Origin of the sequence: Bacillus sp. N5-665 (assembly GCF_022637375.2) — a bacterium.
GTDB lineage: Bacteria > Bacillota > Bacilli > Bacillales > Bacillaceae_G > Bacillus_A > Bacillus_A wiedmannii.
On sequence record NZ_CP093325.1, the window covers coordinates 580001 to 637671 of the forward strand.

Consider the following 57671-nt stretch of genomic DNA (forward strand, 5'->3'; position numbering starts at 1 on the left):
CTTTCTTAACGGAAAGCCGCAGTGAATAGGCCCAAGCGACTGTTTAGCAAAAACACAGGTCTCTGCGAAGCCGTAAGGCGAAGTATAGGGGCTGACACCTGCCCGGTGCTGGAAGGTTAAGGAGAGGGGTTAGCGTAAGCGAAGCTCTGAACTGAAGCCCCAGTAAACGGCGGCCGTAACTATAACGGTCCTAAGGTAGCGAAATTCCTTGTCGGGTAAGTTCCGACCCGCACGAAAGGTGTAACGATTTGGGCACTGTCTCAACCAGAGACTCGGTGAAATTATAGTACCTGTGAAGATGCAGGTTACCCGCGACAGGACGGAAAGACCCCGTGGAGCTTTACTGTAGCCTGATATTGAATTTTGGTACATTTTGTACAGGATAGGCGGGAGCCATTGAAACCGGAGCGCTAGCTTCGGTGGAGGCGCTGGTGGGATACCGCCCTGAATGTATTGAAATTCTAACCTACGGGTCTTATCGACCCGGGAGACAGTGTCAGGTGGGCAGTTTGACTGGGGCGGTCGCCTCCTAAAGTGTAACGGAGGCGCCCAAAGGTTCCCTCAGAATGGTTGGAAATCATTCGTAGAGTGCAAAGGCATAAGGGAGCTTGACTGCGAGACCTACAAGTCGAGCAGGGACGAAAGTCGGGCTTAGTGATCCGGTGGTTCCGCATGGAAGGGCCATCGCTCAACGGATAAAAGCTACCCCGGGGATAACAGGCTTATCTCCCCCAAGAGTCCACATCGACGGGGAGGTTTGGCACCTCGATGTCGGCTCATCGCATCCTGGGGCTGTAGTCGGTCCCAAGGGTTGGGCTGTTCGCCCATTAAAGCGGTACGCGAGCTGGGTTCAGAACGTCGTGAGACAGTTCGGTCCCTATCCGTCGTGGGCGTAGGAAATTTGAGAGGAGCTGTCCTTAGTACGAGAGGACCGGGATGGACGCACCGCTGGTGTACCAGTTGTTCTGCCAAGGGCATAGCTGGGTAGCTATGTGCGGAAGGGATAAGTGCTGAAAGCATCTAAGCATGAAGCCCCCCTCAAGATGAGATTTCCCATAGCGTAAGCTAGTAAGATCCCTGAAAGATGATCAGGTTGATAGGTTCGAGGTGGAAGCATGGTGACATGTGGAGCTGACGAATACTAATAGATCGAGGACTTAACCATATAATATGAAGCAATGTTATCTAGTTTTGAAAGAATATAAAAAACTTGTTGACTTTAAAAGTTAAATAAGTTATAATGATTCTTGTCTTAAATGAATACAGTCTGGTAATGATGGCAGAGAGGTCACACCCGTTCCCATACCGAACACGGAAGTTAAGCTCTCTAGCGCCGATGGTAGTTGGGACCTTGTCCCTGTGAGAGTAGGACGTTGCCAGGCAAATGGAGGATTAGCTCAGCTGGGAGAGCACCTGCCTTACAAGCAGGGGGTCGGCGGTTCGATCCCGTCATCCTCCACCATTTAGCCGACTTAGCTCAATTGGTAGAGCAACTGACTTGTAATCAGTAGGTTGGGGGTTCAAGTCCTCTAGTCGGCACCAGAAAATCATGGCGGTTGTGGCGAAGTGGTTAACGCACCGGATTGTGGCTCCGGCATTCGTGGGTTCGATTCCCATCAGTCGCCCCATTTTTTCTTTGAATAATTAATATGCGGGTGTGGCGGAATTGGCAGACGCACTAGACTTAGGATCTAGCGCCTTTGGCGTGGGGGTTCGACTCCCTTCACCCGCACTTTTAATAAAATAACTCATACATGTCTTGCGGAAGTAGTTCAGTGGTAGAATACAACCTTGCCAAGGTTGGGGTCGCGGGTTCGAATCCCGTCTTCCGCTCCAATTTTCAATATGACATGCCGGGGTGGCGGAACAGGCAGACGCACAGGACTTAAAATCCTGCGGTGGGTGACCACCGTGCGGGTTCGACCCCCGCCCTCGGCACCATATGCGCCCGTAGCTCAATTGGATAGAGCGTTTGACTACGGATCAAGAGGTTAGGGGTTCGACTCCTCTCGGGCGCGCTTTTATTAACGGGAAGTGGCTCAGCTTGGTAGAGCACCTGGTTTGGGACCAGGGGGTCGCAGGTTCAAATCCTGTCTTCCCGATTTTCCAAAAACACGGGGCCTTAGCTCAGCTGGGAGAGCGCCTGCCTTGCACGCAGGAGGTCAGCGGTTCGATCCCGCTAGGCTCCACTTATTTTAATATCTTTTATGGCGGTGTAGCTCAGCTGGCTAGAGCGTACGGTTCATACCCGTGAGGTCGGGGGTTCGATCCCCTCCGCCGCTACCATAAAGGACCTTTAGCTCAGCTGGTTAGAGCAGACGGCTCATAACCGTCCGGTCGTAGGTTCGAGTCCTACAAGGTCCACCACTAAAGCTTTATATCTCGGAGGTATACCCAAGTTCGGCTGAAGGGATCGGTCTTGAAAACCGACAGGCGGCGAGAGTCGCGCGGGGGTTCGAATCCCTCTACCTCCTCCATTTTTTCTAAATTAAATATTTTATCATCGCGGGGTGGAGCAGCACGGTAGCTCGTCGGGCTCATAACCCGAAGGTCGCAGGTTCAAATCCTGTCCCCGCAACCAAATGGTCCCGTGGTGTAGTGGTTAACATGCCTGCCTGTCACGCAGGAGATCGCCGGTTCGACCCCGGTCGGGACCGCCATTTTTTACATAAAGGCTCGGTAGCTCAGTCGGTAGAGCAGAGGACTGAAAATCCTCGTGTCGGCGGTTCGATTCCGTCCCGAGCCACCATTTTGAAGTCGCAAGCCGACTTAGCTCAACTGGTAGAGCAACTGACTTGTAATCAGTAGGTTGGGGGTTCAAGTCCTCTAGTCGGCACCACTTTCAAAATGAGCCATTAGCTCAGTTGGTAGAGCATCTGACTTTTAATCAGAGGGTCGAAGGTTCGAATCCTTCATGGCTCACCATTTACAATTTAATGCGGGTGTAGTTTAGTGGTAAAACAAGAGCCTTCCAAGCTCTGGTCGAGAGTTCGATTCTCTTCACCCGCTTTTCAATTATGGGCCTATAGCTCAGCTGGTTAGAGCGCACGCCTGATAAGCGTGAGGTCGATGGTTCGAGTCCATTTAGGCCCACCATAATTATTCCGCAGTAGCTCAGTGGTAGAGCTATCGGCTGTTAACCGATCGGTCGTAGGTTCGAGTCCTACCTGCGGAGCCATATTATAGAGAAGTACCCAAGTGGCTCAAGGGGCTCCCCTGCTAAGGGAGTAGATCGCGAACGCGGTGCGAGGGTTCGAATCCCTTCTTCTCTGCCAGAATTGGCCCGTTGGTCAAGTGGTTAAGACACCGCCCTTTCACGGCGGTAACACGGGTTCGAATCCCGTACGGGTCATACTAAAAGAGATAGCATAATCTGCTATCTCTTTTTTGTTGTGTAAAAGTGGACTTTTGATAGTCTGCTTTTTTTTATGGATTTCTTGTGGCATTAGTGCTTGATAGTAATCATTGCAATAAGTTGTAGGAGATTTATATATACACTTATTTTTGCAACCTTTTTATTCTCTCATTCGACTATATTAGTAAAGGGAGGAAGAAATAAAAATGGACATAGCCTATCTAGTAAAACAAGCGACAAGAGGAAATGATCAAGCATTTGAACAACTTATTACTTTTGTTCGCCCAAAACTATATCGAACAGCTTATTCTTATGTAAGAAATGAACAAGATGCACTGGATATATACCAAGAAACAATTTATGAAGCATATCTTTCATTGAGAAAGTTAAAAAAGCCGGAGAAATTTCAAAGTTGGATTACTAAAATTCTTGTTTTTAAATCCATTGATTTTGTAAGAAAATCCTCTAGACAATTTCTTGCGAATGATGAAATGTTTTCTAATTTATGTGCAGAAGAGAGCATGAATAAATTAGAGCAATCGTTGGATTTAATCGAGGCATTTAATTTCTTAGATCCTACTTACAAAACTATTATTGTATTAAGGTATTATCACGATTTATCTATTAAGGAAGTTGCTGAGATTCTTAATTCTCCAGAAGGAACCGTAAAATCTCAATTACATCGAGCAAAGCAAGCCTTACGCCCCATTTTAAAGGAGGGATATAGTTATGAATAAAGAAGAATTTAATCACCATATCAATGATATTCCTATACCAGAAGATAGGTTAATTCAAAGAGAAAAAACAGCCGTGCTTCAAGCTAAGAAAAATCAATACCGTAGAAAAAATACAATGAAGTATTCTAGTCTTGTTGCTTGTGGAATATGTGTTTCTCTCTTAGGTTCTGGATTCATTTCTCCTACTATGGCAAAGACATTATCGAGTGTTCCAGTTATAGGCTCCATTTATGCACAATTTAATGATATTGCTTCTGATAAAATTGAAAAGGATGAGCTTGCTACATCAATTGAGAGACAAGATAACCATAGTGGTTTAACGATGAATGTGAAAGAGGCTGTTTACGATGGTGGACGTTTAGTGGTCACGGTGGAATACAAAGGAGAAAACCCTATTTCCAAAAGTAATGAAGAGAAAGCTGGATTTAGTTATGTAACCATTAATGGGAAAGAAGTTAGAGCTGCAATTGGTTCTACTTCACAGAAGTCAAAAGGACAAAACACTATTATTGAGCAGCATGAATTTACTCTGGCTAATTACGGTGAATTTGGTGATAAAATTGATGTTTCCGTCCATGGGAAAGATTTATTTGGACAAATAGGAACATGGAACGTAGCATTTCCTCTTACAAAAGTTGAAAGTGAGATTCGTAAATTCACTCCTAATATAAAAACATTAACGAAAGATAATCTGTATGCATTAATAGTAGATCAAGTAACCTTTTCGTCACTTTCAACGAGGATTGATTTGACCTTTGATTATCCAAAAGAAATGGAAGCTAATGATAGCTGGCCAGCACTCGATTATACTGTCACTGATGATGAAGGAAGAATCTACGAAGGAGTCAGCTTGCAAGTTGGTAGCACGGGACTATACGGACACCATATTGTTTTAGCTCTTCCACCAATGGATAATCCTCCAAAATCCTTAACAATTGAACCTACGTATCTTAGTGGTCTAAATGCTACATTAAAAAATGGAGGTGCTGAAGATTTGAAAACGACTGTGTTGCTACGATAATTGAAGAGACTTGTTAGGTTCCCATGTCTATTGACTGTTAATAAGTGATGGTATGTTAATTTGACGTGTATGGAAAAAATATCGCTATCCAGCTAAGAGAAATTTGTATCTATATAATCAAAAGACGCTATTCTTTTTGTAGAAGTATACAGAAATGGTGGCGTTTTTATGCTGCTATCATTGTCGAGTTTTGTCGGTAAGTCGATATATTGTAAAAATCGCTGATATATTTGGAGTTGCGGTTGATATATTCCGAAAATCGCTGATATAATTTCAATTACCAAAAAAACCTTTTCACAATCTAAAGAAAACGCCTCCATTGAGATTGATTTCATACTTGATTTAATAACTTTACACTCTATGTGAAAAAGTTCACAAATAGGTCATAATTTGTGAAGTAATTCACAATAATACGTGCTACAATATGAATGTAAAGAAGTTAAACAACATTAAATTAGTATTTTAATTAATTACTTAAACAATCATAAAAAAATAGATGTGAACAATAGAGAGGGGAAATTAACATGAAAAAAGGTATCAATCGTGTAGTATTAGTAGGAACAGGAGCTGTAGGTTGTAGTTACGCTTACTCAATGATCAACCAAGGTGTAGCTGAAGAATTCGTACTTGTAGATGTTAATGAAGCAAAAGCAGAAGGGGAAGCAATGGACTTAAGCCATGCGGTACCATTCTCTCCATCACCAACAAAAGTTTGGAGCGGTAGCTATGCAGATTGTAAAGATGCAGATTTAGTAGTTATCACTGCTGGATTACCACAAAAGCCAGGTGAAACTCGTTTAGATTTAGTTGAGAAAAACACAAAAATCTTTAAACAAATCGTTCGCGGTATTATGGATAGCGGATTCGATGGAATCTTCTTAATCGCAACTAACCCAGTAGATATTTTAACTTACGTAACTTGGAAAGAATCTGGTCTACCAAAAGAGCGCGTAATCGGTTCTGGTACTACTTTAGACTCTGCTCGTTTCCGTTACATGTTAGGTGACTACTTAGATGTAGATCCACGTAACGTTCATGCTTACATCGTTGGTGAACACGGTGACACTGAACTTCCAGTATGGAGCCATGCTACTATCGGTGTACAAAAACTAGAAACAATCTTAGCTAACAACGAACAGTACAAACAAGAAGACTTAGATAAAATCTTCGAAAACGTACGTGATGCAGCTTACCATATCATCGAGCGTAAAGGTGCAACTTACTACGGAATCGGTATGTCACTACTTCGTGTAACTAAAGCAATCTTAAGCAACGAGAACAGCGTATTAACTGTATCTGCATATCTTGAAGGACAATATGGTGAGAAAGATGCTTTCGTAGGTGTTCCAGCTGTTATTAACCGCGAAGGTGTACGTGAGATCGTAGAACTTGAGCTAAATGAAGATGAAAAAGCGAAATTCGCTCATTCTGTAAAAGTATTAAAAGAAACAATGGCACCAGTACTATAATAATTGCTAAATAATTCAGAGGCGGGAAACTGCTTCCTACCTCTGAGTTTTTATATAATTTAAAGGATTTACCGAAAGAATTCTCTTTCCAGAGGCGCGTGAAGGGCGATAGCCCAGTGATAGGTGGGAGATGAATTTCGGTTTGGCATAGCCAAAAACTTTTGATAAACTAGCTATATGAAGTTCTTTGATAACTTGATATAGAAGGTTGCAGGAAGAAAATAGCGTGCGAAAACCAAGCCATTCGGTTCCTGCGTAAAATATCAACCGTATAAAGAGAGCGTCCAATCGTTGGACATCTAGGGGTGGAACGCCCCGAAGTAACGCTCAGGGAGACGAAAGGTTACTTTCGTCGTGGAACTGAGAAGCTCCCACTTCAAGCTTTGCTAAGTGGCGAGTAGTTCACTATAAATTCCTTTTCCGTTTTCCCTTGTATATCCCCAATATACCCCCTTTTGCTGGATAAGGGTCGTTTATAGAAAAGAGCACTCTACTTTATATAGAGTGCTCTTTATTATTATTTTTTAGGCGTTAATCATAATTTCTTTAAAATATCTGCTAGTGTACCGCTTTTTGATTTTTCAACAGGTGTTTGTGATTTAGATGCACCTGGACCTTTTTTCAAGAAGTTCTTTTCAACGAAGCGAATGTCTTTTTCATCGACAATGCCGTCGTTATTAAGATCGCCGCCTTTTACAGATACTCCTTTTTTACCATAGTTGCTAGCGATAATTTCGGTTTGATTTAGTTTTCCTATTTATTTTGCCTCTGATATAATCAGCCTTATAAGAGGAGACTTTTGGTATAACCATGAAATTAAATAATAGTAACTCAGTGTTCATGTTGTGTTATCACCTTTGGTGGCTCGCCGTAGATAAAGTAAAACAGTTTATGGGAAATCAAGGCGAAAAGTGAGATGAATTAATATGACAAAGCATAATAAGGCGTACAAATTTCGTCTGTATCCAACAGAAGAACAAGCAAATCTGATACGTAAAACTTTTGGGTGTGTACGCTTTGTATATAACAAAATGCTAGCTGAACGGAAAAAAGTATACGAAAAATACAAAGAGAACAAGGAAGAACTAAAGAAACAAAAATTCCCTACTCCTGCGAAATACAAGGTGAAGTATGAATGGTTGAAAGAAGTCGATTCATTAGCATTGGCTAACGCTCAATTAAACTTGCAAACTGCGTATAAGAATTTTTTTAGTGGTCAAAGTGATTTTCCTACATTCAAAAGTAAAAAGAGTAGAAAATCCTATACAACAAATAGAGTAAACGGAAATATTATGTTATTTCATGGTTATATCAAACTACCGAAATTGAAATTAGTGCGATTGAAACAACATAGAGAGATACCGCAAAACCATATCATTAAATCATGCACGATTTCGCTGACATCAACTGGTAAGTATTATGTGTCTGTTTTAACTGAATATGAAAAGGAAATTGTTCAGAAAGAAGTAGAAAGTGTAGTTGGATTAGACTTCGCAATGGCCGAATTGTATGTGAGTAGCGAAGATGAGAAAGCCAATTATCCTCGCTTTTATCGTCAGATGCTGAATCGATTAGCAAAGGCACAACGAGTATTAGCAAGACGTGTGAAAGGCTCAGTGCGCTGGAATAAACAGCGCATTTGTGTAGCGAAGTTGCATGAAAAAGTCGCCAATCAACGTAAAAATTTCCTTCATCATAAGTCTAAAGAATTAGCTAAGAACTTTGATGTTGTAGCAATCGAAGACTTACATATGAAAGGAATGTCACGAGCACTTCGCTTTGGTAAGAGTGTAGCAGATAACGGTTGGAGGATGTTCACGACATTTTTAGCATATAAGCTACAAGAACAAGGAAAACAGCTTGTAAAAGTAGATGGGTGGTTTCCTTCTACAAAGATGTGTAGTAATTGTGGAAACAGAAAAGATATGCTACTATCTGAACGCACGTATGAGTGTTCTTGTGGACTAACAATAAGTCGCGACTATAACGCAGCTATTAATATTAAAAGAGAAGCCATACGCCTATTAGCTAGCGATAGCGTAAATACCTTTGGAACAAGGGTGTTAGCTCGGCTGTCCTAGGACAAATTCGTTAGCTATCAAAAGTAGCGACTAACCGAGAAGCCCCCTAATTTAATTTTTTATCAAACTTTCGCCTGGAGCATGGATAGAGTAAACATAGTGTTTCAGTATGAATTATATTTGCGACAGTTCGTAGTTCTTTATTGAGAACAAGTATATGCTTATGAATTTTCCATTTCAAATAAATTGTGACAAAAAATGTTGAGAAACATTTTTTTATGACAGATTATTTTGTTGCGATTTTAAGTGATAAATAGCGAGTAAAATAGGATAAATCTAATGAAATAAAGGTTGAGAAATAAATAATAGGATGAAAGACTTGTAGGAAATGAAACGTTTACAATGAATATTCGTCAAAATTCGATATTTTACACAGTAAATTTGAATATTTTAAGCGAAATTAAAGAAAAAAACGAATATTTTTTAAAAAATAACAAGGATATTTCAGTTTTTCGCAGAAATGATAAAGAGTAAAAAATTTCTGTCATCTTAGTGAGGTGAACATATTGGATGTAATAAATTGTGAAGAAGTGAAACGAGATGAGTTTCATACAGAAAAGTACTATGACAGTTATAACATCTTTGGGGCACATATTGTGACGGAAGATGGGATGCGAGGTGTACGATTCACAGTATGGGCTCCTCATGCGAAAGCAATGAGTGTTGTTGGAGATTTTAATGAATGGGATTATGAGCAACATAAGATGCTACAAGTGACAGAAGAGGGGATTTGGTCCTTGTTTGTACCGCATATTGAAGAGAATGAGATTTATAAGTATGCGATTGAAACGATGGATGGTGACGTTATTTTAAAAGCAGATCCTTACGCAGTATATGCAGAAGTAAGACCAAATACGGCATCTGTAGTTTTTGATATAGAGGGATATGAATGGAATGATAAAAACTGGATTCGTAAGAGAAAGAAAAAATCGATTTATAAAGAAGCGATGACAGTTTATGAATTACATTTCGGCTCTTGGAAAAAGAAAGAAGATGGCGCTCTATATTCTTATAGAGAAATGGCCGAGGAGCTCATTCCGTATGTGGTGGAACATCAATTTACACATATTGAAATTATGCCGCTTGTTGAGCATCCATATGATCGTTCTTGGGGATATCAAGGGACGGGATATTATGCAGCGACAAGTAGATTCGGCACGCCACATGATTTGATGTATTTTGTCGATGAATGTCATAAATATGGAATCGGTGTCATTTTAGATTGGGTGCCGGGGCATTTTTGTAAAGATGCTCACGGTTTATATTTGTTTGATGGGACACCGACTTATGAATATAAAGATATAGATGTACAAGAAAACCTAGTATGGGGAACTGTTAATTTTGATTTAGGGAAGAGGGAAGTACGTAATTTCTTAATTTCAAATGCGTTATTTTGGATGAAGTATTTCCACATTGACGGTTTCAGGGTGGATGCAGTTGCGAATATGCTGTACTGGAATAAAGAAGGACAAGAGCAAAGTAATGAGTACGCTGTTTCATTTTTACGAGAGTTAAATGAAGCGGTGTTTGCAGAAGATGAAGATTTTCTTATGACAGCAGAAGATTCAACAGCTTGGCCACTTGTAACAGCTCCAACGTATGAAGGTGGGCTTGGGTTCAATTACAAATGGAATATGGGCTGGATGAATGATGTGCTGAAATATATGGAGTGTGCGCCTGAGTATAGGAAGTATATTCATGAGAAAATGACGTTCTCTTTAATATATGCTTACTCTGAAAATTTCATATTACCGCTTTCTCATGATGAAGTCGTTCATGGGAAAAAGTCGTTATTAAATAAAATGCCAGGAGATTACTGGGATAAGTTTGCTCAACTTCGTTTATTATATGGATATTTCTTTACTCATCCAGGTAAGAAATTACTCTTTATGGGTGGAGAATTCGGGCAGTTTGATGAGTGGAAAGACCTTGAAGATTTAGATTGGAATTTACATGATTTTGAAATGCATCGTTATATGCATGATTACTTTAAAGAGCTCATAGCATTGTATAAGCGCTCCAAACCACTTTGGCAGCTTGATCATTCACCTGAAGGATTTCAGTGGATAGATGCTAATAATCATGAGCAAAGTATTTTCTCGTTTATCCGCCAAGGGGATAAACAAGAAGATGCGTTAGTTGTTGTATGTAATTTTACAAAAGCTACATATGAAAACTATAAAGTAGGTTTGCCAGATTTCGAGTATTATAACGAGATTTTAAACAGTGACGCTGAGCAATATGGCGGCTCGGGGCAAGTGAATAAGAAACGTCTCAAGACGATTCAAGAACCGTATCATAATCAAGCGGCACATGTAGAAATTACAATTCCACCATTTGGCGTATCCATATTACGACCAGTGAAGACGAGAAAGGGGAGCAAAAAACAAGATGGCTCAAAAGCAAAAGTGCGTAGCAATGTTACTAGCAGGGGGAAAAGGTAGTCGATTAAGTGCATTAACAAAAAATTTAGCCAAGCCAGCTGTTCCATTTGGTGGTAAATATCGCATTATTGATTTTACGCTAAGTAACTGTGCGAATTCTGGTATTGAAACGGTTGGGATTTTGACGCAATATCAACCACTTGAACTTCATAATTATATCGGAATCGGCAATGCTTGGGATTTAGACCGAGTAAGCGGTGGAGTCACAGTGTTACCTCCTTATGCGGAGTCTTCAGGTGTGAAGTGGTATACAGGTACAGCAAGTGCCATTTATCAAAACTTAAACTATTTAAGTCAGTATGAACCAGAGTATGTTCTGATTTTATCAGGCGACCACATTTATAAAATGGATTACAGTAAAATGCTAGATTACCATATTGAGAAAGAAGCGGATGTTTCGATTTCTGTTATTGAAGTGCCGTGGGATGAAGCGAGTCGTTTCGGTATTATGAATACGAACGAAGAGATGGAGATTGTTGAATTTGAAGAGAAACCGCAATTTCCAAGAAGTAATCTTGCATCAATGGGAATTTATATTTTTAACTGGGCAATTTTGAAAGAGTATTTAGAGATGGATGCAAGAAATCCTGAATCTAGTAATGATTTCGGAAAAGATGTACTTCCGCTTTTATTAGATGAAGGGAAAAAGCTGATGGCGTATCCGTTTGAAGGATATTGGAAAGATGTTGGAACGGTGAAAAGCTTATGGGAAGCGAATATGGATTTACTTCGCGATGAAACATCGTTGAATTTAAACGATCGTAATTGGCGTATTTATTCTGTGAATCCAAATGAGCCACCTCAATATATTGCAGAAAAGGCAAAAGTAGAAGAATCACTTATTAACGAAGGATGCGTCATTGAAGGGGACGTGAAGCATTCTGTGTTATTCCAAGGGGTAACGGTGGAAGAAGGTAGTATGGTTATTGATTCTGTCGTTATGCCAGGAGCGAAGATTGGTAAAAATGTTGTGATTGAAAGAGCCATCGTTGGATCGGAAATGGTTATTGAAGATGGAACAATTATTCGTCCAGAAAAAAATGTCGACGATGTAGTACTAATTGCTGAAGGGAAATAGAAAAGGGGGATGGAATGAATGGGAGAAAAAATGTTAGGAATTATTAATGCAACGGGAAGTTTTCCTTCCTTAAAGAAAGTAACAGGGCATCGTTCATTAGCGGCGTTACCGTTTGGGGGCCGTTATCGACTCATTGATTTCATGCTTTCAAATATGGTGAATTCTAATATTCATAGTGTAGCGGTTTTTACAAGTCATAAAAACCGCTCACTAATGGACCATGTTGGTTCAGGAAAACAGTGGGATTTAGATAGAAAAAGAGACGGACTGTTTTTATTCCCGCCAAATTGCCAATGTGACCAAGATGAATTTGGATCTTTTGCACATTTTAGAAGACATATTGATTATTTTTTAAGAGCTAGAGAAGAATACGTTGTTATTACGAATAGCCATCTCGTAACGGCATTAAATTTTCAAGCGGTGTTAGAGCGACATATACATACGGCAGCTGATATTACTGAAGTTTGCCATGAAGGGGTTTCGCTTCAAACATACGTGTTAAAGAAACAATTATTGTTAGATTTATTTGAGACATATAAAGATGTGGAGCAATACAGTTTATTTGATGTAGTGAGAGAAAAGCGCGGAAAATCACTGCATATCGCTACGTATGAGCATACAGGATATGTAGCTATTATTGATTCGATTGAAAGCTACTATAAACATAGCTTAGAAATTTTGCAGCCTGCTATTTGGAAGCAATTATTTAAGAAAGAAGCACCGATCTTTACGAAAGTAAAAGATGAACCACCAACTCGTTACCTGAAGGGTGCAGCCGTGAAAAATACAATGATTGCAAACGGCAGTATTATTGAAGGAGAAGTAGAAAATAGTGTTATCTCCCGTTCTGTTAAAATCGGAAAAGGTTCAATTGTTCGTAATAGCATTATTATGCAAAAGAGCAAAATTGGAGATAACTGTATAATAGACGGTGTTATTATTGATAAAGACGTGAAAATTGGTGACGGTGTTGTACTAAAAGGAAACGTCGATGAGCCATATGTTGTAGAAAAAGGAAGTATTCAAAGCAGTACGATTAATAGTTATTCTTAAAAGAATCAGTGGGGGTTTTTCCTCCACTGATTAAAGCATTCATTCAAATGAGAACTCGAAGGGAGGAAGCTGCAAGGGAAGTCGTATAAGCTTTTCGTGCAGTGGGACAACAAGTGAATATTTTATTTGCAGTATCAGAATGTGTACCATTTGTTAAATCGGGAGGATTAGCTGATGTAGCAGGTGCGCTCCCAAAAGAGCTGAAAAAATTAGGTGTGGACGTTCGCATTATACTTCCAAATTATAGTCTTATTCCGCAAAAATTAAGGGATGGATGTACGTTACATAAAGTAATTAACGTCCCGCTTGGGTGGAGAAATCAATATTGCGGAATTTTAAAAGGTGAGCAAGACGGGATTACGTATTACTTAATAGATAATGAATATTATTTTAAGAGAGATTCTCTATATGGTCATTATGATGACGGAGAGCGTTTTTCTTATTTTTCGAAAGCAGTTTTAGAGTGTATTCCGCATCTTGATTTCGAAGTGGATGTTCTTCATAGCCACGATTGGCATACAGCTATGGTGAATTTCTTACTGCGTGAAAAGTATCAAGATAATCCATTATATGAGCATATTAAAACGGTGTATACGATTCATAACTTGCAGTTCCAAGGTGTATTTCCTCCTGAAGTGATGTACGACTTGTTAGAACTTGGTGATGAATATTTTCATAGTGAGCAGCTAGAGTTTTATGGAAATGTGAACTTTATGAAGGGCGGAATTATCGCTTCTGATCAGATTACAGCGGTTAGCCCGACATACAAAGAGGAAATTCAATATGAGTTTTTCGGTGAGAAGTTAGATGGATTGTTACGAAAAAATAATGGTAAGCTTAGCGGCATCGTAAATGGAATTGATACGAGCGTATATAATCCAGAAACGGATTCGTATATTACTGCTCAGTATGATGCAGAGTCATTAGAGGAAAAGAATGAAAATAAACGCGCATTGCAGCGTTATTTTGGTTTGCCAGAAAAAGAAGATACACCAATTATTTCGATGGTAACGAGATTAACGAAGCAAAAAGGTCTTGATTTAGTACGTACTGTATTCCGCGAAATAATGGAGGAAGATGTGCAATGTATTATTTTAGGATCAGGTGATTCTGAATATGAACAATTCTTTGAGTGGATGGCATACGAGTATCCTGAGAAGGTAAAAGTGTATATCGGCTTTAATGAAGAGCTAGCCCATCAAGTGTATGCGGGAAGTGATTTATTCTTAATGCCATCACTATTTGAACCGTGTGGACTTGGACAACTTATCGCATTAGCGTACGGTACAATTCCGATTGTAAGAGAGACAGGCGGATTAAATGATACTGTACAATCTTATGACGAAGAAACTGGAGAAGGAAATGGTTTCAGTTTCACGAACTTTAATGCGCATGACATGTTGCACACGGTTCTTCGTGCAATTGAATTTTATCATGATAAACCGGTATGGGAGCAGCTTGTAAAACAAGCGATGACTGAAGATTATAGCTGGGAGAAATCAGCTCTTGCCTATAAGAAATTGTATAAAAGTCTCATGGAATAACATGTAGGGTAGGTGGTGAAGAAATGTTTACTCATGTTGAAAGTTTCAAATCAGCTTTTCTAGAAAAGTTAGAGACGATGTATGGTAAAAGTTTTAAAGACTCTACAGCTCGTGATCAATACAATACGCTTGGGTACATGGTACGTGAGTATATGAATAGTCAATGGATTGCAACGAACGAAAGTTATCGGTCTGGAGAGCAAAAGCAAATGTATTACTTATCCATTGAGTTTTTACTTGGGCGTTTGCTTGGAAGTAACATATTAAATTTAGGCATCAGGGATGTATGTGAGCAAGGACTTTCTGAGCTTGGGATTTCTTTGCAACAGTTAGAAGAGGTGGAAGCAGATGCAGGTCTTGGAAATGGTGGACTTGGACGATTAGCAGCCTGTTTCCTTGATTCACTTGCATCTTTAAACTTACCAGGTCATGGCTGTGGAATTCGTTACAAACACGGCTTATTTGATCAAAAAATTGTTGATGGTTATCAAGTTGAATTTCCAGAACAGTGGCTTCTTCATGAAAACGTATGGGAAGTAAGAAGGCATGATCAAGCTGTAGAAGTAAGTTATTTCGGCAATGTTGAACCGCTATACATTGACGGGCGTTTAGAGTTTAGGCATACGAATGCAGAAATGATTATGGCAGTACCATATGACGTTCCGGTAGTAGGTTATGAAACGAGTACTGTAAATACACTCAGACTTTGGAATGCTGAACCAGTTCCTTTCCCGCAAAATTGCAAAGATATTTTGAAATATAAGCGTGAAACAGAGGCGGTATCGGAGTTTTTATATCCAGATGATACGCATGATGAGGGGAAAATACTTCGTTTGAAACAACAGTATTTCCTCGTATCAGCAAGTTTGCAAAATATCGTTCGTATGCATAGAGAAAGATATGGTGACCTTCGTCAATTACATGAGAAAATTGCGATTCATATTAATGATACACATCCCGTTTTGGCGATTCCAGAACTGATGCGTATTTTATTAGATGAAGAAAAACTAGCATGGGAAGAAGCTTGGCACATAACAACGCAAACGATTTCTTATACGAATCATACGACGTTATCAGAAGCGCTTGAGAAGTGGCCAATTCACATTTTTAAACCGTTATTACCGAGAATTTATATGATTATTGAAGAGATTAATGAACGTTTCTGTCATGAACTTTGGGAACGTTATCCATATGAATGGCATCGTATTGAAGAGATGGCGATTATTGCGCATGATCTTGTGAAAATGGCTCATTTAGCAATTGTCGGTAGCCATAGCATAAATGGTGTAGCAAAAATTCATACGGAAATTTTAAAGCAACGTGAAATGCGATTGTTTTATGAGTTTTATCCAGATAAGTTTAATAATAAAACGAATGGAATCGCTCATAGACGTTGGTTAATGAAGGCGAATCCGCAGCTGACGAACCTTATTTCAGAGGCGATTGGAACAGAGTGGAAGAAAGAACCGATTAAGCTTCAAGCGCTGCAAACAGTTCAATACGATGCGAGTTTCCAAGAGAAATTTGCAGAGGTAAAACAAGAGCGTAAAGAGATTTTAGCGGAGCGTATTCATAATAAAATGGGGATTACAATTGATCCTAATTCTATTTTTGATGTGCAAGTAAAAAGACTACATGCTTACAAACGACAATTATTAAATGTCCTTCATATTTTATATTTGTATAACCGTTTGAAAGAGGATGCTAGTTTTACATTTTATCCGCGTACTTTTATCTTTGGAGCGAAAGCATCACCTGGCTATTACTATGCGAAAAAAATTATTAAATTAATCAATGAACTCGCAAGGAAAGTGAATAATGATCCGTACGTAAGCCAATATATGAAAGTTATCTTTCTAGAAAACTATCGAGTGTCTTTAGCGGAAGATATATTCCCAGCTGCGGATGTGAGTGAGCAAATTTCAACTGCGAGTAAAGAAGCATCAGGAACAGGGAATATGAAATTTATGATGAATGGTGCGATTACACTCGGAACGTTAGACGGAGCTAATGTTGAAATAAAAGACCGGGTCGGTGATGATAACTGTTTCATTTTTGGCTTAACAGCGGAAGAGGTTCTTCATTACTATCAAAATGGTGGATATCGTGCAAGTGATTATTATCACCACAATATGCATATTAAAAAAGTAGTAGATCAGTTAACGAATGGTTTCTTTGCACATTCGGGAGCTGAATTTGAAGCGATTTATGATTCTCTCGTAATTCAAAATGATGAATACTTCGTTCTGCGAGATTTTGGTCCATATGCGGAAAGGCAAGAAGCTGTTGGTAGAGCGTATGAGAACCGAACGAAGTGGTTAGAAATGTCGATTTTAAATATTGCACAGTCTGGTCATTTTGCGAGTGATCGAACGATTTTACAGTATAGTAATGAGATTTGGAGTATTGGTAATGCGGTTACACAGTATTAAGTGAAAGTCCCTTTTGAAGGGACTTTTACTCATGGAGACAAAGTGTAAAAATGAATTATACGTATAGGGATGCTAAAGTGTATTCACTTTTAAAAGAGGAATATAATCACTTAAAAAACCGAGCTTAATTTCATTAAGCTCGGTTTTCTTTTTTTGCTTAAGAAAGAAATGGGATAGCGGTATATATGATACCTGTTCCACCATATTCTCCCGTCGCAAAGTATGAAAATGTAAAGAAACCTGTAAACGTAAAAATTACAATGAGAAAAAGTGCAAAGATAAATTTTAGCATGTAAGGTCCCCTCATCCAAAAATAACTTCATATATTATTATAGTATAAGGATATAGGGTTTCCAATCATTACCTGGTTAAAAATGAGAAGTCAGACATGTTTTGTATGTTGTCATGGCATGATTATTTGTAATAGATTTTGTGTTTTTTGTAAATGTCATGTTGTGATGAACGTGTGCATATTCCCAGTCTTGGTTATTAAAATGGACATTGCGCGGAGGGAGAAGAGGAACGACATCAAATAGATTAACGAAGCGAAAGCTACTAGCTACTTGTAGTTTATAATAATTGCGAAATGCAATATCTCCGACTTTTGGAGAGGCAAATGTATAAAGACCGTACTGTGCAAAGGCAGTGTTTATACGCGCATCGAGTATATGTAGTGTGGCGAGCGCGCCGCCTAAGCTATGACCTGTTGCAAGAAGTTTTTTATGGGCTGGTAGTGATACGAGCATATCCATAATAGAATCTCGGCAAGATTCATAAATGGAAAGAAAGCCGTTATGGACATTTCCGCTGTTTAAAGCATATGGATATGCTTTTTGGTTAACGAGTGAATCGATAATCCAGTCTGTATCTGTTTGTGTCCCGCGAAAAGCTACAATAATTGTATCCTCAGATTCTAGTATGAATCCGAACCAATCTGTCATGTGAATGGTTTTTCCTTGAAAGCCTTGTACATATTGAAAACCATCCGGTATTTCGAAAATCCCATTTTGTTTATATTGTTCATACGTTAACTCACAACAAGAAGCTAACAATATGGCAGTATCTTTATCGAAGGATAAAGGAGTACGCATTAAGGAAGCCCTCCTTAAGAAAAGGTATAGTTCAATATATGCAGTGAGGGACTTGATTCATTCTTTTGGAGGGGCAAATAGTTTGTATTGCGTATATAAATTAGTGGATGAAATTATAGCGACTTATGGACGAATCATGCCAAAATAAAACAGCACCCCATAAGGGCACTGTTTACTCTTTTCCATCTAATAAACGTCCAAGTCCGCCTAAAACGCTGCCTTCACCGCTGTTTTGAGCTGCTGGGCTTGTAAGGCGTGCTGCTAAACGGCTAAGTGTTAAGGACTGAATCCAAACCGTTCCAGGACCTTCTAACGTTGCGAAGAATAAACCTTCGCCGCCAAATAGAGCTGTTTTTACTTTTCCAACGAATTGAATATCGTAGTTAACGTCTTTTGTCATGGCAACGAGACAACCTGTATCGATGCGAAGTCTTTCGCCAGGTTTTAATTCACGCTTATATACAGTTCCTCCTGCATGCATGAAAGCGAGTCCATCACCTTCAAGTTTCTGCATGATGAAACCTTCACCACCGAAGAAACCAGTTCCAATTTTTTTCGTAAACTCAATTCCGATAGAAACACCCTTTGCTGCACAAAGAAACGCGTCTTTTTGACAAACGACTTTCCCTTGATATTGTGTTAAATCAACAGGGATGATTTTTCCTGGATAAGGAGCGGCGAATGATACGTGGCGCTTGCCATGACCTGTATTTGTAAAGACAGTCATAAACATACTTTCACCTGTAACAAGACGCTTACCAGCGCCCATTAATTTACCGAATAGACCACTAGATGGACCAGAACCATCACCGAAAATGGTTTCCATTTCGATATGATCTTCCATCATCATCATTGCGCCAGCTTCTGCGATAACGCTTTCTTCTGGATCTAATTCAATTTCAACAAACTGCATATCATCGCCATATAATTTATACTCGATTTCATGTGCTTGCATTTTTTCACCTCATCATATGTAGTAATTATATTGTACAAAAATCAAAGGAATTAGAATACTGTAGATTTGTTAATTTTTGAATAAAAATAGAATGGAAATTTAAGGTTATACTAGGATTATAAAAAACGATGGTTTGAAAGTGTTCTCATTTGACGTTTTTGACATAGCATGATATAGTGAAAACACTATTGAGCTACATAATGTGGTACGGAAATAAAGCACGTTGTATTAAAGGCTGTAAGCTTGTTATACATTCATGTCCTTTATATCCACCTTTTCATGTGGATTCATAGTTTCATTTTTATTTAGGAGGTACATGACATGCAAACAGGTAAAGTTAAATGGTTTAACGGCGAAAAAGGTTTTGGCTTCATCGAAGTTGAAGGCGGAGAAGACGTATTCGTACATTTCTCAGCTATCCAAGGCGACGGCTTCAAAACTTTAGAAGAAGGTCAAGAAGTTTCTTTCGAAATCGTTGATGGAAACCGCGGACCACAAGCAGCTAACGTTACAAAAAACTAATTAGCTAGCGATAAAAAGCATTCCGAATTTCGGAATGCTTTTTTTTTATTCTTTGGAACTTGACTCATTTGAAGATAGTTCGCCTTTGAAAGTACGCTCTTCAAAGTCATCGAGCATTTGTTCATATTCTTCATGCTCCTCTGTAGCGAAAACTTGTGGGTTTTTGCCATACATATCCGTACCAATAAAGTTTTCAAAATCCTCAACGAAGCCTACATTCTCTTCACTATTTACGTACATGCCATTATAGTTTTTGGAATCTTGTCTTTCTAAATCAGATGGAGTTTCAGACGTTCCGTAATTTGCGACGTCTTGCCATGCATCTTCAGCATCGTACTCTACAGAATGATCTTCATCGTGCTTATGAAACGAAGGAGCCAACACCTCTTCTTCAACTGGTCGCGTGTTCATATCCAATTTATTTGTAGTGTGCTGTATACACGTTGTAGCAGTCGGCATTGCTTCTAATCTTTCGAACGGAATTTCCTCACCAGACACTTCGCAAATACCGTACGTACCAGCCTCAATTTTTTGCAGGGCATGTTTCGTATCTTCTAGTTGTTTATGCCAAAATTCGATGAGTCCGAAATCTTTCTCACGTTCGTACAATTCTGTAGCCATATCACTTGGATGGTTGTCATAGCTAGACAATTCTCCCACTGAATCACGTTCAGAAGCACGATCTGTATTCTCATGAGTTTGTATTGTTTGTTCAACTTCTTGCTGTTGTTTTTCTAAAATAGATTTAAATTGATTTATTTGTTGTGGAGTTAACATAGTCGTCCACCTTCCTACAATTCAGTTTCTTTACATAGTATGAGCGTTGGAGGTGGGAATTATGAGCTGAAATTGGTATATGAAAAAGGAGCCACGTCAGCAGCTCCTTTTTATCCCGCATTAACGGGCAGTTGATTAAAGTTTCACTTTATAGGAAATATCCAAGCAATAATCCGATTCCCATGAGGAGACCGAAGATTGTATTTGTTTTTGCTGTTGCAATCATCGCAGGTACCATCTCCATTGGAATACTTTTACCGATAAAGCCTTTCGTCGCTTTCAATGCTTTCGGTGCACTTAAAAATACGATAAGCATCCATGGTGATACGATGTTCACGATAATTAGAGCGATTGTCCAAATATAAGAAACGATGAACATAGAAGCGAGTACACCAACGGCTCTTTCACGTCCGACGAGAATTGCTAACGTTTTACGACCGTTTTCTTTATCGCCATCTAAGTCACGAATGTTATTAGCTAATAATATGGCACCAATTAAAATGGAGCTTGGAATAGATAATAAAATGACTTCTGATGTTACCGTTCCAGTTTGAATAAAGAATGAAATCCCAATAATAATGACACCCATAAATAATCCGGCTGTTAACTCTCCAAATGGTGTATAGGCAATTGGAAGTGGGCCACCTGTATAAAGGTAGGCAACGGCCATACAAACAAGACCGATTGCAGCAAGCCACCAGCTAGAATTCATACAAATATACACACCTAATAGTATTGCGATCCCGAAAAATCCAAATGCTAAGTTAAGCACTGTTTTCGGCTGAATGCCATCGCGAACGATAGCGCCGCCGATACCAACTGACCCTTCGTGATCGAGTCCTCTTTTATAATCAAAGTATTCATTAAACATGTTTGTTGCTGCTTGAATGAGAAGACAAGCGAGAAGCATCATAAGGAAAAGAGGGAGATGTATTTGATTTATACCTCCGACCTGCATCGCATAGGCTGTTCCGATGAAAACAGGAACGAAAGCTGCTGTTAATGTATGGGGACGTAGTAAACTCCACCAAATGCGCCAGCCGGTTTGCTTACTTGGCTTTGGCGCCGTAGGAGAGGAATTCGTTTCGACGTTCATTTCCATGTTGAATCCTCCTTTGGTCACATATTGTACACAACTAAGTGTAGAAAAAGCATCATTTAGTGTCAACGTTTATTTTCTAGGAAGAGAAGGTGAATTTCTCAGAAATGCTAAACGTTGACAGGCCTTTCGTTTGAGGTGTATCTTAAAATCAAGCGTAATTATGACTATTTTTCGCCCATAGGGGGGAGACAATTGTGATTCAAACGAAACAAATAGGCTTGCAAGAAGTTCTTAGTGCAGCCATTAAGCGTGCAACTGATGAAAAAATATTGGTTAGCTTCGTAAAACAAATAGACTGGATAGATCCGCTTCTGTTTTATGCAGCAGGAAAAAGGATCTCATTCGAAAATAGATGTTATTTTGCAGACCCAGCTCAGCATGTAATATTTGCTGGAATTGGCTCTGTTTTCACTATAGCAACTTCTTCTCACAAACGCTTTCAAACGGCTCGTGACGAGTGGGATAAAGTAAAAGAGAAAGCATTTGTACAAAGAGGAAGATACGAATTTGGAACAGGTCCTCTTTTATTTGGTGGATTTTCATTTGACCAAGAAAAAGAGAAAACCGACTTATGGAAAGAATTTGATGATACGACATTTTCACTACCAGCATTTTTATTAACTGTAAAAAATGAAAAAGCATGGTTAACAATGAATACATTCGTTTCAGCAACTGATTGTGCAGAAACTCTTTATAACGAAATTGTTTCTTTAGAAGAGAAAATTTTTGGGGAGAGTAAATGTGCACTAGAAGGATCGAAATTAACAGTTACTTCTAAAGTAGAAGTAGATCCGAAAGGCTGGATGAAGGCCATTGAGACAGTGCAAGATGAGATGAAGCAGGGGAACGTGCAGAAGGTTGTATTAGCGAGGGAGCTAAAAGTAGAAATGGATCATCATATTGATTCTGCTCTTGTTTTAGAAGCGCTTCGCATTGGGCAACCGGATTGTTACGTATTTTCTTTTGATTATAAAGGAGCATGCTTCTTAGGAGCGACGCCAGAGAGATTAATTCGCAAAGAAGATGAGGGGTTTACTTCGATGTGTCTTGCTGGTTCAACTGGTCATGGTCAATCTATAGAAGAAAGTAAACGAAATAGTAATGCGCTTCTTCATGATGAAAAGAATTTAGCTGAACACGGTTATGTTGTGAACATGATTCGAGGAGTACTCAATGAGCACTGCGAATCCGTTAATATTCCGGAAAGTCCGGGTTTATTAACAACGAAAAACTTAATTCATTTATATACGCCTGTAGAGGCAAAAGGCGATGCGAGTCTTTTAACAATGGTAGAAGAATTACACCCAACACCAGCTCTTGGCGGGACACCTCGTTTGGAAGCGATGAAACTGATTCGTGATGTTGAATTGTTAGACAGAGGGTTATATGGTGCACCGATTGGCTGGATAGATGATGAAGGAAATGGTGAATTTGCGGTTGCACTTCGCTGCGGATTATTAAATGGCGCGAAAGCATCCTTATTTGCCGGGTGCGGGATTGTAATTGATTCAGTACCGCAACTTGAATATGAAGAAACAAGCTTGAAGTTTAGACCGATGCTTGGTGCTTTGGAGGAATTAATGAAATGAACAATCATATAGAAGCATTATCATATTATTTAGGCGCGTTCGTGGATGAACTGACGCGTCTAAATGTATGTGATGTTGTCATTAGTCCAGGCTCACGGTCAACACCGATTGCTCTACTAATGGAACAACATGAAGGAATGAACACATATTTACATGTAGATGAAAGATCAGCAGGATTTTTTGCGCTCGGCATTGCAAAAGCGAAAAAACGTCCTGTTGCATTATTATGTACGTCAGGAACGGCAGCAGCGAACTACTATCCAGCTGTATGTGAAGCTTTTCATTCACGAGTGCCGCTTATCGTCTTAACGGCAGATAGACCGCATGAATTAAGAGATGTTGGTGCACCACAAGCGATGAATCAATTCAATTTATACGGTACATTTGTGAAGCAATTTACAGAGATGGCACTTCCAGAAGCGAGTGAAGCGATGTATCATTATGCTCGCATGACGACGCAGCGCACGATAGCAAGCGCACTTCTAGCGCCGCAAGGACCTGTTCATCTTAATTTTCCAGTTCGCGAGCCGCTTATCCCAGATTTCTCATTAGAAAGTTTATGGGATCAAGGACGCGGGGAATATACAGGAGTAGTTCAGCAAGGGAACGTGATGATGCCGAGTGAATATGTAGATTCTCTTGTAGGGCGCCTTTCACATATGGAAAAGGGGCTTATTATTTGTGGAGATGATAGTCATTCAGAAATCGCAGCGTTTGCGGCAGAACTAGCTGAAAAAACGGGATATCCAATATTAGCGGATCCACTTTCTAACATTCGTAGCGGACATCACGATAAAACGATGGTAATTGACTGTTACGATACATTTTTACGAAATGAATTGTTAAAAGAAACGTGGAAGCCAGAAGTTATGATTCGCTTTGGTGGTATGCCTGTTTCTAAAGCATTAACGCAGTTCATTAAAAAACAGACGAAAGCTGTTCATATCGTTGTTGAAGAATCTGGCCAATGGAGAGACCCAGCTCTCGTTGCGACAGAAGTTGTACAGGCAAGTGATATTGCATTTTGCAGGGCACTAATAGAAAAAATACCAGCTATGAAACAGAATGATTGGTTCGGAATGTGGCAACATATAAACGAAAAAACGAAGGAAACGCTTCGTGAAATGGAAACATATGAAACTGCATTTGAAGGGAAAGTTATTACGGATATCGTCCGCGTACTACCAGAAGGGGCAACATTATTTGCGAGTAATAGTATGCCAATTCGTGATACAGATTCATTCTTCTTCACATCGGATAAAAATATTCAAGTGATGGCAAACCGTGGTGTAAACGGGATTGATGGAATCATTTCGACAGCTTTAGGAGCGAGCATTATTTGCGATCCGCTCGTATTAGTTATTGGTGATTTATCATTTTATCACGATTTAAACGGATTATTAGCCGCAAAATTACATGAATTAAATATAACGATTGTCGTTGTAAACAATGATGGTGGCGGTATTTTCTCATTCTTACCACAATATGAGAAAAAGGAACATTTCGAATCATTATTTGGAACGCCAATTGGACTTGATTACGAGCATATTGTCAAAATGTACGGCGGTTCATTTAGTCGTGTAAATGGTTGGGAGCAATTTCGAGAAGAGGTACAAAAGGGAACGACGACGGAAGGTTTACACGTTGTAGAAATTTGTACGAACCGTGATGAAAACTTAATATTGCACCGTAAATTGTGGGCGAAAACGCAGGACGTAATTACTGCATCGTTGCAAGGTGAATCAAAATGAACGTAACGCTGCAAGGTGTATCGTATGAATATGAAGTAGTCGGAAGCGGGCAACCACTTCTACTTCTTCATGGTTTTACGGGAAGCATGGAAACGTGGCGTTCCTTCGTTCCTTCTTGGAGCGAGCAGTTTCAAGTCATTTTAGTAGACATTGTGGGGCACGGAAAAACGGAAAGTCCTGAAGATGTGACTCATTATGATATTCGAAATGCGGCGCTACAAATGAAAGAACTACTAGATTATCTTCATATTGAAAAAGCACACATACTTGGCTATTCAATGGGCGGTAGACTGGCGATTACGATGGCGTGCCTATATCCAGAGTATGTACATTCTCTTTTATTAGAAAATTGTACAGCTGGGCTTGAAAGTGAAGAGGCTAGAAAAGAACGCTGTGAAAAAGATGAGCGACTTGCCAATAAAATTGAGCGAGAAGGCATCAATAGTTTTGTAACGATGTGGGAAAATATTCCGCTGTTTGAAACGCAAAAATGTTTAGCACAAAACGTACAAGAAGCAGTGCGAAAAGAACGACTTGCTAACAATCCAAAAGGACTTGCAAATAGCTTGCGCGGCATGGGAACAGGGGCTCAGCCTTCATGGTGGAACGAGCTGCAAAATTTAAAAATACCTGTTCTTTTAATGAACGGGGAGTATGATGAAAAGTTCTTTCGCATATTAAAAAACATCGGAAAATGCGTATCTGACGCGAAATTTGTCAAAATTGATGGTGCTGGCCATGCAATTCATGTGGAACAACCGGAAAAGTTTGATACAATAGTAAAGGGATTTCTAAAAACTATGCAGTGATGCTTTTTCATCTAAGAAGGAAGCTACACTTATAGAGGAGATCAAAAATATACAAGGAGGTAGTTGTAATGGCTATTGAATGGGTAAAAGAAGGCAATTACGAAGATATTATTTATTCAACATACAATGGTATCGCAAAGATTTCGATTAACCGTCCTGAAGTACATAACGCATTCCGTCCTAAAACGGTAATGGAGTTAATCAACGCTTTTGCACACGCTCGTGATGATGCAAATGTTGGCGTTATCATTTTAACAGGTGAAGGTGGACGTGCATTCTGTTCTGGCGGCGACCAAAAAGTTCGCGGTCATGGTGGATATGTAGGTGACGACCAAATCCCTCGTTTAAATGTATTAGATTTACAACGTCTAATTCGCGCAATTCCTAAACCAGTTATCGCAATGGTAGCAGGTTATGCAATCGGTGGTGGACACGTACTTCATATCGTATGTGACTTAACAATCGCTGCAGACAACGCTGTATTCGGACAAACAGGTCCTAAAGTAGGAAGCTTTGACGGTGGATACGGAGCTGGTTACTTAGCTCGTATGGTAGGCCACAAGAAAGCTCGCGAAATTTGGTACCTATGCCGTCAATACAGCGCACAAGAAGCGCTTGATATGGGCTTAGTAAACACAGTAGTACCATTAGAAGAGCTTGAAGCAGAAACAGTACAATGGGCACAAGAAATCTTAGCAAACAGCCCAATGGCACTTCGTTTCCTAAAAGCTGCATTCAACGCAGACACAGACGGTCTAGCTGGTATTCAACAACTAGCTGGAGATGCAACGTTATTGTACTACACAACTGACGAAGCAAAAGAAGGTCGCGACGCGTTTAAAGAAAAACGCAGTCCGGACTTCGGTCAATTCCCTCGTTTCCCGTGATCAAACCAAAAGCGGAGCCGACTGTTTAGCCTCGTAGGCTAAGGTTCTTTCGCACAGAAAGTGTTTTTTACTTTCTCGTGCGGAAGGTTCTTAGACGGAAAGGGCTAGGAGGCGCAGCTAGATGAGATCAAACCGGAAACAAAACAACTAAGAGACTTGATGTCATATCAAGTCTCTTTCTTTCATGAAAGGAGAATGAATGATGACGACGATGCCGAATTGGTTAAAGCAACGTGCATTTTTAACACCAGATCGCACTGCAATTGAAATAGAGGAAGAGAAAGTTACTTTTATGCAGCTGCATGAAAAAGTAGTATCTTTTTGTGAACACCTCACGCATGTAGGAGTGAAGCGTGGGCAAAAGGTGGCTGTTCTGATGAAAAATGGTATGGAGATGATTACAGTTATTCACGCCCTATCTTACGTAGGTGCAGTAGCTGTGCTTTTAAATACGCGTCTTTCAAGAGAAGAGCTACTTTGGCAAATGGATGATGCTGAAGTTGTATGCTTAGTGACGGATCAAGATTTCGAGGCTAAAGATGTTTCTGTATATTCGTTCGCCGAAGTGATGAATGGGCCAAAGGCGGAAGCATTTATACAAGAAGAATTCTCCTTAGAAGAAGCGATGACAATTATTTATACGTCTGGGACGACAGGGAAACCGAAAGGCGTTATTTTAACGTACGGCAATCATTGGGCGAGCGCAGTTGGTTCTTCGTTTAATTTAGGACTTCGTGATGATGATTGCTGGTTAGCTTGTATGCCAATGTTCCACGTTGGCGGGTTATCTCTTCTAATGAAAAATATTATGTACGGCATGCGCATTTTACTCGTTCCGAAATACGATGCTGATTTTATTCATAAATCACTTCAAACGAGAGGTGTTACGATTATTTCTGTCGTTTCAAAAATGTTAACTGATTTATTAGAGAGACTTGGAGAAGAGACATATCCATCTTCTTTACGATGCATGTTACTTGGCGGAGGACCAGCGCCGAAACCGTTACTCGAAACATGTGTAGAAAAAGGAATTCCTGTGTATCAAACGTACGGTATGACAGAAACGTCGTCGCAAATTTGTACGTTATCCGCAGATTACATGTTAACGAAAGTAGGATCAGCCGGGAAACCACTATTTCAGTGCCAACTTCGTATTGAAAAAGATGGCGTAGTAGTGCCGCCATTTGCGGAAGGCGAGATCGTAGTAAAAGGACCAAACGTAACAGGCGGTTATTTTAACCGTGAAGATGCGACGCGCGAAACGATTCAAAACGGCTGGCTTCATACTGGTGACCTCGGTTATTTAGACGAAGAAGGATTTTTATACGTACTAGATCGCCGCAGTGATTTAATTATTTCTGGCGGAGAGAATATATATCCGGCTCAAATTGAAGAAGTGTTACTCTCTCATCCGATGGTAGCAGAAGCTGGTGTTGTTGGTATGGCTGACGATAAATGGGGACAAGTACCTGCTGCTTTTGTTGTAAAAAGTGGGGAGGTAACAGAAGAAGAAATTCTGCATTTTTGCGAGGAGAAATTAGCGAAATATAAAGTGCCGAAGAAAGCATGTTTCTTAGAGGAATTACCACGAAATGCTTCGAAAAAATTGTTAAGACGAGAGTTAAGACAATTAGTGGGGGAGATGTAAGTGGAAATAAAAAAAGCGACACTTCATATAACGGAAATGCCACTCGTCATTCCGTTTGCTGCAAGCTACGGAACTTATGAAAAGCGTGAAAGTATCGTCATTGAATTAGAAGATACGGACGGATACATTGGGTTTGGCGAAGTCGTTGCGTTCTCTGAACCGTGGTATACGGAAGAAACGGTGAAGACAGCGCTACATGTACTTCAAGATTTTTTAATACCGGATTTATTGAAAGCTGAAATTTCTCATCCGAATGAAATACCAGATTTGTTCAAGCATATAAAGAGAAACAGAATGGCAAAGGCCGGAATTGAAGGGGCTGTTTGGGGCTTATATGCAAAGCGTCAAAAGAAGTCATTAGCGACATTACTTGGCGGAACTAGGACTGAAATTGAAGTAGGCGTTGTGATTGGTATCAATACAATTCCGGTTATGTTAAAACAAATCGAGAAGTATGCAGAAGAAGGATATGAGCGTTTTAAAGTGAAAATAAAGCCAGAGCATGATTACGAGTTATTGAAAGAAATTCGTAAAGAGTTTCCAAGCATCCCGTTAATGGCTGATGCGAATTCAGCGTATACATTAGCGGATACGGAGAAGTTGAAGCGATTAGATGATTTTCAATTGATGATGATTGAACAACCGCTAGCGGACTACGATTTTCTTGATCATGCAGAGCTGCAAAAGAAAATAGAAACGCCAATTTGTTTAGACGAAAGCATCCATAGTTTAGAAGACACGCGCGTTGCGATTACGCTTGGTAGTTGCCGCATCGTTAATATTAAACCAGGGCGAGTGGGTGGATTAACAGAATCCATTCAAATTCATGATTACTGCATGGAGCATACCATACCAGTTTGGTGCGGTGGTATGGTAGAGATGGGGATTTCACGAGCACAAAATGTTGCGCTTGCTTCATTGCCGAATTTTACGATTCCAGGAGATATATCTGCTTCTAGTCGACATTGGGAGAAGGATATTATTTCGCCGGAAGTGATGCTTGAGGGCGGAAAGGTGATTGTACCGCAAAGTGTTGACACTGAGTATGAAGTAAATCGAGAAAGGCTGGCGCAAATCACGAAGCAGCGGATAGTTTTGGAGCGGTGAATTTAATCAGGATGCCCGCAAATAACGGTAGGATTTTGTTGTTAATTGTCGGTAAGTCGATATATTTCAATAATCGCTGCTATAATTTTATTTATTAAGGTTACTCCCGCGAGTAACCTTTTCGTATTGTACAAATTGGATAGACTAGTTTACAATCGATCGTATAAAAAGGGAACGAGAAACAGGGGGAGTAAAATGAAGAACATTTCAATTTTAATAGCGGATGATGAGGCAGAAATTGCTGATTTAATTGAGATACATTTAGAAAAAGAAGGTTACCACGTCGTGAAGGCAGCTGATGGAGAAGAGGCAATTCATGTTATTAAAACGCAGCCAATCGACTTAGTAGTTTTAGATATTATGATGCCAAAAATGGATGGTTATGAAGTGACGCGCCAAATTCGCGCGAAGCATCATATGCCAATCATTTTCTTAAGTGCGAAAACGTCTGATTTTGATAAGGTGACAGGTTTAGTATTAGGTGCAGATGATTATATGACGAAACCTTTTACACCGATTGAATTAGTTGCACGTGTAAATGCACAATTACGCCGATTTCTTACGTTAAATCAGCCGAAAGTAGCGGAGAATAAATCTGCTTTAGAGGTAGGCGGAGTTGTTATTGATCCTGAGCGAAGAACAGTAAATGTGTACGGAGAACAAGTTGAATTAACACCGAAAGAGTTTGATATTTTATATTTATTAGCGAGCCATCCGAAGAAAGTGTACAATGTGGAAAATATTTTTCAGCAAGTATGGGCTGAAGGTTATTATGAAAGTGGAAATACAGTTATGGTACATATTCGTACACTACGGAAAAAACTTGGAGAAGATAAAAGAAAGAATAAGTTAATAAAAACAGTGTGGGGAGTAGGGTATACTTTCAATGGCTAAAAAGATGAGAAGCTTTCGCTCGAAGATGGTTATGCTATTTGCGTTAAGTATGATATTAGCTGGTGGGGTAACGTATATCATTTATGAAGGCTTACGGATCTACTATAAATTAGTCGTTCGTTTTGAAGATCCATTAGCCCAATTCCGTTCAATGGTAAGACAAATTGGGGATGTTAATTTCTTTTTAATTATTTTTATCCCTCTGTCTATTATGTTTTTCTTCTTCCTTACTAGGCCTTATGTAAAATATTTTGATGAGATTTCAAACGGGATTCACCATTTGGCGAACGGAGATTTTACAAATGAAGTGCACGTTTCATCAAATGATGAGTTTGGATATATCGCACGTGAAATAAATGTAGCGAGTGAAAAATTAAAGGAAGCAGTGGAACGAGGAGACTTTGCGGAAAGTAGTAAAGACCAGCTTATTGTTAACTTAGCTCACGATTTAAGAACGCCGTTAACATCTGTTTTAGGTTATTTAGATTTAATTCTTAAAGATGAGAATTTGACGAAAGAACAAATTAAACATTTTTCCACAATCGCTTTTACGAAATCCGAAAGGCTGGAAAGTTTAATTGATGAATTATTTGAAATTACGAGAATGAATTATGGGATGTTGCAGCTGGACAAAAGACCAATTGATATAAGTGAATTGCTTATACAGCTAGAGGAAGAATTGTATCCGTTATTAGAGAAAAAGGGTTTAGAAGCGAGATTGAACATGGATTCTTATTTACCTATTAGCGGTGATGGAAAATTATTAGCGAGGGTATTTGAAAATCTTTTAACGAACGCGATTCGTTACGGGTATGATGGAAAGTTTGTCGATGTGAACGCATATATTGAGAGTGAAGAGGTAGTCGTACAAATTATTAATTACGGAGATAGCATTCCGGAAGAAGATTTACCGTATCTTTTTGATATGTTTTATACAGGTGATAAAGCAAGGTCAGAGCAACAAGGTAGTACAGGCCTTGGTTTATTTATCGCGAAAAATATTGTTGAACAGCATGATGGGAAGATTTCTGCTGAAAGTAATGTAATTAGAACGATATTTGAAGTAAGATTACCAAAAGAAGAAAGCTAAGCAATTTAATAAAAATTTAAACTTTACCCCACTTTTTATTTTAATAGTTTTTTCTATTCTATACGTAAGTCACGTTAAGGAGGAACTAGAAATGAAAAAGTGGGTATTTATTTCTCTTTTTATATTATGTACAGTCTGTGTAGGCTTTTATATATCACCGTTATTTCAAAAGGAGATCGATGTTAAAATTGCGGGAAAAGATAATAAGGTAAAATCGGCGAATATTGAAAAGGTAGAGGTTACAAAAGAACAAGTTTATAAAGGTAATCTATTATTAGTTAATAAAGATTACCCCGTTAAAAAAGATAGTATTAGATCCGATATTATAAATGTAAATCACAATAGTGAATTAGTAAGAGGCTATGTGATATTTGATAGAAATCTTCGTTTATCAAAGGATGTTGTGAGCAAGTTTTTGAACGTTGTCGATGCAGCTGGGAAAGATGGCGTACAGCATTTTTTAATGAATAGCGGATATCGAGATTTTAATGAGCAAGAAAAGTTATATGAAAAAATGGGCTCTGATTATGCACTTCCAGCAGGATATAGTGAACATAATTTAGGATTATCACTGGATGTTGGATCTACGCAAAAGAAAATGGAGAAAGCGCCTGAAGGAAAATGGATTGAAGAGAACGTATGGAAACACGGATTTGTTTTACGTTATCCGAAAAATAAAAGTCATATTACAGGCATTCAATATGAGCCGTGGCATATACGTTACGTCGGCTTACCTCATAGTGCTATTATGCAAAAAGAGAAAATTACATTAGAGGAATACTTAGACTTCTTAAAAGAGAAAAAAGAAATTTCAACGAATGTAGAAGGTAAGAAATATACGGTTTCTTATTATAAAGTTTCCGGGGACATGAAAGTGAATGTTCCGGTAAATAAGCAGTATGAAATTTCGGGGAACAATGTGGACGGGGTTATTGTGACGGTTCAGGAATAGATAAAGAGGTTGTTCCGTTTTGGAGCAGCCTTTTCTTATATAAGAAAGGGATTGGCGTTTTTTGTCGGTAAATCGATACTCCTTGTCGAATCGTTGATATAATTTCCTGTACTATCAGAATTTTGAGGAGTATCTCTTATTTTACTTTTAAACATTATAACGTTATATTTACTTCTTCTTTTTTTTGTGTTACGCTAAACGTGTGAAAGAGACGTAAAAAATGAAACTTTAATGTAAGCGTATTCTTATGGCTTCTTATAGAAAAGGGTGGAAATACAATGACAGAACGATTCGTACTACGTAATGTGAAACGTGTGAACGGGGAAGAGATTGACATTGTAATTGAAAATAATAAAATCGCACAGGTGACGAAAGCTGGTGCTGGTGAAGGTGGAACGGTTCTTGATTACTCTGGTACTTACGTATCGAGTGGCTGGATTGATTTACACGTTCATGCTTTTCCAGAGTTTGATCCGTATGGCGATGAGGTAGATAAAATTGGCGTTAAGCAAGGGGTAACGACAATTGTTGATGCGGGTAGCTGCGGAGCTGATCGTATTGCAGATTTAGTACAAAGTAGAGAGCAGGCGAAAACGAATTTATTTACCTTTTTAAATATTTCTCGCATCGGTTTGAAACGAATTGATGAATTATCCAATATGGAATGGATAGATAAAGAGAAAGTAATAGAAGCAGTAGAAAAGTATAAAGATGTAATCGTTGGGTTAAAGGCGAGAATGAGTAAAAGTGTCGTTTGTGATAGCGGAATTGAACCGCTTCATGTTGCACGCTCTTTATCTCGTGAAACATCATTACCGATTATGGTACATATCGGTTCAGCGCCTCCTCGCATTGAGGAAGTTGTACCTCTTTTAGAAAAAGATGATGTGATTACACATTACTTAAACGGGAAAGAAAATAATTTATTTGATGAAGAAGGCAAACCGCTACCTGTATTAATAGATGCAGTGAAGCGCGGTGTTCATTTAGATGTTGGTCACGGTAATGCTAGTTTTTCTTTTAAAGTAGCAGAAGCGGCGAAGCGTCACGGTATTGCCTTTAATACAATTAGTACAGACATTTACCGGAAGAATCGTATACACGGTCCAGTGTATAGTATGGCTCACGTTCTTTCGAAATTCCTTTACTTAGGGTATCCGCTAGAAGAAGTAATTGATGCGGTGACGAAACATGCGGCAGAGTGGCTGAAGAAACCAGAGCTTGGCCGTATTCAAGAAGGCGATATTGCAAACTTAACTTTATTTACGGTGAAAGATGAACCGATTACGTTAATTGATTCAGAAGGGGATCAGCGCATTGCTGAAAGAAGAATTGATACGAAAGGGGTTGTAATCAATGGGTCATTCATTGAATGCTAAGTATGGATTAAAAAGAGTAATTAATGCGAGCGGTAGAATGAGTATTTTAGGTGTATCCGCTCCTACAAATACAGTTATGGATGCGATGAAACATGGTGGACAAAATTATGTGGAAATTGCAGATTTAGTAGATAAAGCAGGAGATCATATTGCGAGAATTCTAGATTCAGAGGCAGCAGTCGTTGTGAATTCAGCATCGAGCGGAATTGCGCTTTCTATCGCTGGTATCGTTACAGAAGGAAATCGCCGTAAAAGTGAAAGACTTCATCAAGAGGTCATCGCGAAAAACGAAGTGATTATGTTAAAAGGTCATAACGTTCAATATGGTGCTCCTGTTGAAACGATGATTTATTTAGGCGGCGGTAAGCTTGTTGAAGTGGGTTACGCAAATGAAGGGAAAGCAGAGCATATTGAAGATGCGATTGGTGAAAATACAGCAGCAATTCTATATGTGAAATCCCATCATGCCGTGCAAAAAAATATGATTTCTGTTGAAGAAGCATGGGAAGTTGCGCAGCGAAATAACGTACCACTTATCGTCGATGCGGCAGCTGAAGAGGATATTCAAAAGTATGTAAAGTATTCAGACCTTGCCATTTATAGCGGTTCAAAGGCAATTGAAGGACCTACTTCTGGTATTGTCGGCGGTAAACGAAAATATATCGAGTGGCTGAAAGTACAATTACATTGCAGTGGTAGAAGTATGAAAGTTGGGAAAGAAACAACTTTCGGCTTACTTCAAGCGCTTGATGAGTACGGAGTAAAAGAAGATAAGAGTGAGCAAGAAAAAGAGTTATTACAAGTACTTATGCCGCTAAAAGAATTAAATGGTGTAAATGTAACGATCGTTCAAGATGAAGCAGGAAGAGCAATCTTTAGAGCGCGTATTCATATTAACGAGAAAGAGTTAAATAAATCAGCAAAAGACGTTGTAACAGCATTACGCGAAGGGGAAATCGCAATTTACACACGTGATTATGGAGTAAGACAAGGATTCTTTGACATTGACCCACGTCCACTTCAAGGTGATGACATACATGTAATTGAAGAAAAAATGAGAGAAATCGTAGGGGGAAACTAAAATGACAAACATTCAAAAACGTTTTTATAAAGGCCGTGTAGCATTAAATGTATTAGCAAACAATATCGAAAATGCAAAAGACATTTTTGAAGCGGCAGAAGGTTATGTAGTAGTGGGAGTGTTATCAAAAGACTATCCAACAGTAGAAGAAGCAGTAACTGCAATGAAAGCATACGGAAAAGAAATTGATGACGCTGTATCAATCGGACTAGGAGCAGGGGATAATCGCCAAGCGGCAGTTGTAGCTGAAATTGCGAAGCATTATCCTGGTAGCCATATTAACCAAGTGTTCCCTTCAGTTGGAGCGACACGTGCAAATCTTGGCGGAAAAGATAGCTGGATTAATAGTTTAGTATCACCAACAGGAAAAGTAGGGTACGTAAACATTTCTACTGGTCCAATTAGTGCAGCTGGAGAAGAAAAAGCAATCGTTCCAATTAAAACAGCAATCGCACTTGTACGTGATATGGGCGGAAATTCATTGAAATACTTCCCAATGAAAGGATTAGCGCATGAAGAAGAATATCGCGCAGTTGCGAAAGCATGTGCGGAAGAAGGCTTTGCATTAGAGCCAACAGGCGGAATTGATAAAGAAAACTTTGAAACAATTGTACGTATCGCATTAGAGGCAAATGTAGAGCAAGTTATCCCGCACGTGTACTCTTCTATTATTGATAAAGAAACTGGTAATACGAAAACAGAAGATGTTCGTGAGTTATTAGCGGTAGTGAAGAAGCTAGTTGATCAATATGCGTAAGAAAATTGCAGCATTTGGCGAAGTAATGATGCGCCTGCAAGTACCAGGATATGAATTGTTGTCACAAGCTAACACATTAAATTACTCATTTTCTGGTACAGGTGTGAACGTTGCAGCGGCGATTTCTCATCTCGGGCATGAAGGTTTTCTTATTTCAACTTTACCGGAAAACTCGGTTGGAGATGCTGCGATATCGCACATTCAAAAGTTAGGGATTCAGGCACCGTTTATTTCAAGAGGTGGTAAATATGTCGGCATGTACTTTTTAGAAAATGGATTTGGAGCACGTGCAAGCCGCGTTACATATTCAAATCGCCTAGAAAGTAGCTTTAATACGGCATATAAAGAGATGTATCAATTTGAAGAAATCGCCAAGGAAATTGATATCGTTCATTTTTGTGGAATTACACTTGCGATGAATGATACGGTGCGCCATCATATGAAATCTTTGGCGAAAGCAGTTAAAGAAAACGGAGGCACTGTCGTTTTTGATTGCAATTATCGTCCATCTCTTTGGGGAGAGGATGGATATGAGCAGGCGAAACCGCATTATGAAGAAATGCTGGCTCTTGCTGATATCGTTATGATGAATGAAAAAGATGCAATGTTCGTTCTTGGAATGAAAACAGAAGAGACAGAGCGAGAGGCGCAACTTGTTGATCTTATTCCGAAAGTGGCTGAAACATATCATATTGCTACAATTGCTGGTACACATCGCTCTATTAATAGCGATAATACACACTCGCTTCGCGGGTTTATATGTAAAGATGGTGCGTTCACTTTTGCAAAAACACTTACGTTTTCTGTATATGATAGAATAGGTGCTGGAGATGCTTATACGAGCGGGATTATTCATGGCGAGATAGAAGAGTTTGCACCAGAGAAAGCTGTTTCATTTGCGTCAGCAGCTGGAATGCTTGCACATACAATCGTCGGTGATACGCCAATGTCATCAGAGAAGGATATACTTCGGGCAATGACGGCATCAGTAGGTGATGTAGAAAGGTAGTGGGTGTAACGGTGAACGTAACGAGGAAAAAAGGACCATTATATTTACAAATAAAAAATATTATTCGTGATCGAATATTGCATGGTGTATATGCGATTCATACGAATATTCCTTCCGAACCGCAGTTAGAAGAAGAGTTCAAAGTGAGTAAAATTACAGTGCGTAATGCGATTAAAGAACTTGCTCAAGAAGGATATTTGGAAAAGAAAAGCGGTAAAGGAACGAAAGTCATCCGTAATACTTCTGCGACAAAGTTGTCAAAGGGAAAGAAATTTACAGAAGTGTTAGTGGAAGAAGGATATAAAGTACAAAAGAAATTACTAAAAGCAGAAGTCGTTCATAATGAAGAAGGAACAGTGCCATTTCGATTATTCGGTAAGGAGAGTTTTCGTATCGAACGTTTATATACGTTAAATGATGCACCGTACATTCATTATACGCACTATTTCTCAGCACACATGGCAAGTACAGATTTATCGGACTTTGATTTACAATCGCTTTATGATTTAGTTGAAGACCGAGGTATACATTTAGAAAACTTCAGAGATGAATTCGCAGTTGGACTCGCGCCTAGTTTCGTTGCAGAAGCGTTAGGTGAAAAAGAGGGGACAGCGCTATTAAAACGTATGCGTTATTCTTACGATGAAGTTGGCGAAGTAATTGAATATAGCGAAGGCTACTACAACACAGAAATGCAGCATTATGTAGTGAATTATGACGTATAAAAAGAGGGTATTCGCCCTCTTTTTTTATAAAGTGAAACTTTAATTGGGTTCATCCCGCACCAATTAGGTGTTTACTGTCCACAAATACGGGGGAAAAGTAAGGGGAATGAGAGATGGATATATACTTATTAATCGTCACGTTACTTGCAATCGCGATTGTTATTTTAGGGGTATCATGGTGGAAATGGCATGCATTTATTAGTTTAACAGTTGCGAGTTTATTTTTAGCCATCATGTCTGGACTGAATTTAACGAAAATAGTGACTGCCTATGAAACTGGTGTTGGTAGTGTACTAGGGCATTTAGTTGGTATTTTAGCTCTCGGAACAATTTTAGGAAAAATGATGTCCGATTCAGGGGCCGGCATGCAAGTGGCAGATTTCTTTATTCGATTTTTCGGTGTGAAGAAACTACCTTGGGCTATGTTATTTGCAGGATTTGTTATAGGGATTCCGGTATTTTTTGAAGTGGGGATTGTCATTTTATTACCACTTGTTATTTCCATTCGAAAAACGACGAAGCAAAATATATTATTAATTGCGTTACCTGTTATTGCTGGATTATCTATTGTGCATGGGCTCGTACCGCCACATCCAGGGGCGATGACAGCAATCGGTATTTATAACGCGAACTTAGGAAAAGTACTTTTATATTCATTAATTATCGCGTTACCAACAGCCATTATCGCAGGACCTATATTTGCAAAGTGGGTACATAAAAGGGTTATACCTGAAAATGAACCAGAGCTTGTTCGAGTTACGACAGTATCAACTGATTTACCAAGTCGTAAAGTTTCATTCTTTATTATTTTATTACCGGTTGTATTAATGATTTTATCAGTAGTTGCACCATATATTTCATTACCGGAAAAAATAACTGAATTTTTTGTGTTTATAGGAAGTCCAGTAATTGCTTTACTTATTTCATGTTTCGCAGCATTCTATTTACTTGGAATAAGACAAGGAATTAATAAAAAGGTCATTAAAAAATTAACGGATGAAAGTTTATTACCGGTCGGTTCCATTATTTTAATTATCGGTGCAGGTGGTGGATTTAAACAAATATTAATTGAAAGCGGCGTTGGAACGGCGATTGCACAAATGGCAGAACATATATCGTTATCACCAATTGTATTAGCGTTCATGGTAGCTGGATTAATTCGAATTGCAACAGGTTCAGCGACAGTAGCATTAACGACAGCAGCTGGAATTGTTTCACCAGTTATTCAGCACATGTCTGGAGTGAATTTAGAATTACTCGTTATTGCAACGGGTGCAGGATCATTAATGTTTTCTCACGTAAATGATGCAGGTTTCTGGCTTGTAAAAGAGTATTTAGGATTAACGGTGAAGGAAACATTTAAGACATGGACGGTACTGGAGACATTGTTATCATTTATCGCATTTGGTTTTGCACTTTTATTGAATATGTTTATTTAGAAGATACCTTAATTGGTATCTTTTTTTTTGATGAAGCCCATTTCCGAAAACAAGCCCTTTTTTAGGTGAGCCAAGCTTCCTATTCGCCCTGAAAACATACTATAAATGGAATCCCCTCATTTAGAACAAGAGGAACTTGTTATGAATGATACTAAAGGAGGAATAGGGTAATGAGCGAAAAGTGTGAACACAGACATGATGATTGCGACCGTAGACGTGGATGCGGAGGCGGTTTTGCGCTTCTAATCGTATTGTTTATTTTATTAATTATCATCGGTGCTAGCTGCTTCGGCGGAGGCGGCGGTTGTGGCTATGGTGGTTATGGCGGTTACGCAGGCGGCTATGGTGGATATTGCTGCTAATTTTTTAAAAACTATTGAAAATGGCCTTGTGCAATACGCACAAGGCCATTTTATTCATATTTTTATATGCTGTGATAATTTATTAATATACAGAGAACGGATTAAGAAGAAGAAAATAATCTCGATAATCCCGAAAAAGGTGAGTACGATACATGTCTCTTTTAGTAAGGAGAAAGAAAACATGCTTTGTAAAAACTTAACCGCAAATAACGTGTGAACACCAGCAACGATATACGGAACAAAAAATAAAATTCCTAATTGAATGGTTGCAGAGCGAAACATTTCTAATTCAGTTAAGCCAAGCTTTGTAATCGTAATATACTTTTGTTTTTCAGTTGTTAAGTCATTATACATACGGAAATATAAGACACTAGCCGCACCGATAAAGAAGATAAAACCAAGAAATGCCCAAATAAAGAATTGAGCAACTGCATTTCCTTTACCGTAAATGAGTTCATCCGTAGCCGTATGTATGAAGAAAGGAACTTGAGCGTTCTCTTCTGTATGCTTTTCGTAGAACGCACGTGCATCACCACTAATAACGCGTAACATATTTCTGGTTGGAACTATTGCATTTTCCCAGTTTTCTACGAAGTAGTTATAGATTACGGTTGTTTCAATATGAGGAATCATATTATCAAATACATAATCTTGTACGACAGCTAAATGTGGGAATGCAAAGGATGGTTCTATTCCCTTATTAATAAACCCTTTAATATGAAATTCTTTTTTATTAGATCCGAGTGTAATCGTATTTTGCTTTGCAAATGGATTAGATACGAGATCGAGAAGTTCTGGTGAGTGGCGAGAAATAATATACACTTCTGTAGAATCGATTGTTATTTCCGGTCTTTTCAATTGTTGAGCGATTGCGTTATAATCGCTCATCTTCATAAGCATAATATCTTCTTTTGAAGCTGTATCTTTTAAGACTGTAAACTTATATTTGTTGTACTGAAAATTACTAGTTGTAAGCTCCGTTTCAATTGTAGAAATATGCTTTTGCTCAAGGGAATTGTCACCTTCTGATGTATAAGTGAAGGGGACGGGATATCGCTCTAGTACTGATGCCTTCGTATTGTTATTAGCGGCGAATAACCCAATAATAATTGTAAATGCAAGTGCAGATAGCATAGAAACGATAAAGAGTACGTTAATATTACTACGGGTACGAGCAACTAAGTCCGAAATCCATAACATATTTATTTGTTTCAAATAAAACTTTCTACGCTTCTTTAAAATATAGATAAAAAGAAGAAATGTTTGTGAAAAGAATAAATATGTCCCGACTACTACGAGTGGTAAAATAGATAACATAATAAAAAAGACAGATCCATTTTGCACATTTTTTTCCGTTACGTAGCCTCGCGGATAACCAGCGATATAATAGCATAGCCCTAAACAAATTAAAGCGAATAAAGAGATGAGTATAGATGGTCTTTTTTCAGCTGGCATTTTCTTGTTCCCTTTAATGAGGTGGGCTGTTTTTCGAGTACGAATAAACATTGGTGTAAACGTAGAAACGATTAAAAATAAAATGATAAACGTTACGGTTGTAACGATAATCGCCTCTGTTGGCCAATATAAATAAAGGCCTTTCGCACTTGTTAATTTCGAAGTGACTAATAAGAAAAAGTTAGAAAACACGAGGCCACCTTGTATACCGATAAAGATGGACAATATCCCGATCATCATGTTTTCAGTAAATAACAGTCTTTTTAATTGTCTCTGTGAGATACCGAGAATTGTGAGTATCCCGAATTGCTGCTTCCGTACATTTAAAAATGTTCCAATTGAATATAAGAGAAAGAAGAACGAGAACATAACAATCACAAGCTGTGCCGTACTAGCTAAGTTCATTAGAGGATCACGTTCTTGAAAGCTTTGTACACTCTGTAACCGCGGGTGATACGCGTATACAGTAAATGAAAAGAAAACCATGATAGAAAACGCACTACTTACAAAGTAGGCGAAATATGCTTTCGAATTACGCGAGACATTTTTAAATGCGAATTGCCAAAATGTCATCCACGTCTCCCTCCTAATAATGCTAAAACATCTAATATTTCTTGATAAAATTTCTCGCGATATAGTCCGCGGTGTAGTTCGTTGTAAAGCTCACCATCTTTAATGAAAATGACGCGGTTACAATAACTTGCTGCAAATGGATCGTGCGTAACCATTAAAATTGTTGCATCTTCTTCTTTATTTAACTTCGTAAATAACTCCATTACATCGATCGCTGCTTTCGAATCTAAGTTTCCTGTTGGTTCATCGGCAAGTAGAAGTGACGGATGATGAATAACAGCACGTGCTACTGCGGTACGCTGTGCTTGGCCCCCAGAAACTTCAAAAATACGTTTGTCTAAAATATGATCAATGCCAAGCTTTTTTGAAATGTTATCAAGCTTTTCGTCCATTTCTTTTAATGGAACATTATCTAATGTTAAAGGTAGTACGATATTTTCACCGATTGTTAGTGTATCTAGTAGGTTAAAGTTTTGGAAAACAAATCCTAACTCTTGTCGGCGGAAAATAGCTAACTTCTCTCTACGAAATGTGTGCGGTTTTTTTCCGTTAATAACGACATCACCAGAAGTAGGTGAATCAATTGTAGAGATAACGTTTAAAAATGTAGATTTACCACTACCAGATGGTCCCATGATAGCGACAAATTCTCCTTTATCTACATGTAAATTTATATTTTTTAAAGCAGTATGAGGGACTTTTCCTTCATACACTTTTGAGACGTTTTTTATGTGTAATACTTCTTCCATAGTAATCACCTTTCTATCCTTTAGAACTTAATGTGTTGTGATAATTTTTGCATATAGAAGGAACGAATTAAAAGGAAAAATATAACTTCAACTGTTCCAAAAATCATCAGTACGACTGTAATCTCAGCGAAGAACGAGAGATGTAATATTTCTTGTAGCATCTTTGTCGCAAACATCGTATGAATCGATGCCATAATGTAAGGAACAAAGAATAAAATAGCAAGTTGAATGGTAGCAGATCGTTTCATTTCGGCTTCTGTTAAACCAATTTTTGTAATCGTTACATACTTTTCTTGCTCATTTGTTAAATCTGTATACATTCGGAAATAAAGAACACTGCCAGCACCGATAAAGAAAATAACACCTAAGAAAGTTCCAATTAAGAAGAATGAAGCGACATTTAGTTTAGTTGTGTATAGAGAATCGCTCGCTTCACTTGCATGGAATGGTGGGTGCTCAGCCTTAATCGCTTCATTATCATTATCAATTTTTGTTATAAATGCCGAACCGATGTTATTAGCTTTTTCCCAATCGTTAACTGTAAAGCTATACACACTCATCTGTTTTGAAACTGATGATAATGCTTCTACATTTTCATCAGATAGTATGAGTAATTGTGAGATTAAGCTGTTTGGGAAAGGATTATAATTTTTATATTCTTTCACTTGGAGCTGTAGACTGTTTTGAGTAAGTGTAAGAATATCTTTCCTTTCTGTATCATAAATTGTGCCAATGAATTGATCATCTATGTCTTTTATAAGGATATAAGATTCATTATTTTTCACGTTGAGATGTTCCCAATTTAACGCCTTAGCAAGTATATTGTAATCACTTTGTTTAATTGCATAATAGAGCTTTGGGTTTTCTTCAGCCGAAGATACTTCATATATATCCGTTTTAAGTTTTTTATAAGTAAAGTGCTCTTCATTAAATTTTTGTTCTAACCAATTTAAATGTTCATCCGCTAACGTATTTTCAGTATGTGATAAATACGTAAAAGGGAAAGGGTTTTGTCTTATTGCATCAAACTTTGTAAATTTCCCAAAACCGTATAAGAATGTAATCATAGTAAAAGCGAGTGTTGATAGCATCGCTACAATAAAGAGCATGTTAATGTTTGTCCGAATGCGCGCTGCTAAATCAGAAATCCAAAGCATATTCGTACGCTTCATATAAAATGTTCTTCGCGTTTTTAATATACGAATGAGTAAAAAACTAATTTGTGAAAAGAAAAAATATGTTCCAGCTGCGACAAGTGAAGGAATAACAAATATGCTAGAGACGGCATATAAGATTCCAATCATATCACCTAGGGACATAAAATATAACGGATTTGCTGCTAATACATATCCAGTTATTAAACATGTCGCACCAAATAGAGAGATGAGCACGGATGCTTTTCTTTCTTTTTGCTTTGTTCCTTCTTTTAAAAGACGTACAGCCTTTCTCGTCCGAATGAGCATCGGCGTAAAAGATGAAACGAGAATGAAGAGTCCAAGAAAGATGATCATAGTTAAAATAATAGCACTCGTTGGCCAATATAAATATAAACCAGGTACATGTGTAATTTTGGCGGTAACTAGTAGAAAGAACTGTGAAAAGACAAGTCCAAGTTGAATGCCGAAAAATATGGAAAGAACACCAATTAACATGTTTTCTAGAAATACAAGTCTTTTTAATTGTTTTTGAGATATACCAAGTACTGTTAAAATCCCAAATTGTTTTTTTCGTACTTTTAAGAAAGTACCGATTGAATATAGTAAAAAGAAAAAAGAAAAGAATACAATGACAACTTCTGAAATTGTCATTAATATGTTCAGAGCAGCATTCACGCCTGTCATATGCAATTTAGGATGAAATAAATAAACCGCAAACGAGAAAAAAATTGCAATGGAAAACGCACTACTTACAAAATAGGCGAAATAAGCTCTGGCGTTCCGGGTTACGTTTTTGAATGCAAACTGCCAAAATGTCATTCACCTGAACCTCCTAATAAAGTGAAGATAAAAAGAGTATGAAAGATACTCTTTTTATCACGTTTGTCTTAAATAATTTGTCCATTCGTATATTGTGATAATTTTTGCATGTAAAGTGAACGAATGAATAAGAAAAATACAATTTCAACGACTCCAAAAATAATAAGAACGGCTGCAACTTCTTTGAACAAAGATAGATCTATTACATCTTGTAGCATTTTCGTTGCAAACATTGTATGAATGGATGCCATAATGTAAGGAACGAAAAATAAAATACTAAGCTGAATGGTTGCAGATCGTTTCATCTCTTTATCTGTCACACCGATCTTAGAGATTGTTATATACTTCTCTTGTTCATTCGTCAAATCTGTATACATTCTAAAGTAAAGAACGCTACCAGCTCCAATGAAGAAAATAACTCCTAAAAATGTTCCGATTAGGAAGAATGCGGCACTACCAGACGTTATTTTATATAACGTTCCTGCTGATTCAAAGGATCGAATAAGAGGCCCTTCATACTGGGAATTATTTCGATCTTTTTGCACCTTTTCTATAAAATCATCCGCAATTTTATATGTCTGTTCCCAGTTTTGAATTTTGTAATTGTATGCTGATATATGTTTTACCGTGTTGGGTAAGTTATTTACGAGAATATCAGGTAAAACTATCGTTTGATATGAAAAGCCAGATGGAATTGCATTAACATGCTCATAGCCTTTTACTTTTAATTTCGTATTTGTACTAGAGAGTGTAATGTAATCTCTTTTGTAGCTTTGCTCAAATTCATTAAATATAGTGATATAAGAGGTCCCCGTTAACACGTATGCTTCGTTATCATCCATAAATAGTTGTTTCATTCGTAAAGAAGCAGCAAGTTTGTTATAGTCACTTTGCTTAATTGCGTATACGTCATTATAAATAGCTACATCTTTATCTTCTCTTAGTGGTGTTTCATATATATCAGTTTTGATTTTCTCATAAGGAAAATGCTCTTTTTGTAACTGTTGTTCAAGCCAATTTAAATGCTCAGTAACAAAAGGATTTGCATCATAAGAAAAATAAGAAATTGGGAAAGGAGAAGTTCTATTAACCTCTAGTTTAATAAACTTCCCAGATCCATATAGGAACGTAATCATTGTGAAAGCAATTGTAGAGAGCATCGCTACAATAAAAAGCATATTAATATTCGTTCGAATACGGTTTGCTAAATCAGAAATCCAAAGCATATTCACCCGCTTCATATAAAACTTTCTTCTTTTCTTTAAAATATAAATGAGTAAGAAACTAATTTGTGAAAAGAAAAAATATGTCCCGATTGTAACAAGCGTTGGGATAACAAAAATACTTGAAACCATATATATAACACCTATTTGCGGGCTTACTGATACGAAATATTTAGGATTTCCAGCTAAAGCATAACCACCTAATAAACAAATCGCACCAAATAAGGAAACAAGTATGGACGGTTTTTTTTCTTTTTGTTTTCCGCCATTTGTTTTTAAAAGGCGTACCGCTTTTTTTGTACGAATAAGCATTGGTGTGAATGTAGATACAATGATAAAAAGACTAAGGAAGACGATAGTCGTTAAAATAAAGGCGTTAATAGGCAAGTATAAATATATGCCTGGGACGTGCGTAATTTTTGCTGTGACTAATAAGAAAAATTGTGAAAATACAAGTCCAAACTGCATACCGAAAAAGATAGATAAAATACCGATTAACATATTTTCCATAAAAACGAGACGATGTAATTGCTTTCTCGATATACCTAAAACGGTCAAAACTCCGAATTGTTTTTTTCTAACTTTTAAAAAAGTACCAATGGAATATAGTAAAAAGAAGAAAGAGAAAAATACAATTACAACTTCTGAAAATATCATTAATCCTGAAATTTCAGCGTTCATGCTAAAGTTTTGTAATTTCGGATGGAATAAGTAAACAGCAAACGAAAAGAAAACAGCAATGGAAAAGGAACTACTTACAAAGTAAGCAAAATAAGCTCTCGAGTTGCGCGTTACATTTTTAAATGCAAATTGCCAAAATGTCATAATATGTACCTCTTGCTAGAAGGCAAATATGTAGTTTTATTGCAAAAAATGTATGAGAGTAAGTTCTCATACATTTTGCTAGCATATGTTCCGATCATGCTTCGGTCACCTTCTCCGTAGTTTCTGCTTGATTATTTGCAGCGTTGTGGAAGATGATTTTAATCGTCGTTCCTTTACCAACTTCAGAATCTAGTTTGACAGAGTGACCTAAATAATCACAAATTTTACTTACAATATAAAGTCCCATACCAGTAGATTCTCCGAATGCGCGACCATTTTTCCCAGTGTAAAACGGTTCAAATACTCTTCGAATATCTTCTTGCGGAATACCAACACCTTCATCGCGAACTTCTAAAATAATATCTTTTCCGTTTCGGTAAGCAGATAGGAATACTTTCTTTCCGCGCTCACCAGAGTAACGAACTGCATTTGTCATTAACTGATAAATGATGAACTTTAGCCATTTCGCATCAGAAGCAACTTTTAAATCGGAATGAACTTCTAAAACAGGGAAGACCCCGTTTCGAATGAATAGTTCTTTTAATCCGTTAATATTTTTTGTTACCGCATCTTTTAATGAAATCGTCTCAACATGGAAATCTTCATGGAAGTTATTTAACCTTGCCATATATAAAGCCATATCGAGCCCTTGATTTAATCGTTCTAATTCTTTTTTGAATTTCGGAATCAAATGTTCATCTTCCATTTCGAGCACCATAAGCTGCATAACAGAAACAGGTGTCTTCATTTGATGCACCCAGTGGTTAATGAATAATTGATGTTCTTGTTGTTTTACTTCATACGATTGTAGTTCTTTTTGGAATAGACGATACTGCGTGCGCACGAGTTCATTTACACCGTGAGGCATCGGAGCAGTTGCTCTTTCAATAAACGCATCTTCCATTTTCTCTGGTTGCTCACTTAATCTATGGTACATTCTACGATTGCGGACGTAACGATAAGCGAGGAAACAAATGAATAAATATAAACTTAAAACGACGAAGTAAAATTTATTATTTTGAAATCCATCTACTGCATCATAAAGAACGAAAATGATGCCGAAGTTTAATACATATAGTAGAAAAAATGCAAAATGATCACGTAAAAATAGCTTCATGCTTATTCACTCCAAGTTGCGTTAAAACGATACCCAAGTCCACGTACTGTTTCAATAGCATTTTCAATACCAAGCTCATTGAACTTTTTACGAAGACGCGTAATGTTTACGTTTAATGTATTTTCCTCAACGAAACTTTCGTCATCCCATAGGGCAGCTAATAAATCTTCACGGCTCGCTGTACGAGGGAATTTAGATAATAACATTTCTGCTAAAATAGCTTCTTTTTTCGTTAAAAGAACTTGTTCAGCACCGAAATGGATTTCTGGGCGTTCTGGGAATAGTTTTAAACCTTCTACTTCAACGATACGTTCAGAAATATTTGGCGCATAATCACCGTAAATACGGCGTAATTGACCTTTAATTTTCGCCATTACAACGTCATAGTGGAACGGTTTTGTAATATAATCATCCGCACCGCTTTCAATCGCCATAATTTGTTCCATCTCGCCAGCACGCGCTGAAATGAAAATAATTGGACAAGTAGATTCATGACGAATTTGACGGCACCAATAGAAACCATCGAATTTCGGTAAGTTTACATCGAGTAAAACAAGATGTGGTTTCACTGCGTTAAACGATTCCATAATATCATCGAAGTTCTCTGCAACAACAGCTTCATAGCCATATTTTTGAATGTGAGATTGTAGTAATGATGAAATATTTGGATCGTCTTCAACGATTAAAATTTTGTACATATGTATATTCCTCCTAAAAAAACAATTGTAGCTATAGTGTATCATGTGTTTCAAGTCTTTTCATTATGTTGAAATGTAGGCTAATAAACAGTATAGGTCAAAAGTGTGAAAAGTAAAAAGGGCGTATGCATAATTGACAATTAATTGGAAGTTGTTTAATATTTAGATAAATATCTAAATGTCTAATTATCGAAAGGAAGAAAGACATTGAATCAAGCATTCAAAGCATTAGCAGACCCAACAAGGCGAAAAATTTTAGATTTATTAAAAGAAGGTGATTTAACCGCTGGAGAAATTGCTGAACAATTTAATATGACAAAACCAAGTATTTCACATCATTTAAGCGCGCTTAAAAATGCTGAACTTATTCAAGATGAAAAGAAAGGTCAATTTGTTATGTACTCTTTAAACACAACTGTCTTTCAAGATTTATTAACTTGGGTGTTTACGTTTACGAATAAGGGGGAAGAGGGGAAATGAAGAAGCATCTTTTTGCAATTATATTAATTGTTACAACTTGTTTAGCTTGGGCGTTTGCTTGGCCACATTTGCCGGATACAATTGCGACACATTGGAGCGGCGGTAAGGCAGATGGTTATTCTTCTAAACTTTATGGAATGATTTCGATGGTTGGAATTATGATTGTGTTATATATATTTCTAAATGTATTACCAAAAATTGACCCAAAGAAAGCAAATTACGAGAAGTTTTCTAAAGCTTTTATGATGATGAATAACGGAATATTATTGCTACTATTTGTAGGGAACATAGATATTATTACAAGTGGATTAGGATACAACTTATTCATTAATCGAGTGCCTGAATTATTAGTTGGTATTTTATTTATAGTCATCGGCAACTATTTACCACAGTGCAAACCAAACTACTTTGTCGGTATAAAAACGCCGTGGACATTAAGTAATGAGGAAGTGTGGAGAAAAACGCACCGTTTTAGTGGAAAGGTGTTTGTTGTATTAGGAGTTATTATGATTTTAAGTATTTTTGCTCCGGTAGCGTGGAAAACTTTCCTAATCATTGGCATTATTGTTGGTGCAGTAGGATTAACAATGGGATATTCCTACGTCGCTTATAAAAAAGAACTAAAAATATAAATAAAAGCTGCTTTTCCTTTTAAGGAGGAGCAGCTTTATTTTTTATTTCTTCAAAACCGGTATCCAAATTTCACTTTTAAAGTTTGGGGAGGATGTATCTTTCTGTTCATTCCACAATATTTCTGGTCCTTCTGCTAGTTCATAGTTTGAGGAAGGAAACCATTCGGAATAAATGCGTCCCCATACATTTTGTAATGTTTCAGGAAATGGACCGACAGCTTCAAATACGGCCCACGTTGAAGCTGCGACTTCAAGTTGTGCGAATTGCTCTGGACAATCTTTCATTGAGGCTACTCCAATGTAGTGGTCGAGTTCTCCATTTTCCTCCATTCTTCCTTCAGAAAAGTTAGTAGAAGCACTAATAATTCCAGTAGGTTCCATGTTTGAAAGGGACTTTAATGTTTGAATGGTCCCTGGATCTAAGCTTTTCCACATAGAAGCAATTTCTTCATTTACACCGTTAAATACAATCGGTACGCGTTTTGTAATACCAATGATTTGAAATGGCTCTTTTTCTTCAATTCGATAGTTCATTTCATTTCCTCCTTGAATCGATAACTGGAAGGTCATTGGTGAATAAGCTTTCAAAGAATGACTACTATTTCGGGCCTCTGAAGGTGTTATGCCGTGCAAGTTTTGAAAAGCACGTGTAAAAGAATCTGGCGAGTTGTACCCATATTTTATAGCAACATCAATGACTTTTGCAGCGCTATCTTTTAGTTCAAAAGCAGCAAGAGTAAGACGTCTACAGCGAATATATTCTGATAGTGATACGCCAGCTAGGAAAGAGAACATTCTTTTGAAATGATATTCGGAGCAGAAAGCTATTTTTGCGACTTCTTTAAAATCAATTTCATCTGTTAGGTTGTTTTCAATATATTGCATTGCCGCATTCATGTTTTTAAGTGAATCCATATCATGACCTCCTTGTTAAATAGAATAGCAGGAAAAAAACAGGTCCATCCGACATTTCATGCACAACTTTGTAGGGTACATTTTTAACCTTACAAAATTGTAATGTTCCTGTAAGGAGAATGAATGGATGGCATGATATCCCAATGTTATAGTAACAAAGTACTTTTGTTCAGTATGTTAAATTTTGATTTCTCTACTTACCGGCCTTACATAACTGTCATGTTTGTGTAAGAAACATCGATAGTGGCAAGAGTAGAGAGTGTATATAGTTGAAAATAGAGAATAGAAGAAATGAGGGATGTCGAGATGAAAACAGTGTTAGAAGCAAAGAATATTGAAAAAGTGTATGACACGGGTGGTAATAAATTTGCAGCGTTAAAAGGTATTAACTTACAAGTAAAAGAAGGTGAGTTCGTTGGAATTATGGGACCTTCTGGTTCGGGTAAGACTACTTTACTAAACGTTCTTTCTACAATTGATAATGCGACGAACGGTGAAATTTTAATTGATGGAAAAGATATCGTGAAGATGAACGATGATAAGTTAGCGTTATTCCGCCGCGATCATTTAGGGTTCATTTTCCAAGATTATAATTTATTAGATACGTTAACGGTAAAAGAGAACATTGCGTTACCTCTTGCGTTATCAAAGGTGAAAGCAAGTGAGATTGATCGCCGCGTTCTTGAAATCTCAAAGAAATTCGGTATTGATCATATTTTAAGTCAGTTCCCATATCAAGTGTCGGGCGGACAGAAGCAGCGCTGCGCAGCATCGCGTGCGATTGTTACAAGTCCTAGTATGATATTTGGTGACGAGCCGACGGGAGCGCTTGATTCTAAATCAGCGACAGATTTATTAGAAAGTATGAAGTCGTTAAATGAATATGATAACTCTACAATTTTAATGGTAACGCACGATGCGTTTGCGGCGAGTTATTGTAAACGAGTTATTTTCATTAAAGATGGTGAGTTATATAAAGAATTGCACCGCGGTGAATCAACACGTAAACAGTTCTTCCAAAAAGTCGTTGACGTAATGTCTTCCATTTCTGGAGGTATGGCTGATGACCTTATCTAGCATTGCCCTCCGCAACATACAGCGGAACTTTAAAGACTACTTTGTATATTTTGCATCTATGATTTTTAGTATCGTCATTTATTTTACATTTAAAGCACTGCAATACAATTCACAAATGGAAAAAGCAGCGGAAGCTTCTAAAAAGATTAGTGGAGCGTTCCAAGTTTCAAGCGTGATGCTTATTATTTTCGTAGCAGTGTTCATTATATATTCGAACGGTTTCTTTACACGAAAGCGAAAAAAGGAAGTTGGGTTATATTCTTTATTAGGTATTCGTAAAAGACAGATTGGTAAAATGCTCTTTTATGAAAATATGTTAATGGGATTAATGTCATTAGTAATCGGTATTGCCATCGGTAGCGTTCTTTCAAAACTATTCCTTGAACTACTAATAAATATGATGGGAATAAACTTAAATGTTCATTTTGAAGTACCGATGGCTGCAGTTATTGATACAGCAATTATTTTCTTTGTAATTATTTTGTATACATCACTTCAAGGATATCGTTTAATTTATCGATTTAAGCTAATTGAACTTTTCCGAGCAGAACGTGAAGGAGAAGCAATGCCAAAAGGCTCTGTCATTATGGCGTTAATTTCAGTTTTCTTAATCGGCTCAGGTTATTTCTTAGCGTTAATGTTTATGAAGGCAGTTATGTATGCAAACTTTATGGTAGTTGCACTTTATATATTACTTGCAACAGTATTAGGTACGTATTTACTATTTATGTTCTTTACAGTATTCGTATTGAAACGTGCAAGAAATAATAAGTCAGCGTTTTATAATGGTATGAATATGATAACGACGTCACAGTTACTATACCGTATTAAAGGAAATGCAAAGTCACTTGCGACAATATCTATTTTAAGTGCAGTGACATTAACAGCGGTTGGTACGTCAGTTACGATGTATTACAACACATTTACGCAATCAAAAACATCCATGCCATACAGTTACTCTTATGAAAAAAAAGATGCAGAATTGGATAAGAAAGTAAATGCAATTCTTGTGGAGGAGAAGCAGGATCACCCTGTTAAAGATCAATTTGAAATTGAAACGGTTCCTGTCAAAGGGAAGTTCGAAGGAGATAAAGTTGATTTCATTCTTAATATGAATTACACGATCTCAGAGAAATATCAGTTTATATCTCAATCTGAATTCAACAAAATTGCGAAAAAAATCGATGCGGAAACAGTGAATGTAGCTACTGGCGAAGCATTTATATATGATAGTTCTTATATGGAAGGGTATGAGTTTAGCCCTGAATATAAAGGAAATAAAGCGGTATTCCAAATTGGAAATGAAACGAAGACATTGACGATCCAAGGTGTAAATAATACTGCAATTACGAACTTAGGTGAATTAGTTGTTGTCGTTCCAGATGAAATGTATGAACAAGCGAAGCAAGCATTTGGAACACGTGTTGTAAAAAATATTGATGTAAAAGATGAAAGAAACAGTAAAGTATTAACAGAAAAATTAACAAAAGTGATGCCAGCTGGTGAATCAGAAATGGCACCACCATTTAGAGACTTCTACACTGGTTTCCATATGGGACTTGAAGCAACTGGACTAATGATGTTCATCGGACTATTCTTAGGCTTAGTCTTCCTATTAGCGACAGGCTCCATTATTTACTTCAAGCAGCTTACAGAAGCAAGTGCTGACCGTGATCGTTACATTGTCCTTCATAAAGTTGGTGTAACGAAACAAGAGATGAAGAAAGCTATTGCAAAACAAGTGAGCTTTATCTTTGCAATTCCACTAGTAATCGGAATTCTACACAGTTTGTTTGCATTAAAAGGTTTAGGAAACATACTACCATTTGAAATTATGGTTCCGCTTCTAATTAGTATCGGAGTATATAGCGTTATTTATATCGGATATTACTTCTTAACAGTTCGTTCTTATTATAAGATTGTGAGTGCGAAGTAATGCAAGAGTTGTTTTTATCTTAGTAAAAAAGCATCCGACTAACATGTTAGTCGAATGCTTTTTTTGTCTATACGTGAGCTTTATTTTCGTCCGAACTATCAAACATGTCCATTACTTTAAAAATACCTTCTAATAGCAAGGTACATAAAATAGCGAAAATTAATACGGCATGAGGTGATAATTCAACTGATGTGAAGTTAAGGTCTGCCAACCAAAAGTAACCTACATAAAAACTTAGAAATGTGCTAACAGCCGAAAGTGTAAATCCTAAAAATCCTAATTCCTTTAATTTTTCCTCAGATAATTTACATAAACGTAAAACAATAGAGAAGAGAATTCCTACTATGAAAAATCCCATACATAATGCGAACAATGATATTATGCTTGGATACTTAACTTCATCGGGCATCCACTTTTTCATTCCCACTATTAAAAAGGTAGGGACAAGAATAGGTAATAAAAGTGGTAGCACTATTTGTATAGCTGCAAATAATGCATTTGATTTATTATCGTTTTGATTATTCATAAAGCCTCCAAAAATGATTTCTATACTAATTCCAAATATCTTAGAGGATTTTAACATAAAAATAGTAACTTCGCTATACAAAATCGGAGTAGGATCATGATCATTCATGGTAAATAAACAAGCTGACTTATTTGTATATGTTTGATGCGCTTATCTTTGGAATTCAATTTTTTATGTTTGTTTATAGTAAAGATGAAGATTTCCTTCATCTTCATAAAATCTTAAGAAATCTCCTCAATATTTGTTAAGAAACGATAGTTATACTTAAACACAAGTTAAAAACTATTGAACGAATGGAGAGGGAGTATATGCAGCTCATAACATTCTTAACTGAATTTATAAAACATCCGAAACATATTGGTGCGGTTGTACCGAGCTCAAAAATATTAGCAAGGAAAATGGTAGATGTAATTGATTTTAATAGAGCGAAATGCATTGTAGAGCTAGGGCCTGGTACAGGAGCTTTTACGAAAGAGATTATGAAGAGAAAGAAGAAGGAGACAATATTTCTCCTTGTTGAAATTAATGAAGTATTTTTTAAAGAGTTAAAGAGAAAATTTAAAGATGAGCAGAACGTGATTGTTATACACGGTTCAGCTGAAAATATAAAGAAGTATATGGAACAATTAAATATAGAATGTATTGATTACGTCTTATCAGGATTGCCTTTTACTTCTTTACGAGAAGAGGTTTCAAAGCGCATTTTAAACAGTGTAATGGAAACGATACATGAGAACGGGGAATTTATTACATTTCAATATTCACTTGTGAAAAAAGGATTTATACAGAATTTCTTTCCTGAAATTACACTAGAAAAGGTGTGGCTTAATTTCCCACCAGCTTACGTCTTTAGTTGTAGAAAAGAGCTAAGGAGAGCATATGCATAATGGAGTTACATGAATTAATGTCATACATTGAGCAGTATGGTTATTGGGCACTATTTTTTTGTTTATGGCTTGGTATTATCGGTATGCCGATTCCAGATGAAATGATTGTCATGAGCGGTGGATTTGTATCATCAATGGGGATATTAAGTATGATTCCAGCCTTTTTATTAACGTATTTAGGTGTTGTATCAGGTCTTTCTTTAGGGTATATACTGGGGAAAATATTTGGCATAAAAGTGCTTAATAAATTGATGAAAAAGAAAAAGGCGAAGTACCTTTTAAAATCACAAGAAATAGTAGGGAAATATGGTCATTATGCATTAGTAATAAGTTATTTTATCCCCGTTGTGAGACATATCGTACCGTATTTGGTTGGAATGAATAATATGTCATTTAAAACGTATGCATTGTATTCCTATATGGCAGGACTTGTTTGGACGCTAGCTTATTTTATGCTGGGCTCTCTATTCGGAAAACAGATAGAAACGATTGTAGCACTTGCGACGAAATATGGGATGTATTTAGGTGGGGGCATTATGATTATTACTATCATTTCTTATGTGTACATTCAAAAGAGGAATGCAGTAGTGAGTGAAATAAAGCAACATTCATAGTTTGGTAAATGATGCTGGAGGAGATTTTGTGAGTAAAGGAACGATACTTATCGTGGACGATGAGAAGGAAATTAGAAAACTTATCACTATCTATTTGAAGAATGAAGGTTACGAAGTATTACAAGCTGGAGATGGTGAAGAGGGTTTAGAAATAGTAAAGAAAAGAGACGTGCATCTAATCGTCCTTGATATTATGATGCCGAAAATAGATGGTATTCATATGTGTATGAAAGTGAGAGAAATAGCGGAAATGCCTATTATTATGCTTTCGGCAAAAACGCAAGATATGGACAAGATTTTAGGATTAACAACTGGGGCAGATGATTACGTAGCCAAACCATTTAATCCACTGGAACTCATTGCTCGTATTAAATCACAACTTCGGAGATATATGAAAATGAGCGGGACAAGTGTACAGGATGAAAATGAAATAGAAATTGGAGATATGAAAATTAATATAGTAACACGGCAGGTCATTATTGCAAATAAAGAGGCGAAATTGACACCGAGAGAGTTTGAGGTATTAGAATTGCTTGCACGAAATCAAGGAATGGTATTAAATGCAGCACAAATTTATGAAAGAGTATGGAAAGAGCAAGCTTTCCAATCCGATAATACTGTGATGGTACATATTCGGAAAATACGTGAAAAGATAGAGGCGATTCCAAGGAAGCCTCGGTACATTAAAACGGTATGGGGAGTTGGCTATAAGATTGAGAAAGATATTTGAACCGATAATATGGATGAATCAAGTTTTTAAAAAAATGATAGGTAAAATAGTGAGTTATTTGGAAAAGAGCATACGGATACAGCTAATGGCTACATTTACTTTTTGTACGTTACTCGGGGTATTAGTAGGATGGTCTTCATCTTCTTTTTTCGAGGATGCGAATAAAATTTCTATCATTGATTATGCATCAGGTATGGAAGCCATTGATGGACAGACACAAAGGCTTGTTGAAAGTATAACCGAGGAAGGTAAGGAAATTAATATACAAGAATTGCTTGATCAATTGAATCACCAAAATCAACTGAAGATTTTAATAATAGATGAGAATGGGAAAGTCGTTTATAAAACAAAGGGAGCGCCGGAAGAACAAATCAATCTTCATGAGACGATGCGTAATGTGATGGATTTTAAAATGGATCAAGTACGATATGTAGAGGCGCAAAATTTAATTCAAGATGGAACTGAACAAAAGCGTAAGGAGTTTACAACTTTTTATCCGGTTACTGTTAATACGGAAAATATGTATATCATTGCAAGTGGTATACCACAAGGAAATGTGAAGTATATAGTGAATGATAGCAGCCCATTTCCATCTTTACTAGGTTTTATCACTTTTATACTATCTTTCTTTTATATAACGAAAAGGAAGATGAATCAGATTGAAGCGATGGCAGAAGGAGTAAGGGAGTTTTCGAAAGGTAATTTACAATATAAAATCAAACAGGCAGGTCAAGATGAAATAGGTTTATTAACTTCTAATATTAATCAAATGGCAGAAAAGCTTTTGGCTAATATAGAAAAGGAAAAACAAATAGAGAAGCAAAAAAGTGAATTGATTACAAATGTATCACATGATTTAAGAACACCACTTACTTCTATTATGGGGTATTTACGTTTACTAGGTGATGCGAAATATGAAAATAAAGAACAGCATGATGAGTATATAAAAATTGCATTTTCAAAATCAGAGCAGTTGAAGATGTTAATAGAAGATTTGTTTGAGTATACAAAACTAACAGATGAAAATATGGCGTTAGATTCGCAAGAAGTGTGTATAAATGAACTACTTGATCAATTAATAGAAGAGCTAGTACCACAAGCGGAGGAGCATAATATTTCTTTTGTAAAAGAATTTCAAGAAGATCGTATATATGCTGTTGTGGACTCAGAAAAAATGGTACGTGTGTTTGAAAATCTTTTAATAAATGCAATTAAATACAGTATAGATAAAGCAGAAATTCGGGTTTTACTTCAAAGAGAAGAACAGCATATCAAAATTTCTATAGCGAATCATAGTGAAGAATTTACAAAAATAGAATTAGAGAATTTGTTTGAGCGTTTTTATAAAAAAGATCAATCGAGAAGTAGAGCTGTAGAAGGTTCAGGTTTGGGACTTGCAATTGCAAAAAGCATTGTTGAATTGCACAAAGGAGAAATTCGAGCAGAATATGAAAATGGGGTTATTCAATTTATTATCTTATTGCCAATTTAATTAGAAGAGCACTAGGAAATTTGGTTACATTTTAATACGTAATAGCGCTGCGATGGATTTAGAGGAAGTCCTTTAAGGGGAAGTATCTGAGAAGAGGAGAATAGAAAGTTTCATGAAAAAAATAAGTTCGTTTATCGTATTGATTATAGTTGGAGTTACATTACTTATAGGAAAGGGGGGACCGATTGTAGATCAATTCAATCCATTTATTAAAGAAGATATTTATTATGCTGTTGTTGATAATGATGGTAAATATGGAGCTGAAAACAAAGGTTTTGCTAGATGGGAATATAAATTCAAAGGATATAATGAATCTGGTCAAGAGCAAAAGATTGCGATGACTGCTTCAAAACATTTAAGAATAGGAGCATATTTAAAGATTAGATCTAAAGGAAGTTATGGTATGGAATGGGAAGAAGTACAAATAGATGAAATACCTAAGAAAGTACAAATACAACATAATTAGTTATAGAAATTATAAGTGGCATTCCATGGATAAGGTAACGAGCAAACTTCGAAGATTGTAGCAGTATATGATAAGTTCTAAATTTTTTATAAAGAAGATAAAGTTTATCTTAACTTTATTTAAACTGCATTTCTTCTGTGTACAATGACTAGTATTCTAT

48 protein-coding genes, 22 tRNA genes, 2 rRNA genes and 1 pseudogene (1 of these 73 cut by a window edge) are annotated in these 57671 nt (G+C 37.5%); 59 read left to right on the top strand and 14 right to left on the bottom strand.

The annotated features are described in order from the left end of the window. The 27 genes from MNO09_RS05200 to MNO09_RS05330 all read left to right on the top strand — a co-directional run. Window positions 1-1165 (top strand): 23S ribosomal RNA (locus MNO09_RS05200) (it extends 1757 nt beyond the left edge of the window). 101 nt (window positions 1166-1266) lie between these two features. Next, a 5S ribosomal RNA gene (gene rrf, locus MNO09_RS05205) occupies window positions 1267-1382 on the top strand. A 4-nt stretch (window positions 1383-1386) separates the two neighbouring features. Next, a tRNA-Val gene (locus MNO09_RS05210) sits at window positions 1387-1462 on the top strand. A 4-nt stretch (window positions 1463-1466) separates the two neighbouring features. Continuing rightward, window positions 1467-1542: transfer RNA gene (locus tag MNO09_RS05215), tRNA-Thr, on the top strand. 10 nt (window positions 1543-1552) lie between these two features. Then, a tRNA-His gene (locus MNO09_RS05220) sits at window positions 1553-1628 on the top strand. Between the two features lie 23 nt (window positions 1629-1651). Next, a tRNA-Leu gene (locus MNO09_RS05225) sits at window positions 1652-1732 on the top strand. A 29-nt stretch (window positions 1733-1761) separates the two neighbouring features. Next, window positions 1762-1836 (top strand) — tRNA-Gly (locus MNO09_RS05230). A 16-nt stretch (window positions 1837-1852) separates the two neighbouring features. Beyond that, window positions 1853-1941 (top strand) — tRNA-Leu (locus MNO09_RS05235). Window positions 1942-1944: 3 nt separating this feature from the next. Beyond that, window positions 1945-2018, top strand: a tRNA-Arg gene (locus MNO09_RS05240). Window positions 2019-2028: 10 nt separating this feature from the next. Continuing rightward, window positions 2029-2102, top strand: a tRNA-Pro gene (locus MNO09_RS05245). A gap of 14 nt (window positions 2103-2116) precedes the next feature. Then, window positions 2117-2189, top strand: a tRNA-Ala gene (locus MNO09_RS05250). A gap of 20 nt (window positions 2190-2209) precedes the next feature. Further along, window positions 2210-2286: transfer RNA gene (locus MNO09_RS05255), tRNA-Met, on the top strand. Window positions 2287-2290: 4 nt separating this feature from the next. Continuing rightward, window positions 2291-2367, top strand: a tRNA-Ile gene (locus tag MNO09_RS05260). 17 nt (window positions 2368-2384) lie between these two features. Then, window positions 2385-2477: transfer RNA gene (locus MNO09_RS05265), tRNA-Ser, on the top strand. Between the two features lie 27 nt (window positions 2478-2504). Continuing rightward, a tRNA-Met gene (locus MNO09_RS05270) sits at window positions 2505-2581 on the top strand. A gap of 3 nt (window positions 2582-2584) precedes the next feature. Continuing rightward, window positions 2585-2660 (top strand) — tRNA-Asp (locus MNO09_RS05275). 13 nt (window positions 2661-2673) lie between these two features. Further along, window positions 2674-2749 (top strand) — tRNA-Phe (locus MNO09_RS05280). 14 nt (window positions 2750-2763) lie between these two features. Next, a tRNA-Thr gene (locus MNO09_RS05285) sits at window positions 2764-2839 on the top strand. 10 nt (window positions 2840-2849) lie between these two features. Beyond that, window positions 2850-2925, top strand: a tRNA-Lys gene (locus MNO09_RS05290). Window positions 2926-2938: 13 nt separating this feature from the next. Then, window positions 2939-3009 (top strand) — tRNA-Gly (locus MNO09_RS05295). A 10-nt stretch (window positions 3010-3019) separates the two neighbouring features. Further along, a tRNA-Ile gene (locus tag MNO09_RS05300) sits at window positions 3020-3096 on the top strand. A gap of 7 nt (window positions 3097-3103) precedes the next feature. Beyond that, window positions 3104-3178 (top strand) — tRNA-Asn (locus MNO09_RS05305). A gap of 6 nt (window positions 3179-3184) precedes the next feature. Continuing rightward, window positions 3185-3275: transfer RNA gene (locus MNO09_RS05310), tRNA-Ser, on the top strand. Window positions 3276-3280: 5 nt separating this feature from the next. Then, window positions 3281-3352 (top strand) — tRNA-Glu (locus tag MNO09_RS05315). 209 nt (window positions 3353-3561) lie between these two features. Next, the gene (locus tag MNO09_RS05320; protein WP_070169191.1) at window positions 3562-4092 is read left to right on the top strand and encodes a sigma-70 family RNA polymerase sigma factor; all 531 of its coding nucleotides are present in this window, start codon (window positions 3562-3564) and stop codon (window positions 4090-4092) included. Then, complete coding sequence (locus MNO09_RS05325) at window positions 4085-5113, top strand: DUF4179 domain-containing protein (RefSeq protein ID WP_001030878.1); 1029 nt, start codon at window positions 4085-4087, stop codon at window positions 5111-5113. The genes MNO09_RS05320 and MNO09_RS05325 overlap by 8 nt, the downstream gene beginning before the upstream one ends. Before the next feature lie 524 nt (window positions 5114-5637). Then, window positions 5638-6582 (top strand): L-lactate dehydrogenase, encoded by a 945-nt coding sequence (locus MNO09_RS05330; RefSeq protein WP_000715344.1) that lies wholly within the window; start codon window positions 5638-5640, stop codon window positions 6580-6582. 535 nt (window positions 6583-7117) lie between these two features. Here MNO09_RS05330 and MNO09_RS05335 read toward each other — a convergent pair. Next, window positions 7118-7330: pseudogene (locus MNO09_RS05335) on the bottom strand (hypothetical protein); the annotation flags it as partial. 178 nt (window positions 7331-7508) lie between these two features. Between MNO09_RS05335 and MNO09_RS05340 the strand changes: the two are divergent. The 6 genes from MNO09_RS05340 to glgP all read left to right on the top strand — a co-directional run bounded on the left by MNO09_RS05340 (window position 7509) and on the right by glgP (window position 17214). Continuing rightward, complete coding sequence (locus MNO09_RS05340; RefSeq protein WP_000160662.1) at window positions 7509-8663, top strand: RNA-guided endonuclease TnpB family protein; 1155 nt, start codon at window positions 7509-7511, stop codon at window positions 8661-8663. A 506-nt stretch (window positions 8664-9169) separates the two neighbouring features. Next, the gene (gene glgB / locus MNO09_RS05345; RefSeq protein ID WP_000382600.1) at window positions 9170-11107 is read left to right on the top strand and encodes a 1,4-alpha-glucan branching protein GlgB; all 1938 of its coding nucleotides are present in this window, start codon (window positions 9170-9172) and stop codon (window positions 11105-11107) included. After that, on the top strand, window positions 11055-12185 hold the full coding sequence (glgC, locus tag MNO09_RS05350; RefSeq protein WP_000057613.1) for a glucose-1-phosphate adenylyltransferase: 1131 nt from the start codon (window positions 11055-11057) through the stop codon (window positions 12183-12185). Before glgB ends, glgC begins: the two co-directional genes overlap by 53 nt. A gap of 18 nt (window positions 12186-12203) precedes the next feature. Further along, on the top strand, window positions 12204-13238 hold the full coding sequence (glgD, locus tag MNO09_RS05355; RefSeq protein WP_000504144.1) for a glucose-1-phosphate adenylyltransferase subunit GlgD: 1035 nt from the start codon (window positions 12204-12206) through the stop codon (window positions 13236-13238). A 113-nt stretch (window positions 13239-13351) separates the two neighbouring features. Beyond that, the gene (gene glgA, locus MNO09_RS05360; protein WP_002203738.1) at window positions 13352-14782 is read left to right on the top strand and encodes a glycogen synthase GlgA; all 1431 of its coding nucleotides are present in this window, start codon (window positions 13352-13354) and stop codon (window positions 14780-14782) included. A gap of 23 nt (window positions 14783-14805) precedes the next feature. Continuing rightward, the gene (gene glgP / locus MNO09_RS05365) at window positions 14806-17214 is read left to right on the top strand and encodes a glycogen phosphorylase (RefSeq protein ID WP_000494061.1); all 2409 of its coding nucleotides are present in this window, start codon (window positions 14806-14808) and stop codon (window positions 17212-17214) included. Between the two features lie 157 nt (window positions 17215-17371). Here the strand turns inward: glgP and MNO09_RS05370 are convergent, their stop codons facing one another. From MNO09_RS05370 to MNO09_RS05380, 3 genes are all read right to left on the bottom strand, one after another. Further along, window positions 17372-17506 carry a hypothetical protein gene (locus MNO09_RS05370; protein WP_000911073.1) on the bottom strand — a complete coding sequence of 45 codons (135 nt, stop codon included), beginning with the start codon at window positions 17504-17506 and terminating at the stop codon, window positions 17372-17374. Window positions 17507-17582: 76 nt separating this feature from the next. After that, a complete protein-coding gene (locus MNO09_RS05375) occupies window positions 17583-18305 on the bottom strand; it encodes a lipase family protein (RefSeq protein WP_001260114.1) in 723 nt (240 codons plus the stop codon). Window positions 18306-18477: 172 nt separating this feature from the next. After that, on the bottom strand, window positions 18478-19260 hold the full coding sequence (locus tag MNO09_RS05380; RefSeq protein ID WP_001147831.1) for a TIGR00266 family protein: 783 nt from the start codon (window positions 19258-19260) through the stop codon (window positions 18478-18480). A 321-nt stretch (window positions 19261-19581) separates the two neighbouring features. Between MNO09_RS05380 and cspD the strand changes: the two genes are divergently transcribed. After that, window positions 19582-19782: a cold-shock protein CspD gene (gene cspD / locus MNO09_RS05385; protein ID WP_001193051.1), complete on the top strand. Its 201-nt coding sequence runs from the start codon at window positions 19582-19584 to the stop codon at window positions 19780-19782. Between the two features lie 45 nt (window positions 19783-19827). On the opposite strand, the gene MNO09_RS05390 is transcribed toward cspD, so the two are convergent. Both MNO09_RS05390 and MNO09_RS05395 read right to left on the bottom strand, forming a co-directional pair. Continuing rightward, window positions 19828-20559 (bottom strand): yteA family sporulation protein, encoded by a 732-nt coding sequence (locus MNO09_RS05390; protein WP_241950100.1) that lies wholly within the window; start codon window positions 20557-20559, stop codon window positions 19828-19830. A gap of 148 nt (window positions 20560-20707) precedes the next feature. Beyond that, window positions 20708-21661, bottom strand: a complete 954-nt coding sequence (locus tag MNO09_RS05395; RefSeq protein ID WP_000425755.1) for a 1,4-dihydroxy-2-naphthoate polyprenyltransferase — start codon at window positions 21659-21661, stop codon at window positions 20708-20710. Window positions 21662-21855: 194 nt separating this feature from the next. Between MNO09_RS05395 and MNO09_RS05400 the strand changes: the two genes are divergently transcribed. The 16 genes from MNO09_RS05400 to MNO09_RS05475 all read left to right on the top strand — a co-directional run bounded on the left by MNO09_RS05400 (window position 21856) and on the right by MNO09_RS05475 (window position 39140). Next, window positions 21856-23250, top strand: a complete 1395-nt coding sequence (locus MNO09_RS05400) for an isochorismate synthase (protein ID WP_088107417.1) — start codon at window positions 21856-21858, stop codon at window positions 23248-23250. Next, complete coding sequence (gene menD / locus MNO09_RS05405) at window positions 23247-25001, top strand: 2-succinyl-5-enolpyruvyl-6-hydroxy-3-cyclohexene-1-carboxylic-acid synthase (RefSeq protein WP_001059226.1); 1755 nt, start codon at window positions 23247-23249, stop codon at window positions 24999-25001. Before MNO09_RS05400 ends, menD begins: the two co-directional genes overlap by 4 nt. After that, a complete protein-coding gene (gene menH / locus MNO09_RS05410) occupies window positions 24998-25810 on the top strand; it encodes a 2-succinyl-6-hydroxy-2,4-cyclohexadiene-1-carboxylate synthase (RefSeq protein WP_001103382.1) in 813 nt (270 codons plus the stop codon). The genes menD and menH overlap by 4 nt, the downstream gene beginning before the upstream one ends. A gap of 68 nt (window positions 25811-25878) precedes the next feature. Beyond that, the gene (gene menB / locus MNO09_RS05415; protein WP_000963888.1) at window positions 25879-26697 is read left to right on the top strand and encodes a 1,4-dihydroxy-2-naphthoyl-CoA synthase; all 819 of its coding nucleotides are present in this window, start codon (window positions 25879-25881) and stop codon (window positions 26695-26697) included. Between the two features lie 202 nt (window positions 26698-26899). After that, complete coding sequence (locus tag MNO09_RS05420; protein WP_000210386.1) at window positions 26900-28345, top strand: o-succinylbenzoate--CoA ligase; 1446 nt, start codon at window positions 26900-26902, stop codon at window positions 28343-28345. Beyond that, a complete protein-coding gene (gene menC, locus MNO09_RS05425) occupies window positions 28346-29452 on the top strand; it encodes an o-succinylbenzoate synthase (RefSeq protein WP_070169186.1) in 1107 nt (368 codons plus the stop codon). It abuts the gene before it with no gap. Between the two features lie 195 nt (window positions 29453-29647). Then, window positions 29648-30346 carry a response regulator transcription factor gene (locus MNO09_RS05430; protein ID WP_000790344.1) on the top strand — a complete coding sequence of 233 codons (699 nt, stop codon included), beginning with the start codon at window positions 29648-29650 and terminating at the stop codon, window positions 30344-30346. Beyond that, window positions 30339-31436 (top strand): HAMP domain-containing sensor histidine kinase, encoded by a 1098-nt coding sequence (locus MNO09_RS05435; protein ID WP_001085282.1) that lies wholly within the window; start codon window positions 30339-30341, stop codon window positions 31434-31436. Before MNO09_RS05430 ends, MNO09_RS05435 begins: the two co-directional genes overlap by 8 nt. Before the next feature lie 91 nt (window positions 31437-31527). Further along, window positions 31528-32388 carry a D-Ala-D-Ala carboxypeptidase VanY gene (locus MNO09_RS05440; protein WP_000759418.1) on the top strand — a complete coding sequence of 287 codons (861 nt, stop codon included), beginning with the start codon at window positions 31528-31530 and terminating at the stop codon, window positions 32386-32388. Between the two features lie 278 nt (window positions 32389-32666). After that, window positions 32667-33767: an amidohydrolase/deacetylase family metallohydrolase gene (locus MNO09_RS05445; RefSeq protein WP_070169185.1), complete on the top strand. Its 1101-nt coding sequence runs from the start codon at window positions 32667-32669 to the stop codon at window positions 33765-33767. Continuing rightward, entirely contained in the window at window positions 33745-34848 is a 1104-nt protein-coding gene (locus tag MNO09_RS05450; RefSeq protein WP_000510127.1) for a DgaE family pyridoxal phosphate-dependent ammonia lyase, read from the top strand. The genes MNO09_RS05445 and MNO09_RS05450 overlap by 23 nt, the downstream gene beginning before the upstream one ends. 1 nt (window position 34849) lies before the next feature. Next, window positions 34850-35605: a 2-dehydro-3-deoxy-phosphogluconate aldolase gene (gene dagF, locus MNO09_RS05455; protein WP_000181913.1), complete on the top strand. Its 756-nt coding sequence runs from the start codon at window positions 34850-34852 to the stop codon at window positions 35603-35605. Continuing rightward, window positions 35598-36614 carry a sugar kinase gene (locus tag MNO09_RS05460; RefSeq protein WP_001227488.1) on the top strand — a complete coding sequence of 339 codons (1017 nt, stop codon included), beginning with the start codon at window positions 35598-35600 and terminating at the stop codon, window positions 36612-36614. Before dagF ends, MNO09_RS05460 begins: the two co-directional genes overlap by 8 nt. Beyond that, window positions 36614-37339, top strand: a complete 726-nt coding sequence (locus MNO09_RS05465; RefSeq protein ID WP_000539289.1) for a GntR family transcriptional regulator — start codon at window positions 36614-36616, stop codon at window positions 37337-37339. The genes MNO09_RS05460 and MNO09_RS05465 overlap by 1 nt, the downstream gene beginning before the upstream one ends. 113 nt (window positions 37340-37452) lie before the next feature. After that, on the top strand, window positions 37453-38778 hold the full coding sequence (gene gntP, locus MNO09_RS05470) for a gluconate permease GntP (protein WP_000356170.1): 1326 nt from the start codon (window positions 37453-37455) through the stop codon (window positions 38776-38778). Window positions 38779-38948: 170 nt separating this feature from the next. Next, window positions 38949-39140 carry a YjcZ family sporulation protein gene (locus MNO09_RS05475; RefSeq protein ID WP_001290386.1) on the top strand — a complete coding sequence of 64 codons (192 nt, stop codon included), beginning with the start codon at window positions 38949-38951 and terminating at the stop codon, window positions 39138-39140. Window positions 39141-39194: 54 nt separating this feature from the next. On the opposite strand, the gene MNO09_RS05480 is transcribed toward MNO09_RS05475, so the two are convergent. From MNO09_RS05480 to MNO09_RS05505, 6 genes are all read right to left on the bottom strand, one after another. Further along, window positions 39195-41168, bottom strand: a complete 1974-nt coding sequence (locus tag MNO09_RS05480) for an FtsX-like permease family protein (RefSeq protein WP_000144957.1) — start codon at window positions 41166-41168, stop codon at window positions 39195-39197. Continuing rightward, window positions 41165-41917: an ABC transporter ATP-binding protein gene (locus MNO09_RS05485; RefSeq protein WP_000393250.1), complete on the bottom strand. Its 753-nt coding sequence runs from the start codon at window positions 41915-41917 to the stop codon at window positions 41165-41167. Before MNO09_RS05485 ends, MNO09_RS05480 begins: the two co-directional genes overlap by 4 nt. A 20-nt stretch (window positions 41918-41937) precedes the next feature. After that, window positions 41938-43893 carry an FtsX-like permease family protein gene (locus MNO09_RS05490; RefSeq protein WP_000145019.1) on the bottom strand — a complete coding sequence of 652 codons (1956 nt, stop codon included), beginning with the start codon at window positions 43891-43893 and terminating at the stop codon, window positions 41938-41940. A 68-nt stretch (window positions 43894-43961) separates the two neighbouring features. Next, a complete protein-coding gene (locus tag MNO09_RS05495; protein WP_000145074.1) occupies window positions 43962-45941 on the bottom strand; it encodes an FtsX-like permease family protein in 1980 nt (659 codons plus the stop codon). Between the two features lie 94 nt (window positions 45942-46035). After that, the gene (locus tag MNO09_RS05500; RefSeq protein ID WP_000765339.1) at window positions 46036-47058 is read right to left on the bottom strand and encodes a sensor histidine kinase; all 1023 of its coding nucleotides are present in this window, start codon (window positions 47056-47058) and stop codon (window positions 46036-46038) included. 2 nt (window positions 47059-47060) lie between these two features. Beyond that, window positions 47061-47756 carry a response regulator transcription factor gene (locus MNO09_RS05505; RefSeq protein ID WP_000276736.1) on the bottom strand — a complete coding sequence of 232 codons (696 nt, stop codon included), beginning with the start codon at window positions 47754-47756 and terminating at the stop codon, window positions 47061-47063. Window positions 47757-47963: 207 nt separating this feature from the next. Between MNO09_RS05505 and MNO09_RS05510 the strand changes: the two genes are divergently transcribed. Together MNO09_RS05510 and MNO09_RS05515 are read left to right on the top strand one after the other, a co-directional pair. After that, the gene (locus MNO09_RS05510; protein WP_001070539.1) at window positions 47964-48236 is read left to right on the top strand and encodes an autorepressor SdpR family transcription factor; all 273 of its coding nucleotides are present in this window, start codon (window positions 47964-47966) and stop codon (window positions 48234-48236) included. Continuing rightward, entirely contained in the window at window positions 48233-48868 is a 636-nt protein-coding gene (locus MNO09_RS05515; protein WP_000716341.1) for an SdpI family protein, read from the top strand. Before MNO09_RS05510 ends, MNO09_RS05515 begins: the two co-directional genes overlap by 4 nt. A gap of 42 nt (window positions 48869-48910) precedes the next feature. Here MNO09_RS05515 and MNO09_RS05520 read toward each other — a convergent pair whose 3' ends face one another. Next, the gene (locus MNO09_RS05520) at window positions 48911-49783 is read right to left on the bottom strand and encodes an AraC family transcriptional regulator (protein ID WP_000377706.1); all 873 of its coding nucleotides are present in this window, start codon (window positions 49781-49783) and stop codon (window positions 48911-48913) included. Window positions 49784-50089: 306 nt separating this feature from the next. Between MNO09_RS05520 and MNO09_RS05525 the strand changes: the two genes are divergently transcribed. Both MNO09_RS05525 and MNO09_RS05530 read left to right on the top strand, forming a co-directional pair. Continuing rightward, complete coding sequence (locus MNO09_RS05525; RefSeq protein ID WP_000859659.1) at window positions 50090-50860, top strand: ABC transporter ATP-binding protein; 771 nt, start codon at window positions 50090-50092, stop codon at window positions 50858-50860. After that, on the top strand, window positions 50847-52796 hold the full coding sequence (locus MNO09_RS05530) for an ABC transporter permease (protein ID WP_000176143.1): 1950 nt from the start codon (window positions 50847-50849) through the stop codon (window positions 52794-52796). Before MNO09_RS05525 ends, MNO09_RS05530 begins: the two co-directional genes overlap by 14 nt. Window positions 52797-52863: 67 nt before the next feature. On the opposite strand, the gene MNO09_RS05535 is transcribed toward MNO09_RS05530, so the two are convergent. Then, window positions 52864-53322: a hypothetical protein gene (locus MNO09_RS05535; protein WP_001064712.1), complete on the bottom strand. Its 459-nt coding sequence runs from the start codon at window positions 53320-53322 to the stop codon at window positions 52864-52866. Between the two features lie 308 nt (window positions 53323-53630). On the opposite strand from MNO09_RS05535, the gene MNO09_RS05540 reads away from it, so the two are divergent. From MNO09_RS05540 to MNO09_RS05560, 5 genes are all read left to right on the top strand, one after another. After that, window positions 53631-54209, top strand: a complete 579-nt coding sequence (locus tag MNO09_RS05540; RefSeq protein WP_001176096.1) for a class I SAM-dependent methyltransferase — start codon at window positions 53631-53633, stop codon at window positions 54207-54209. Beyond that, window positions 54209-54823 carry a DedA family protein gene (locus MNO09_RS05545; RefSeq protein ID WP_000418951.1) on the top strand — a complete coding sequence of 205 codons (615 nt, stop codon included), beginning with the start codon at window positions 54209-54211 and terminating at the stop codon, window positions 54821-54823. The genes MNO09_RS05540 and MNO09_RS05545 overlap by 1 nt, the downstream gene beginning before the upstream one ends. A 28-nt stretch (window positions 54824-54851) precedes the next feature. Further along, the gene (locus MNO09_RS05550) at window positions 54852-55553 is read left to right on the top strand and encodes a response regulator transcription factor (protein ID WP_000033681.1); all 702 of its coding nucleotides are present in this window, start codon (window positions 54852-54854) and stop codon (window positions 55551-55553) included. Beyond that, window positions 55537-57045 (top strand): sensor histidine kinase, encoded by a 1509-nt coding sequence (locus MNO09_RS05555; protein ID WP_001225801.1) that lies wholly within the window; start codon window positions 55537-55539, stop codon window positions 57043-57045. The genes MNO09_RS05550 and MNO09_RS05555 overlap by 17 nt, the downstream gene beginning before the upstream one ends. Before the next feature lie 112 nt (window positions 57046-57157). After that, complete coding sequence (locus MNO09_RS05560) at window positions 57158-57511, top strand: YxeA family protein (RefSeq protein WP_000724320.1); 354 nt, start codon at window positions 57158-57160, stop codon at window positions 57509-57511. Window positions 57512-57671 lie beyond the last annotated feature (160 nt).

Excerpts from the sequence above, each read along its gene's own strand:
- MNO09_RS05320 (WP_070169191.1), top strand. The coding sequence starts at position 3,562 with ATGGACATAGCCTATCTAGTAAAACAAGCGACAAGAGGAAATGATCAA.
- MNO09_RS05325 (WP_001030878.1), top strand. The coding sequence starts at position 4,085 with ATGAATAAAGAAGAATTTAATCACCATATCAATGATATTCCTATACCA.
- MNO09_RS05330 (WP_000715344.1), top strand. The coding sequence starts at position 5,638 with ATGAAAAAAGGTATCAATCGTGTAGTATTAGTAGGAACAGGAGCTGTA.
- MNO09_RS05340 (WP_000160662.1), top strand. The coding sequence starts at position 7,509 with ATGACAAAGCATAATAAGGCGTACAAATTTCGTCTGTATCCAACAGAA.
- glgC (WP_000057613.1), top strand. The coding sequence starts at position 11,055 with ATGGCTCAAAAGCAAAAGTGCGTAGCAATGTTACTAGCAGGGGGAAAA.
- glgD (WP_000504144.1), top strand. The coding sequence starts at position 12,204 with ATGGGAGAAAAAATGTTAGGAATTATTAATGCAACGGGAAGTTTTCCT.
- glgP (WP_000494061.1), top strand. The coding sequence starts at position 14,806 with ATGTTTACTCATGTTGAAAGTTTCAAATCAGCTTTTCTAGAAAAGTTA.
- MNO09_RS05370 (WP_000911073.1), bottom strand. The coding sequence starts at position 17,506 with ATGCTAAAATTTATCTTTGCACTTTTTCTCATTGTAATTTTTACGTTT.
- MNO09_RS05375 (WP_001260114.1), bottom strand. The coding sequence starts at position 18,305 with ATGCGTACTCCTTTATCCTTCGATAAAGATACTGCCATATTGTTAGCT.
- MNO09_RS05380 (WP_001147831.1), bottom strand. The coding sequence starts at position 19,260 with ATGCAAGCACATGAAATCGAGTATAAATTATATGGCGATGATATGCAG.
- cspD (WP_001193051.1), top strand. The coding sequence starts at position 19,582 with ATGCAAACAGGTAAAGTTAAATGGTTTAACGGCGAAAAAGGTTTTGGC.
- MNO09_RS05390 (WP_241950100.1), bottom strand. The coding sequence starts at position 20,559 with ATGTTAACTCCACAACAAATAAATCAATTTAAATCTATTTTAGAAAAA.
- MNO09_RS05395 (WP_000425755.1), bottom strand. The coding sequence starts at position 21,661 with ATGGAAATGAACGTCGAAACGAATTCCTCTCCTACGGCGCCAAAGCCA.
- menD (WP_001059226.1), top strand. The coding sequence starts at position 23,247 with ATGAACAATCATATAGAAGCATTATCATATTATTTAGGCGCGTTCGTG.
- menH (WP_001103382.1), top strand. The coding sequence starts at position 24,998 with ATGAACGTAACGCTGCAAGGTGTATCGTATGAATATGAAGTAGTCGGA.
- menB (WP_000963888.1), top strand. The coding sequence starts at position 25,879 with ATGGCTATTGAATGGGTAAAAGAAGGCAATTACGAAGATATTATTTAT.
- MNO09_RS05420 (WP_000210386.1), top strand. The coding sequence starts at position 26,900 with ATGACGACGATGCCGAATTGGTTAAAGCAACGTGCATTTTTAACACCA.
- MNO09_RS05430 (WP_000790344.1), top strand. The coding sequence starts at position 29,648 with ATGAAGAACATTTCAATTTTAATAGCGGATGATGAGGCAGAAATTGCT.
- MNO09_RS05435 (WP_001085282.1), top strand. The coding sequence starts at position 30,339 with ATGGCTAAAAAGATGAGAAGCTTTCGCTCGAAGATGGTTATGCTATTT.
- MNO09_RS05440 (WP_000759418.1), top strand. The coding sequence starts at position 31,528 with ATGAAAAAGTGGGTATTTATTTCTCTTTTTATATTATGTACAGTCTGT.
- MNO09_RS05445 (WP_070169185.1), top strand. The coding sequence starts at position 32,667 with ATGACAGAACGATTCGTACTACGTAATGTGAAACGTGTGAACGGGGAA.
- MNO09_RS05450 (WP_000510127.1), top strand. The coding sequence starts at position 33,745 with ATGGGTCATTCATTGAATGCTAAGTATGGATTAAAAAGAGTAATTAAT.
- dagF (WP_000181913.1), top strand. The coding sequence starts at position 34,850 with ATGACAAACATTCAAAAACGTTTTTATAAAGGCCGTGTAGCATTAAAT.
- MNO09_RS05460 (WP_001227488.1), top strand. The coding sequence starts at position 35,598 with ATGCGTAAGAAAATTGCAGCATTTGGCGAAGTAATGATGCGCCTGCAA.
- gntP (WP_000356170.1), top strand. The coding sequence starts at position 37,453 with ATGGATATATACTTATTAATCGTCACGTTACTTGCAATCGCGATTGTT.
- MNO09_RS05475 (WP_001290386.1), top strand. The coding sequence starts at position 38,949 with ATGAGCGAAAAGTGTGAACACAGACATGATGATTGCGACCGTAGACGT.
- MNO09_RS05480 (WP_000144957.1), bottom strand. The coding sequence starts at position 41,168 with ATGACATTTTGGCAATTCGCATTTAAAAATGTCTCGCGTAATTCGAAA.
- MNO09_RS05485 (WP_000393250.1), bottom strand. The coding sequence starts at position 41,917 with ATGGAAGAAGTATTACACATAAAAAACGTCTCAAAAGTGTATGAAGGA.
- MNO09_RS05490 (WP_000145019.1), bottom strand. The coding sequence starts at position 43,893 with ATGACATTTTGGCAGTTTGCATTCAAAAACGTAACCCGGAACGCCAGA.
- MNO09_RS05495 (WP_000145074.1), bottom strand. The coding sequence starts at position 45,941 with ATGACATTTTGGCAATTTGCATTTAAAAATGTAACGCGCAACTCGAGA.
- MNO09_RS05500 (WP_000765339.1), bottom strand. The coding sequence starts at position 47,058 with ATGAAGCTATTTTTACGTGATCATTTTGCATTTTTTCTACTATATGTA.
- MNO09_RS05505 (WP_000276736.1), bottom strand. The coding sequence starts at position 47,756 with ATGTACAAAATTTTAATCGTTGAAGACGATCCAAATATTTCATCATTA.
- MNO09_RS05515 (WP_000716341.1), top strand. The coding sequence starts at position 48,233 with ATGAAGAAGCATCTTTTTGCAATTATATTAATTGTTACAACTTGTTTA.
- MNO09_RS05520 (WP_000377706.1), bottom strand. The coding sequence starts at position 49,783 with ATGGATTCACTTAAAAACATGAATGCGGCAATGCAATATATTGAAAAC.
- MNO09_RS05525 (WP_000859659.1), top strand. The coding sequence starts at position 50,090 with ATGAAAACAGTGTTAGAAGCAAAGAATATTGAAAAAGTGTATGACACG.
- MNO09_RS05530 (WP_000176143.1), top strand. The coding sequence starts at position 50,847 with ATGACCTTATCTAGCATTGCCCTCCGCAACATACAGCGGAACTTTAAA.
- MNO09_RS05535 (WP_001064712.1), bottom strand. The coding sequence starts at position 53,322 with ATGAATAATCAAAACGATAATAAATCAAATGCATTATTTGCAGCTATA.
- MNO09_RS05540 (WP_001176096.1), top strand. The coding sequence starts at position 53,631 with ATGCAGCTCATAACATTCTTAACTGAATTTATAAAACATCCGAAACAT.
- MNO09_RS05545 (WP_000418951.1), top strand. The coding sequence starts at position 54,209 with ATGGAGTTACATGAATTAATGTCATACATTGAGCAGTATGGTTATTGG.
- MNO09_RS05560 (WP_000724320.1), top strand. The coding sequence starts at position 57,158 with ATGAAAAAAATAAGTTCGTTTATCGTATTGATTATAGTTGGAGTTACA.